Genomic DNA, 55,692 nt, shown 5'->3' with positions numbered 1-55,692 from the left:
GGCTTGGGCGGCTTGGCAATCGCGATTTTCGGTTTTGGAGCCTCCACCAACTTCGGTAGCGGCGGCTCTTCGACCGGAGTCGGAGGCTGCGGAGCGACCTTGGGCGGTGGTGGTGGCGCTGGCTCAGGCAGCGGTGCCAGCTCGACCATCATCGCTGCCGGGGGCAGCTCGATGGCCTGAGGCACCGACCAATTGAGCGTCAGCAGCACAGCGATGGCATGGACACCCAGCACGATCGCCAAGCTGCCGCTGTAACGCGCCAGTTTGTGCCGCGTCTTGATCATTTTTTGGCTGCCGTCTCGAGACCTACCAGACCGACCTTGAGGTAGCCGGCCGCGCGCATGTTGTTCATCACTTCCATCAGGTCGCCGTAGTCCACGCCTTTATCGGCCTGGAAGAAGATGGTGGTCTCCTTGTCGCCCTTGGTCTTGGCGTCGAGCATCGGGCCAAGCTGGCTGGGCTGAGCAACCATATCGTCGCCGACGTACAGCTTCTGGTCGGCCTTGACGCTGACAAACACCGGTTTCTCCGGCCTCGGCGCCGGTTTGGCGGTCGAGGCGGGCAGGTCGACCTTGATGTCGACGGTGGCCAGGGGAGCTGCGACCATGAAGATGATCAGCAGCACCAACATCACGTCGATGAACGGCGTAACGTTGATTTCGTGGTTTTCGGCGAGGTCATCGCCACCTTCGTTAAGATGCAGGCCCATGGCTTACCCCACTTTCACCATGTGCGGGGCGACGCGTTCGCCACCCTGGTGGTCGAGGTCGCGGCTGACCAGCAGCAGGACCTGCGCCGAAGCGTCGGACACCTGTGCGCGGTAGCCAGCGATGGAGCGCGCGAAGACGTTGTAGATGACCACTGCCGGGATGGCCGCAACGAGGCCCAGAGCAGTCGCCAGCAGCGCTTCGGCGATGCCGGGTGCAACTACTGCGAGGTTGGTGGTCTGGGTCTTGGCGATGCCGATGAAGCTGTTCATGATGCCCCATACGGTACCGAACAGACCTACGAACGGCGCGGTCGAACCAATGGTGGCGAGCACGCCGGTACCGCTGCTCATGTTACGGCCGCTGGCGGCAACCAGGCGTTCGAGGCGGAAGCTGACGCGCTCCTTGATGCCTTCTTTTTCGCGAGCGTTGGCCGACAGGCGCATTTCTTCGAGGGCGTCATGCACCAGGGTGTGGGCCAGGGTGCCTTCCTTGTTGGACGCTTCAGCAGCTTCCTTGAGGCTGGCAACGCGCTTGAGCGCTGCGATTTCGCCGCGCAGGCGGCGCTTGGCGCCCATCAGCTCGAAGCCTTTGGCGATCCAGATGGTCCAGGTGATGATCGAGGCGATGGCCAGGCCGATCATCACGATTTTCACGACGATGTCGGCGTTCTTGTACATGCCCCATGGCGACAGGTCGTGGGCCATGCCCAGCGAGGTATCTTCGACCAGCGGCTGCACGTTGTCTTCGGCAGGTGCCTGAGCTTGCCCTTCGGCAGGTGCGGCGGCTGGGGCCTGGCCTTCAGCGGCGGGCGCAGCAGGCGCGGTAGCGGCAGCTGGGGTGGTGGCAGCGGTGGCGTTTGGCTCATCAGCCATGGCGACAGGGGCCAGTACCAGGCTGAACATCAGCGCGGCAATGGCGCGCCAGGCGCGCGACTGGGTTGGCGAAGCGGAGGGTTGAGTACGAGTCATGCTGGCCGGACCTGATGAGTAAAATGAGTTGACGTTCACCACGGCCCCGAGGCAGGCCGAGAACAGATAGGTCGCCATTATTGCAATTAATTCTTGTTAACAAAAGTAATACAGTATCTTTTTTTTACCTTTGTCTAGCCGTTGATCGCGCAATCCGGCTAGCCTGATCCTTTATCAGTGGAGCTCAATGATGTCGGAATTGTCTGCTTTGATCGTCGGCTGCGGCGATGTCGGCGGCCGATTGGCCCTGCAACTGCTTACCAGTGGCTGGCATGTGAGCGGCCTGCGGCGCTCGATCGATCAATTGCCGGAAGGCGTCCAGCCCGTCGCAGCTGACCTCACTGATGCGCAGATTCCTGCGCCCTGGCCTGAGCGTGCACCTGACTATCTGGTGTACTGCGTAGCTGCCAGCCAACATGACGAAGCCGGTTATAAGGCGGCTTACGTCGATGGCCTGCGTAATGTGCTCAGTTGGTTGCAGGCGCGCGGGCAACAGCCGCGGCGGCTGCTGTTTGTTTCCAGCAGTAGTGTGTTTGCTCAGCAGGATGGCCAGTGGGTCGACGAAACGGCGCCGACCGAGCCTACGGGTTATTCCGGAAAAATCATGCTTGATGCCGAGAGACTGGCACACGACAGTGGCATTCCCGCCAGCGTGGTGCGCCTGACCGGCATCTACGGGCCGGGCCGTGAGTGGCTGCTGAGCCAGGTTCGCCAGGGCTACCGGGTTGCCCAGCAGCCGCCACTGTATGGCAACCGGATTCACGCTGAGGACGCAGCGAGCCTGCTGGCCTATCTGCTCGACGCGGATGCCCGTGGCATTACCTTGGAAGACTGCTATATCGGCGTCGACGACGACCCGGCGCCGCTAGCCGATGTGGTCGCCTGGCTGCGCGAGTACCTTGGCGTTACCGAGTGGTCGGACGAACAGCGCGTGCGCCGCACCGGCAGCAAGCGCTGCAGCAATGCCCGGGCGCGAGCGTTGGGTTGGGCGCCGGTGTATCCGAGTTACAAGGAAGGCTATGCGGCGATTTTGCGGGGGTCAGCCAAGCCTTAGGGTGGACCCAGTAATCGCTGGGGCCGCAATGCGGCCCCAACGCCACCGACTATCAGCTACGTTCCAGCAACCACTGCCGCGGCCCGGGCGCCAGCTGCGGCATCTCGTCCGGCTGGGCGCGGTTGATAGCCTGGAAAATCTCCAGCTGGTCACCGCTGTGTTTGAAGATAAACGGCGCACCGCGTTGATCGCGCTCTAACCACAGGCTGTCGTTGGCGCCGCCCATGGTCGCGCAATCGCCACCTAGGCACAGTGCGTAGCGATTCGGCCCGGGCAGGCCGGTTACGCTGCCGGTGTCGCTGAACTGCACGGTCTCACCTTTGCCGGTGCCTTCAATGATCTTCCAGTTGCCACCCAGATACGCGCCATATAGCGCCTTCTCGAAGGTGCTGCCGACCGGCGTATCGGCCGCGGCTGGCGTCAGCGCCTTGCTGAATGCCTGCTCTTTGCCTTCGGTAACGGTAACCAACTCCTTGCCTTTGAGCTGCAGCGGCGCGCTTGGGCCGCCGTCGAAGTCGACTTGCCATTGCTTGTCGCTCAGGCGCAGGCGGCCGTTGACGTTCTCGTAGCCGTTATAGAGGTAGCTGGCCTGTTGGCTGGCGACGTCGACACGGACTTCCGACACCGGGCCGTTGGCTGCCAGCGCCTGGCGCAGGCTGCCACCTTTGGCGGCGTCGTCGATGGCTGCCTGGTTGATCCAGGTGCCGTTGTAGTCTTCAGGTTTGTGGCTGGAGCAGCCGCCCAGAATCAGGGCTGCCAGCGCGAGGGGCAGGGCGTGACGCATGGTGGGGAGACCTTCAGGCAGAGAGGAGGGTGACGGGCAGGGCGCCCGTCACCTCAGGCATCACTCGATGACGAGGATGGCGTCCATTTCGACCTGGGCGCCCTTGGGCAGAGCTGCCACGCCGATGGCGGCACGCGCCGGGTAAGGCTGCTCGAAGTAGCGGCCCATGACTTCGTTGACCTTGGCGAAGTGGCTCAGGTCGGTCAGGAAGATGTTCAGCTTGACGATGTCCTTGAACGAACCACCGGCAGCTTCAGCCACCGACTTGAGGTTCTCGAACACCTGAACGGTTTGCGCTTCGAAGCCTTCGACCAGCTCCATGGTGGTCGGATCCAGCGGGATCTGGCCAGACATGTAGACAGTGTTGCCGGCCTTGATCGCCTGGGAGTAAGTACCGATGGCGGCGGGGGCCTTGTCGCTGGTGATGACGGTCTTGGTCATGGTGACTCCTTGCGGTTGGCGGATTTACGCACGCATGCGGGTGATGCGGACCACGCCGGTCAGGGTGCGCAACTTCTTGATCACACGAGCCAGGTGCACGCGGTCGTGCACGCTGACGACCAGCTGGACCACGCTGATGCGGCCATCGCGTTCGTCCATGCTGATTTTCTCGATGTTGCCATCGGCGGCGTTGACGCTGCTGGCCAGCAAGGCAATCAGGCCGCGCTGGTGCTCAAGCTCGACGCGCAGCTCGACGTTGAATTCGCCGGTGACATCCTTGGCCCAGGACAGCTGCAGGCACTTCTCCGGGTTGTGGCGGATTTCACTGATGTTGCGGCAGTCTTCCAGGTGCACGACCATGCCTTTGCCGGCCGACAGATGGCCAACGATCGGGTCGCCCGGGATCGGTGTGCAGCATTTGGCGTAGCTCAGCACCAGGCCTTCGGTGCCGCGGATGGCCAGCGGGCCTTCCGGGCTTGGCAGCTGTTCGCCTTCGGCCGAGAGCAGCCGACGGGCGACCACGTAGGCCATGCGATTGCCCAGGCCGATATCTTCGAGCAGGTCTTCGATGACTTCCAGGCGATACTCGTTGAGGATCGGCTGGATACGTTCCTGCGGGATCTTTTCCAGGCTGCTGTCGAAGCCGGTCAGCACCTTGTTCAGCAGGCGCTCGCCAAGGTTGATCGACTCGGAGCGGCGCTGCTGCTTAAGCGCGTGGCGGATATGCGTGCGCGCCTTGCCGGTGACCACGAAGTTGAGCCAGGCCGGGTTCGGTCGGGCGCCTGGGGCGCTGACGATTTCCACCGTCGAGCCGCTCTGCAAGGGCTCGGACAATGGCGCCAGGCGGCGGTTGATGCGGCAGGCGATGCAGCTGTTGCCGACGTCGGTGTGCACCGCGTAGGCAAAGTCGACGGCGGTGGAGCCTTTGGGCAGCTCCATGATCCGCCCTTTCGGGGTGAACACGTAGACCTCGTCCGGGAACAGGTCGATCTTCACGCTCTCGATGAATTCCAGCGAGTTGCCGGCACGTTGCTGCAGCTCGAGGATGCCTTTGACCCACTGACGGGCGCGGGCGTGGCTGCCCTTGGGCTGCTCTTCCTCGTTGGACTTGTACAGCCAGTGCGCAGCGATGCCGTTGTTGGCCAGCTCTTCCATTTCGCGGGTGCGAATCTGGATTTCGATAGGAACGCCGTGCATGCCGAACAGCGTTGTGTGTAACGACTGGTAGCCGTTGGCCTTGGGGATCGCGATGTAATCCTTGAAGCGCCCCGGCAGTGGCTTGTACAGGTTGTGCACAGCGCCGAGCACGCGGTAGCAGGTGTCGACCTTGTCGACGACGATGCGAAATGCGTACACGTCCATGATCTCGTTGAAGGCGCGACGCTTGCCGCGCATCTTCCGGTAGATGCCATAGAGGTGTTTCTGGCGACCGCTGATCTCGCCCTGGATGCCGTCGCTGCCGAGGCAATTGGCCAGGGACTGTTCGATCTTGGCGACGATTTCCTTGCGGTTGCCGCGGGCGCGCTTGACTGCCTGGTGGATGCGCGCCGAGCGCATCGGATGCATCGCCTTGAAGCCAAGGTCTTCGAACTCTACGCGCACATTGTGCATGCCCAGGCGGTTGGCAATCGGGGCGTAGATCTCGAGGGTTTCCTTGGCAATGCGTCGGCGTTTTTCGCCCGACAGCACTTCCAGGGTGCGCATGTTGTGCAGGCGGTCGGCGAGCTTGACCAGGATCACGCGGATATCCCGCGCCATGGCCATGGCCATCTTCTGGAAGTTTTCGGCCTGGGCCTCGGCCTTGGTCTCGAAGTTCATCTGGGTCAGTTTGCTGACCCCATCGACCAGCTCGGCCACCGTCTCGCCAAACTGCTGGCTGAGGGCTTCCTTGGCGATGCCGGTGTCTTCGATCACATCGTGCAGCATGGCCGCCATCAGGCTTTGATGGTCCATGTGCATGTCGGCGAGGATGCCGGCGACTGCCAGCGGGTGAGTCACGTAGGGTTCGCCACTGCGGCGGCGCTGCCCATCGTGCGCCTGTTCGGCGTAAAAATAGGCTCGGCGAACCAGGTTGACCTGGTCCGGACCGAGGTAGGTCGATAGCCGTTCGGCGAGGGTGTCTATGCTCGGCATGGGTATACCTCCTGCCGAGGAAGAAGTCCGGTTGCCGCGCGACGTCGACCTGGCATCAATCAGACAGCCTCGTTGGACTCGTCCTCGAACGCGGCGAATACCGGATCTTCGGTGACGATCTCTTCGGCAGCCAGAAATTCGTTGGTGATGATGCCTTCAGCGATTTCGCGCAGGGCAACAACGGTAGGCTTGTCGTTTTCCCATGCAACGCGTGGCTCTTTACCACCGGTGGCCAGCTGACGGGCGCGCTTGGTGGAGAGCATGACCAGCTCAAAGCGGTTATCCACGTGTTCCAGGCAGTCTTCTACAGTTACGCGGGCCATGGTCTTCCTCAGTAGCAATGCGGTAGGGCGTACAGCCCATAATGGGCGGTGGACTGGGTAGTTTAAAAAATCACCAGCCAATAGGGAAGGGCTGTTTTATAGCCAGCCTTGCCCGTCAGCCCTGAAACTGCCCCGATCATGCCGCTTTGGCCTGGCCCGCAAAGGCCCGCCCGCAGCGCGAAAGCACCGTTTCAGACGCCTCGATAGCGCTGACGATAACGGTTTCCGGGGCAGCAATACAACAGCCGCAAACGGCTTATCGCAACAATGCTGCGCGCAAATGTGGGGTCAGCTCCTCAAACAGCGTCTGCACCGAACGCAGCGCACGGCAATCGGGGCGTGTCAGCAGCCACAACTGCGTGTCGCAGCCTGCCAGCGGTGCGCTCAGCGCCTCGACATCAGGCATGTCGTGGACCATGTAATCGGGCAGCGCCGCCACGCCCAGGCCGGTGCTCACCAGCTGCGCGATGGTCGACATGCCGCTGCACTGGTAGCGCGGGTTCAGGCCGGGATACTGCTGGTTGCGCCAGACCACCGTGGGGTGGTCCTGCATGGAGTCATCCGGCGCGATCCAGGCCACGCTGCTGACCGACTGCTCGAGCCGTTCGCGCAGGCTGGCATGGCCGCAGATAACGTAGGAGGTCGAGCCCAGGCAGCGCCCGACCAGATGCTCCGGGGGGGTGTTGGTCAAGCGCAGGGCGATGTCGGCGTCGCGCCGGCTGAGGTTGGCGAAAGTGTTCGAGGTGCCCAGCTCCAGCGACAGCGCCGGGTAGTTGGGCATGAACGTCGCCAGTGCCGGCAGCAGCAGGCTGTGCAAAACGGCCTCGGTGCAGGTCAGACGCACCGTGCCGCTGACCACCTGCTCACCGCTGGTCAGGGCAATCCTTGCCGCTTCCAGTGCCAGCTCGGCACGTTCAGCCTGCTCGGCCAGGGCTTGGGCAGTGTCGGTCGGCAGGTAGCCTTTGCGGCTTTTGACGAACAGCGCGGTGCCCAACGCCGACTCCAGGCGGCGAATCGAGCGGAACACCGTCGAAACGTCGACTTTGAGTAGCTCTGCGGCCTTGGCCAGCGAGCGCCCCCGCTCCAGTGCCAGAACCAATGAAAGGTCGGCATGAGTAATCTGATATTGCATTGGTGCACGCTCTGCTTGCCGAAATGCCAATGTCTGTTGCGTTGAGGCCATTTTATAGTGAAACGGCCTGCGGGAATCAATGCACCCCGTCGGGCCGACAATCCCCACGATGGGACAGTGAAAAGAACAACAGCAGCATCCATCGTCGCCCATGAGGCGCCAGCCGTATCTCTCCACATCGCCGCTCCACACCCAAAGGATGTACACCATGACGTCGGTAAACCCGCGCGCCAGCACTTCCAGTGAGATGTCCGACTTTCTCAAGGCGCATCCGGACATCCAGTACGTTGATCTGCTGATCTCCGACATGAATGGCGTGGTTCGCGGCAAGCGTATCGAGCGTGCCAGCCTGCACAAGGTCTACGAGCGTGGCATCAATTTGCCGGCGTCGCTGTTCGCCCTTGATATCAACGGCTCGACCGTGGAGAGCACCGGCCTGGGCCTGGACATCGGCGACGCCGACCGGGTCTGCTACCCGATCCCTGGCACCCTGTGCTACGAGCCATGGCAGAAGCGCCCGACAGCGCAGTTGCTGATGACCATGCACGAAATCGAAGGCGAGCCGTTTTTCGCCGACCCGCGTGAGGTGCTGCGCAAGGTAGTGAGCAAGTTCGACGATCTGGGCCTGGATATCTGCGCCGCGTTCGAGCTGGAGTTCTACCTGATCGACCAGGACAACCTCAACGGCCGGCCGCAGCCGCCACGCTCACCGATCTCCGGCAAGCGCCCGCAATCGACCCAGGTGTACCTGATCGACGACCTCGACGAGTACGTCGACTGCCTGCAGGACATGCTCGAAGCCGCCCGCGAGCAAGGCATCCCGGCCGACGCCATCGTCAAGGAAAGCGCCCCGGCGCAGTTCGAGGTCAACCTGCATCACGTTGCTGATCCGATGAAGGCCTGCGACTACGCGATCCTGCTCAAGCGCCTGATCAAGAACGTCGCCTACGACCATGAAATGGACACCACCTTCATGGCCAAGCCCTATCCGGGCCAGGCTGGCAACGGCCTACACGTGCACATCTCGCTGCTGGACAAAAAGACCGGCAAGAACATCTTCACCAGCGAAGACCCGCTCGAAAGCGCGCCGCTGCGCCACGCCATTGCCGGCGTTCTGGAAACCATGCCAGCGTCGATGGCGTTTCTCTGCCCGAACGTCAACTCGTACCGCCGTTTCGGCGCGCAGTTTTATGTACCCAATGCACCGAGCTGGGGCCTGGACAACCGCACCGTGGCCGTGCGCGTGCCGACCGGCAGCAGTGACGCAGTGCGCCTCGAACACCGCGTCGCCGGTGCCGATGCCAACCCGTACCTGATGATGGCGTCGATCCTGGCCGGCATTCACCACGGCCTGACCAACCAGCTCGAGCCGGGTGAGCCGATCGAGGGCAACTCCTACGAGCAGCTCGAGCAGAGCCTGCCGAACAACCTGCGTGACGCCCTGCGCGCGCTGGATGACAGCGAGATCCTGAACCAATACATCAGCCCGGACTACATCGACATCTTCGTCGCCTGCAAGGAAAGCGAGCAGGCCGAGTTCGAGGTGTCGATTTCCGACCTTGAGTACAACTGGTACCTGCACACGGTGTAAGCCCATGAGCGCAAACGTGGTCCCTCTGATTGGTGTCAGCGCCTGCCGCCAGCAGGTCGGCAAGAATGCTTCGCACACCGTTGGCGACAAGTACGTGGAGGCGGCCGGCTATGCCGGGATCCCGTTGATCCTGCCTGCGCGCGATGTCGGCAGCGACCCGCTGGCACTGCTGTCGATCCTCAATGGCATCGTTTTCACCGGCTCGCCTTCCAATGTCGAGCCGCATCACTACAATGGCGCCGCCAGCGTTGCCGGCACCCGCCATGATCAGGCGCGTGATCGCCTGACCCTGCCTTTGCTGCGCGCAGCCATCGCCGCCGGAGTGCCGGTGCTGTGTATCTGCCGCGGCTTTCAGGAGCTCAATGTGGCCCTGGGCGGCAGCCTGCACCAGCGCGTGCAGGAGCTGCCCGGTTACCTCGACCACCGCGAACCGCAGGACGCGCCGCTGGAGGAGCAATACGGCCCTCGGCATCTGGTGCGCACTGAGGCGGGCGGGCTGTTCGAGCGTTTTGGCCTGCCTGAGCAGTTCGAGGTCAACTCGCTGCACAGTCAGGGTATCGACCGCCTGGCCAGTGGCCTGCGTGTCGAAGCACGGGCCCCGGATGGCCTGATCGAAGCGGTGTCGATGCTGGACGCGCCGGGCCTGGTGCTCGGCGTACAGTGGCACCCGGAGTGGCGTTTCGCCGAAAACCCGGTCTCGCTGCGCCTGTTCAAAGCGTTTCGCGAGGCCTGCAAGGCCCATGCTGTGCGGGAGGTTTCACGCCAGAAAACAGTCTGACGTCAGCCGAAGGTCTCGGATGACTCACCCCCGACAGCAAGCTTTCAATGAGTGAAAGCGGACCCTCAGCGGTCTGTGAAAACAATACCAATATCGACGGCGAATACTCATGAGCGAAAACACAGATAACGGCCGCCCGCCCGGTGCGGCGGCCGCTTCAGACGGCAGCGCCCCTCGCGCCAGCAAAGGCCTGGCCAAGGGCCGGCTGGGCTTGCTGGCCAGCGTGGTGCTGGGCATTTCCACCATTGCCCCGGTCTACACCCTGACCGGCGCGCTTGGCCCGACCGTGCGTGAGGTCGGCGCACACCTGCCAGCAGTGTTCATTGTCGGCTTCCTGCCAATGCTGTTGGTTGCCCTCGGCTACCGTGAGCTGAACGCGGCAGAACCGGACAGCGGCACCTCGTTCACCTGGTCGGCCCGCGCGTTCGGTCCGATGATCGGCTGGATCGGCGGCTGGGGCCTGGTGGTGGCGACCACCATTGTGTTGTCCAACCTGGCCGGCGTGGCGGTGGACTTCTTCTATCTGTTCCTCGCGCAGATCACTGGCGATCAATCGCTGGCCGCGTTGGCCGACAATCTGTTGATCAACATCATCACCTGTTGCGTGTTCATCGCGCTGGCGGTATGGATCTGTTGTCGCGGCATGGGCACCACCATGACAGTGCAGTACGGCCTGGTGGCCTTGCAGTTACTGGTGCTGATCGGTTTCGCCTTTGCTGCCTTCGGCGAAACCACCGCGCCGCCACCACTGGCCTTTGACCTGGCCTGGTTCAACCCTTTCGGCGTCGAGTCGTTCTCGGCGTTCGCTGCGGGCTTGTCGTTGTCGATCTTCATCTTCTGGGGCTGGGACGTATGCCTGACCGTCAGTGAAGAGTCGATCGGCAGCGATGAAGTGCCGGGCAAGGCAGCGACCTGGACGGTGCTGTTGATTCTCTGCCTGTATCTGCTCACCGCCATCGCCACCCTGCAGTTCGCCGGGATCAGTGATGTCGGCCTGGGCCTGGGTAATCCGCGCATTCAGGAAAACGTCTTCGCTCACCTGGCCGGCCCGGTCATGGGCCCGTTGGCGATCCTCATGTCGATTGCGGTGTTGGCCAGTACTGCAGCGTCGTTGCAGTCGACGTTCGTTTCGCCGGCGCGCACGTTGCTGGCGATGGGTTACTACGGCGCGGTACCAAAGCGTTTCGCCAAGGTCTGCCCGCGTTCGCAGACGCCACGCTATGCCACCATTTGCGCGGGCATTGCCGCAGCACTGTTCTACGTGACCATGCGTACCCTCAGCGAGAACGTGCTGGCCGACACCATCACCGCGTTGGGCATGATGATCTGCTTTTATTACTCGCTGACTGCCTTTGCCTGCGTCTGGTACTTCCGCCGCAGCCTGTTCAGCAGCCTGCGGCACTTCCTCATGCGCGGCATCTGCCCGTTGCTGGGTGGCGCAATCCTGTCGGTGATCTTCGTGCGCACGGCAATCGACAGCGCTTCGCCAGATTTTGGCAGCGGCTCGCATGTGGGTGGGCTGGGGCTGGTGTTCGTGATTGCGGCGATCATCTCGCTGCTGGGCATCTGCCTGATGCTGCTGTCGCGGCTGCGCCTGCCGGCGTTCTTCCTCGGCGCCACCTTGCAGCAGCAGGCCAAACTGCAACTGCAGGAGTGAAGTGATTTGGGGCCGCTATCGGCCCCAAAACAGATCAGCCAACCAATTGCTTGAGCAGCGCACCATGGCGCTGCTTTTGCTTTTCAAGCAGCAGGCGATTGGAGCGGAACACCGCTTTGATGTCCGCCAGCGCCGCATCGAAATCATCATTGATGATCACGTAGTCGTACTCGTCGTAGTGAACCATCTCGTTGACCGCTTCCTTCATGCGCCCTTCGATGATCTCTTCGCTGTCCTGGCCGCGCCCGGTCAGGCGTTGGCGCAGCGCATCCTGGCTCGGCGGCAGGATGAAGATCGACAGGGCATCAGGCATCAGTTCGCGCACTTGCTGGGCGCCCTGCCAGTCGATTTCCAGAATCAGGTCAAAGCCCTCATCCAGGGTGGATTGCAGGGCGCTGCGGGAGGTGCCGTAAAAGTTGCCGAACACCTCGGCGTGCTCGATGAAGTCACCCTTGTCGATCAGGCTCTGGAACTGCTCGCGGTCGACAAAGTGATAGTTGACCCCGTCTTTTTCGCCCGGTCGCATTGCACGGGTGGTGTGCGAGACCGATACGCGGATATGCGTATCTTCCCGGGTGATCGCCGTGAGTTCGGTAACCAGGCTGGTCTTGCCCGCGCCAGATGGCGCCGAGATGATATAGAGAGTGCCGCTGCAGTGGTTCATGGTCGGGATGGCCTTACTCGATGTTCTGTACTTGTTCACGCATCTGCTCGATCAACACCTTGAGGTTGACCGCCGCCTGCGTACTGCGCGGGTCGAATGCCTTGGAGCCAAGGGTGTTGGCTTCGCGGTTGAGTTCCTGCATGAGGAAATCCAGGCGTCGACCTGCAGCGCCACCGGACTTGAGCACCCGGCGCACTTCGGTGATGTGGGTGTTGAGGCGATCCAGCTCCTCGGCGACGTCGCTTTTTTGCGCGAGCAGGACCATCTCCTGCTCCAGTCGCTGCGGGTCGAGTTCGGCCTGCATGTCATGAAAGCGATCGAGGATCTTCTGCCGCTGCACCGCCAGCATCTGCGGCACCAGCGCGCGGAGGGTAGTCACTTCACTGGCCATGCCGTCGAGGCGCTCGTTGATAAGCCGGGCCAGCTCCTGGCCTTCGCGTTGGCGACCGGCCTTGAGCTCCTGCACCGCTTCGTCGAACAAGGCGATGGCTTCGGCATTGAGGGCCTGCGGGTCGCTGGCATCGGCCACCAGCACGCCGGGCCAGGCCAGCACTTCCAGCGGGTTCAGCGGCGCGGGCTGCTTGATCAGGCTGGCGACGGTTTCGGCGGCGGCGACCAGTTGCGCGGCGCGCTCGCGGTCGACCTGCAGCGGCTTGCCGGTGCTGTCTTCATTGAGGCGCAGGGTACATTCGACCTTGCCCCGTGACAGCCCTTGGCGCAGGCCTTCGCGCACCGCGCTTTCAAGCTCGCGCAGGGCTTCTGGCAGGCGCAGATGCGGCTCCAGGTAGCGGTGGTTGACCGAGCGCAGCTCCCAGACCAGAGTGCCTTGGCTGCCGGCGCGCTCGACGCGAGCAAAAGCGGTCATGCTGTGCACCATGGCGGACTACCTCGCATAAGAATGATGGGGCAGCCGGGTCAGGCTGCAAGGCGCGCGATTGTAACGCAGAGTGGGCTGCGCGCCCAATTTCGGCCCTGTCATCGATCGCCTTGGCCGCAGTCAGGAGTAGTCGACAGGCTGGCGCCTGCGACGATAGGCATGTCCTCGCCGGGCTGCGGGCTTTATAATGCTCGGCAGATTCGAATCCCAGTACAGGTATCCCAAATGAAACGTCCAAGTGGTCGCGCCGCCGATCAGCTCCGCTCGATCCGCATCACCCGCAACTACACCAAGCACGCCGAGGGCTCCGTACTGGTCGAGTTCGGTGACACCAAGGTCATCTGCACGGTCAGCGTCGAAAACGGCGTGCCGCGCTTCCTCAAAGGCCAGGGCCAGGGTTGGTTGACTGCCGAGTACGGCATGCTGCCGCGTGCTACCGGCGAGCGTAACCAGCGCGAAGCCAGCCGTGGCAAGCAGGGTGGCCGCACCCTCGAAATCCAGCGCCTGATCGGCCGCTCGCTGCGCGCTGCGCTGGACATGAGCAAGCTCGGCGATGTCACCCTGTACGTCGACTGCGACGTGATCCAGGCTGACGGCGGTACCCGCACTGCCTCGATCACTGGCGCCATGGTCGCGCTGGTCGATGCCCTGGCGGTGATCAAGAAGCGCGGCGGCCTCAAGGGCGGCAACCCGCTCAAGCACATGATTGCTGCTGTATCGGTAGGCATGTATCAGGGCGAAGCAGTGCTCGACCTGGATTACCTGGAAGACTCCGCGGCCGAGACCGACCTCAACGTGGTCATGACCAGCGCCGGTGGTTTCATCGAAGTGCAGGGTACAGCCGAAGGCGCGCCGTTCCAGCCGGAAGACTTCAACGCCATGCTGGCGCTGGCGCAGAAAGGCATGAACGAAATCTACGACCTGCAGAACGCGGCTTTGGCTGACTGATTGCATTCGTAACTTCTGGGGCCGCGCAGCGGCCCCAGAAGCAGGTCAGATCGTCAAGGTCCAGTCATAGTCCACAATCAGTGGCGCATGCTGGGAGAACCGCGGCTGACGCGGCAGGCGGGCACTGCGCACAAAGCGGCGCAAGCCTGGCGTGAGGATCTGGTAGTCGAAGCGATAACCCAGGTTGAGCATCTCGGCCTGTTCGTTATCGGGCCACCAGCTGTACTGATCGCCTTCGCGGCTGACTTCACGCAGCGCGTCGACATAACCCATGTCACCCACAATCGAATCCATCCACGCCCGCTCGGGCGGCAGGAAACCAGGTGACTGCTGGCTGTCGCGCCAGTTTTTGATGTCGAGCTTCTGCTGCGCCACGTAGAACGAGCCGCAATAGATGTATTCACGACGCTTGCGCCGCTGTTTGTCCAGGTACTTGCCGAAATCGTCCATCAACTTGAATTTCTGGTTCAAGTCTTCGTCGCCGTTCATGCCCGAAGGCAGCAACAGGCTGGCAATACTGACTTTGTCGAAATCTGCTTGCAGGTAACGTCCGTAGCGGTCGGCTGTCTCGAAGCCCAGGCCGGTGATGACTGCCTTGGGCTGCATCCGCGAATAGAGCGCCACACCACCTTGGGCGGGCACCTCTGCATCGCAGGCATAAAGGAAATAGCCATCGAGCTGGAAAGCTGGGTCGTCGAGTTCAAAGGCCGAGGCGCGGGTATCCTGAAGGCAGATGACGTCGGCATTCTGGGCTTGTAGCCAGCTGAGCAAACCACGCTCGGCTGCAGCCTGAATGCCATTAACGTTCACACTGATGATCCGCATAAATGGCCCCAAAAATCTCGTGCGTGTATGATACCCGAGCTCAACTCATTTAGCTAAATCCGTGGTGTCTGGGACTTTTTCATGCAGCCGTATCAGCGCGACTTCATCCGTTTTGCCATCGATCGCGGCGTTCTGCGCTTCGGTGAATTCACCCTGAAATCGGGGCGTACCAGCCCGTACTTCTTCAATGCGGGGCTGTTCAACAGCGGCTCGGCACTGGCGCAGTTGGGACGTTGCTACGCGGCGGCCATCGTCGACAGCAAAATCCCCTTCGACGTGCTGTTTGGCCCGGCTTACAAAGGCATCCCGCTGGCTTCGGCCACTGCGGTCGCCTTGGCCGACCAACATCAGCTGGACGTGCCGTGGTGCTTCAACCGCAAAGAGGCCAAGGCCCATGGCGAGGGCGGTAGCCTGGTCGGCGCACCGCTGGAAGGCAATGTGCTGATCATTGATGACGTGATCACCGCCGGTACCGCGATCCGTGAAGTCATGCAGATCATCAGCGCACAGCAGGCCAAAGCCGCCGGCGTACTGATCGCGCTCAACCGCGAAGAGCGTGGCAACGGCGAGCTGTCGGCGATCCAGGAAGTGGAGCGCGACTTCGGTATCCCGGTGGTCAGCATCGTTTCGCTGACCCAGGTACTTGAGTTCCTCGCTGACGATCCGCAGCTCAAGCAGCACTTGCCAGCGGTCGAGGCGTACCGCGCGCAATACGGGATCTGATCCCGCAGCAGAGGCCTGTGCTTGTACAGGCCCCTGCTTATTCCTCAGAGCGCGTAAATTCCACTCGGGATTCAGTCGGTACCGTACTTGGGCGAACGCGGGCCATACAGAATGCCGCCGTTCGGATACGGTGACAGCAACCGCGCGCTGGTCATGCCGGCAATCGGGTAGCCGGCGTCATCCTGCACGCTGCTGATGACCTGGTTGACCGCCGCCATCACCAGCATGCCGATCAGGCCACCCTGGTTCTGCCGACCTTCCTCACTGGACGCTGTGGCGCTACCGGTCCACAGCGTGGTGCCGGTCTTCAGGTCGACCAGCTTGGCGCTGGCGGTAACGATGGTCGCGCTGCTAAGCACCATGTAGCGGGTGCCATAGTCACTCACGGTCACGTACAGGCCGGCATCGGCGCCGAAGATCTCCTGCAGCTTGCTGGTCGGCAGCTCATGGATATCCGATGGCGTCGTCATGCCGTTCTGGCGGAAGGTCTCGTCGACCAGCGCCACCGGCATTACGTAATAACCCGCTTCGGCCAGCGGATAGGTCACCTGCGCAAGCATGCTGTAGGTGGCCTTGACGTCCGGCGACTGGTTCAGCGGCGGCAGAATCAGGATCGACTTGGGCCGCGCCTGCTTGTACGCAGAGTAGTCCACGGTACGGCGCTCGGCGCAACCGGCGAACAAGGCCAGCACGCAGGCGCCGACGATCAGTTGGGTGATCCGCTTGATCATTGTTTGGCCCCTTTGCGCGCGTTGTTCATGAGAAAGTCCATGTACTTGGCCGACTCAGGGAACAAGGCCTTTTCAGTCTGGAACTGCTGAATCATCTGGTCGTCCTTGCCCAGGCTGGAATAGATCAGCCCCAGCTGCGCGTGGTAACCCGGGGGCACGGCGCCATTCTTGGCCTTGATCTTCTCAAGGTCGCGCTCGAGGGCTATGGCCTGTTCTTCCTTGGCCTGGCCCTTGAAGTACTCGTTGACCTGCGGCTGGTAGCCTTCCCACTGATACAGTGGTTTGTGCGGGGTGCCGCAGCCGGTCAGCAGAACGCTGCCCAGCACAACGCCGGCGACCAGGCGCCAGCCTTGAGGGATGATGCTCATGAATGTGTCTTCCTTGTTGTGCTGCTCAGCTTATCGGGCTTGAGGCTTCCATTGGCCGTTGTCGATCGCGTCGACCATCTTGTTGATCGCTTCGCGCATGGCCAGGTCGAGGACCTTGCCGTTGAGCGTGGAGTCATAGCTGGCGGTACCGCCAAAGCCGATGATCTCGCGATTGGAAAGGGCGTACTCGCCGGCACCCTGGGTCGAATAGACCACTTCCGAGGTGCTGATATTGACGATGTTCAATGCCACCTTGGCGTAGGCGATCTGGGTTTTACCGCGGCCAAGAATGCCGAACAACTGGTGGTCGCCGACTTCTTTGCGGCCGAACTCGGTGACGTCACCGGTGACCACGAAATCCGCACCCTTGAGCTTCTGCGCCATGCCCTTGATGGTCGCTTCCTGCTGGATCTCGCCCATGTTGTCGCGATCAAGCACATTGAAGCGGTTGGTCTGCTGCAGGTGGGTGATGAGGATGGTCTTGGCCTGGCCGCCGAGGCGGTCGACGCCGTCGGAGAAGATCCCGCGCATGTAGCTGGAACGGTTGTCGAACTTGCCCACAGCGATTGGGGTGCGTTGGCCGCTGTACGGGCGGTTGACGCTTTCGACCTGTTGCACGGCAACAGCTTTGGACGTTTCAGTGGCGCAGCCGGCGAGGGACCCGACAGCCAGAACGGCTGCCAGCACGAGTCCATGTGATGCGTATTTCACGCGCTTTCTCCAGGGTAGATATTAGTTTCTGCAGGGGTGTTACGGGGCTGCAAAGCAGCCCCAAAAAAAATCAGACCAAGGCGCGCTTGCTGTTGGTGATCAGGGTGCCTACACCGCTGTCGGTGAAGATCTCCAGCAGCACCGCGTTCGGCACGCGACCGTCGATGATGTGCGAACTCTGCACGCCGCCCTGGACTGCTTCCAGTGCGCATTTGATCTTCGGCAGCATGCCGCCGTAGATGGTGCCGTCGGCGATCAGCTCGTTGACTTGCTCGGTGGTCAGGCCGGTCAGGACCTGGCCCTGCTTGTCCATCAAACCGGCAATGTTGGTCAGCAGCATCAGCTTCTCGGCCTTCAGCGCTTCGGCAACCTTGCCGGCAACCAGGTCGGCGTTGATGTTGTACGACTCACCGTTGGCGCCGACACCGATCGGGGCGATCACCGGGATGAAGTCGCCACGGACCAGCATGTTGAGCAGGTCGGTGTTGACCCCGACCACTTCGCCGACGTGGCCAATGTCGATGATCTCGGGCGAGGTCATCTCTGGCGTCTGGCGGCTGACCTTGAGCTTTTTCGCGCGGATCAGCTCGGCGTCCTTGCCGGTCAGGCCGATGGCGCTGCCGCCATGGCGGTTGATCAGGTTGACGATGTCTTTGTTGACCTGGCCGCCGAGCACCATCTCGACTACGTCCATGGTCGCCGAGTCGGTCACGCGCATGCCGTCGATGAAGTGGCTCTCGATCGACAGACGCTTGAGCAGGTCACCGATCTGCGGGCCACCGCCGTGCACTACCACCGGGTTGATGCCGACTGCTTTCATCAGCACGATGTCGCGGGCAAAGCCGGTCTTGAGCTCTTCGCTCTCCATCGCGTTGCCGCCGTACTTGATCACCAGCGTCTTGCCGACGAAGCGACGGATGTAAGGCAGCGCTTCGGACAAGACTTCGGCTACATGGGAGGCGGCTTCGCGATCGAGGGTCATGCAGGGCTCCAGTGGGAACGGATAATCGGTCAGAACGGCAGTTGCAGGTCAGGGGCAACCCGCAGCAACTGCGCGCGGAAAACATCCTTGATACGTTGCAATTCGGCCTCGCTGTCGGCTTCGAAGCGCAGCACCAGCACCGGCGTGGTGTTGGAGGCGCGGACAAGGCCCCAGCCTTTGGCGTAGTCGACCCGCACACCGTCGATGGTGGTCAGGTTGGCTTCACCCCAGTCGGCGTCGCGTTGCAGTGCATCAATGATGCTGAATTTACCCTCGTCGGTCACATCAATATTGATTTCCGGCGTAGAGATATCGTTCGGGAATGCAGCGAACAGGCTCTCGGCGTCCTGCTCGGCCTGGCTGAGGATCTCGAGCAGGCGTGCGGCACTGTAGATGCCGTCGTCAAAGCCGAACCAGCGCTCCTTGATGAAGATGTGCCCGCTCATTTCGCCAGCCAGCAAGGAGCCGGTCAGCTTCATTTTCTTCTTGATCAACGAGTGGCCGGTCTTCCACATTAGCGCGCGACCGCCGTGCTGTTCGATCAGCGGGGTCAGGCGACGGGTGCATTTGACGTCGAAGATGATCTCGGCGCCTGGGTTGCGCGACAGCACGTCCTGGGCAAACAGCATCAGCAGGCGGTCGGGGTAGACAATGTTGCCGGTGTTGGTCACCACGCCCACGCGGTCGCCGTCGCCATCGAAGGCCAGGCCGATATCGGCGCCGGTTTCCTTGACCTTGGCAATCAGGTCTTGCAGGTTTTCAGGCTTGCCCGGGTCCGGGTGGTGATTGGGGAAGTTGCCGTCGACTTCGCAGAACAGCGGGATCACTTCGCAGCCCAGAGCTTCGATCAGTTGCGGGGCATTCACGCCCGCTGCGCCGTTGCCGCAGTCGACAACTACCTTGAGTTTTTTCGCCAGCTTCACATCGCCGACGATCTGCTGATGGTAGCGCTGGAGGATCTCGACCTGCTCGACGCTGCCTTCGCCGCGGCTCAGGTCATCTGTTTTCAGGCGGGTCAACAGGGCCTGGATCTGCTCGTTGGCGAGGGTATCGCCGGCGATGACGATCTTGAAACCGTTGTAGTCGGACGGGTTGTGGCTACCGGTGAGCATCACCCCGGAGGTACCGGCCAGCACGTTGGCGGCGTAATACAGGGCGGGGGTTGGCACCAGGCCAACGTCGCTGACCTTGCAGCCGGCTTCGACCAGGCCCTTGATCAGTTGCTCGACCAGCATCGGCCCGGACAGGCGGCCGTCACGGCCAACCGAGATATTCGGCTCGCCCTGAGCGAGGGTCTGGGCGCCGATGGCACGACCGATCCAGTAAGCGGTTTCAGCGTGCAGGGTCTTGCCGACCACGCCGCGGATGTCATAGGCGCGGAAGATGCTCTCAGGCAGTGCAGGGACCAGCTGGACCATATCGTTCATCTCTGGGAAAGCTCCAATGTCTAAGGCTTCTGGGTAGGCGCAAACTGCACGCTTGGACGGTACTTTCGCCAGAGAGTTCGCCATCCGTGGCGCAAACGATCGTTCTCTGGCCGTTATTGGCTGCCCGAATGGCCGAAGCCGCCAGCGCCACGTTGGCTCTCGTCGAAGGCCTCGACGATGTCGAAATGCGCTTGTACCACAGGTACCAGGACAAGCTGTGCAATACGCTCGCCAATGTTGATGGTGAACGCGGTATTGCCGCGGTTCCAGCACGACACCATCAGCTCGCCCTGGTAATCCGAGTCGATCAAACCGACCAGGTTGCCGAGCACGATGCCGTGTTTGTGGCCCAGCCCCGAGCGCGGCAGGATCAACGCCGCCAGGCCTGGATCGCCGATGTAGATCGACAGGCCGGTCGGGATCAGCAGGGCCTGGCCAGGCTCGAGAACGGTGTCCTGTTGCAGCATGGCGCGCAGGTCCAGGCCGGCGGAGCCAGGCGTGGCGTACTGCGGCAGGGGGAATTCGGCGCCGATGCGCGGATCGAGAATCTTGGCTTGAAGAGCGTGCATGTAACTTATTGAACCTGCTTGAGTCGTTCGGCGATAAAAGCAACCAGCTGGCGGGCGATCTTGCCCTTGCTGGTCTGCGCGAATAGGGTCTGGTGCTGCTGGCGGTCGATCACGGTCAGGGCGTTTTCCTCGCTGTTGAAGCCGATGCTGGGGTTGGCCACATCATTGGCGACGATCAGGTCGAGGTTCTTGTCCTTGAGCTTGCGCGTGGCGTAATCGAGCAAGTGTTCGGTCTCGGCGGCAAAGCCGACGCTGAACGGGCGGTCGGCACGGCCAGCAATGGTCGCAAGGATATCCGGATTACGCACCATCTGCAGCAGCATGCCGTCGCCGGTCGTAGGATCCTTCTTGAGCTTCTGCGTGGCGACTACTTCCGGGCGGTAGTCCGCAACCGCAGCCGAAGCGATGAACAGGTCGCACGGCATAGCGGCTTCGCACGCCGCGAGCATGTCCCGCGCGCTTACCACGTCAATCCGGTTGACCCGGTCGGGGGTCTGCAGGTGCACCGGGCCGGTCACCAGGGTTACCCGAGCCCCGGCTTCGGCAGCCGCTTCGGCCAGGGCGAAACCCATCTTGCCGGAGCTATGATTGGTGATGTAGCGCACCGGGTCGATGTTTTCCTGGGTCGGCCCGGCGGTGATCAGCACGTGCTTGCCGGTCAGTGCCTGGCGCTTGAAGCTCTCGGCGGCGCACCAGGCCAGGTCGGTGGCTTCAAGCATGCGGCCAAGGCCGACGTCACCACAGGCCTGGCTGCCGGAGGCCGGGCCGAATACCTGAATACCACGGCTTTGCAGCAGTTCCAGGTTGGCCTGGGTCGCCGGGTCGCGCCACATCGCCTGGTTCATCGCCGGGGCGACGGCGACGGTGGCGTCGGTGGCCAGCACCAGGGTGGTCAGCAGGTCATTGGCCATGCCTTGGGCCATGCGCGCCATGAGATCGGCGGTAGCCGGGGCGATGAGCACCAGATCGGCCCACTTGGCCAGTTCGATGTGGCCCATCGCCGCTTCGGCGGCAGGGTCGAGCAGGTCCATGTGCACCGGGTGACCAGACAGCGCCTGCAAGGTCAGCGGGGTGATGAACTCGGCACCGCCGTGGGTCATCACCACGCGCACCTGGGCGCCGTGTTCCAGGAGTCGGCGAATCAGCTCGGCGCTCTTGTAGGCGGCGATGCCGCCACCGACGCCGAGAACGATGCGCTTGCGATACAGCCGCTGCATAGGCTTGCCTTTTTTCAGTAAGCGGATGACGACGATGGGGCCTGCGGCAGATCGTCGCATTTTCGAAGCGAAATAGATTAACACACGGCTTAAACGCGCCGCAGCAGCACTCAAGGAGCAGTAATGAACATCAGGGAATGGCCGGCCGACGAACGGCCGCGAGAAAAGCTGTTACAGCGCGGCGCAGCCGCATTGTCCGATGCCGAATTGCTCGCCGTGCTGCTGGGTTCGGGGGTGGCCGGGCGCAATGTCGTCGAGCTTGCCCGTGGCTTGCTGGTGCGCTTTGGCGGCCTTCGGCAGTTTCTCGAGGCGCCACGCAGCGCAGTGCTCGGTGAGCCTGGGCTGGGACCGGTGAAGTACGCGCAGTTGCAGGCACTGCTGGAGACCGGGCGGCGTTATCTGCACGAGACCATCGAACGTGCCCCCGCGCTGGAAAGCCCGATGGCAGTGAAGCGTTACCTGAAATCGATGCTGCGCCATGAACCTAGTGAGGTATTTGGCTGCCTGTTTCTCGACTCCAAGCACAGGCCGTTGGCGTTCGAGATCCTCTTTCGCGGCACCATCGACCGGGCCAGCGTGTACCCACGTGAGGTAGTCCGGCACTCGCTGGTGCACAACGCCGCGGCGCTGATCATCTGCCACAACCATCCTTCCGGGAGCAGCGAGCCGAGCCAGGATGATGTGCACCTGACCATGACCCTCAAACGCGGGCTGGCGCTGATCGATGTGCGTGTGCTCGATCACCTGATCATCGGCGAGGGCGAGCCGCTGTCCATGGCCGAGGAGGGCTGGATCAGCGGCTGAGCGCGGATGCCGCTACCACGCGCTGTCTCTGAGCGGCCTTGCCGGAGCGCCGGACCGGTCGGAAAGGGGTGCGCAGCGCCCCCAAAATATCAGCTTCGCTACTGACATCGCCGGGCCAGCTACGCTGGCCTTTCGCGACACAAGGCCGCTCCTACGGGGACCGTGTGATTCAGCGGGTGACCGAGACCTTGCTGAAGTCCAGCCGCCCGAACGGGCTCACCTGGTAGCCCTCGACACCCTTGGCCAGCAACGTTGCGGCGGTTGGGTGCGCCAGCGGCAGCCACAAAGCCTGCTGCTGGATCAGCGCCTGGGCCTGCTGATACAGCCGGCTGCGCACGCTTTGGTCGTTGGTGGTGCGGCCAGCGTTGATCAGCTGGTCCAGACGGCTATCGCAGAAGCGCGCGAAGTTGGTCCCGGACTTGACCGCCGCGCAGGAAAACTGCGGGCTGAGGAAGTTGTCCGGGTCGCCGTTGTCGCCGGCCCAGCCCATGAACAGCAAGTCATGCTCACCGGCTTTGGCGCGGCGGATCAGCTCGCCCCATTCGATCACGCGGATTTCGGCCTTGATGCCGATCTTGGCCAGGTCCGCCTGCAGCATCTGTGCGCCGAGGTTGGGGTTGGGGTTGAGCAGGCTGCCCGACGGGCGGGTCCAGATGGTGGTGCTGAAGCCGTCTGGCAGGTCCGCCTTGGCCAGCAGCGCCTGGGCTTTTTTCAGGTCGGTCGGGTAGCCGGGCAGGTCCTTGGCGTAGCTCCAGGTGTTGGCCGGGTAAGGGCCGTTGGCGGCGGTTGCGGTGCCCTCGAACACGGCTTTGAGATAACTCGACTTGTCGAAGGCGAGGTTGATCGCCTGACGCACCTCGGGCTTGTCCAGCGGCGGATGCTGGCTGTTGATGGCGACAAAGGCGGTCATGAAGGCAGGGGTGGACTCGACCTTGAGCTTATCGTCCTCGCTGGCCGCAGTGATATCCAGCGGCTTGGGCGAAAGCGCCACCTGGCATTCGTTGCGCTTGAGTTTCTGCAGGCGCACGTTGGCGTCCGGGGTGATCGCGTAGATCAGCGGCCCGACCGCAGGCTTGCCGCCGAAGTACTCAGGGTTGGCCTCGTAGCGCACCTGCGCGTCCTTCTGGAAGCGTTTGAATACGAACGGGCCGGTACCTATCGGTTGCGTGTTGAGCTTCTCTGGGGTGCCTGCCTTGAGCAGCTGGTCGGCGTATTCAGCCGAGTAGATCGAGGCAAAGCCCATGCTCAGGGTGGCCAGGAAGGTCGCATCCGGATGGCTCAGGGTGAAGCGCACGGTGTGCGGGTCGCTGGCATCGATCGATTTGATCAGGCTACCCAGCTGCAGCGACTGCGCGTGCGGGTAACCGCCGGGCGCGGTCTTGTGCCAGGCGTGAGCGGGGTAGAGCATGCGCTGGAAGCTGAACAGCACATCGTCGGCGTTGAGGGCCCGGCTTGGCTTGAAGTAGGCGGTGCTGTGGAATTTGGCGTCGTCACGCAGCTTGAAGTCGTACACCAGACCATCGGCCGAGACAGTCCAGTTCAGCGCCAGGCTTGGCACCACTTTGCCCTGCTTGGCATCGAATTCGACCAGGCGGTTCATCAGCACATCGGCCGAGGCATTGGTGGTAGTCAGCGAGTTGTACTGCACCACGTCGAAGCCTTCCGGGCTGGCTTCGGTACAAACCACCAGTGGTGCGGCCTGGGCGAGGCCGGCCAGCAGCAGGCTGGATGAAAACAACAGGGAACGAGCGGCGGCGCGCATGTAAAGTCCTTGGCTGATCAGTGACCCATCTGCCGGTGCAGTCTGGAAATGTCCTACCCTAGTGTGCGAACTGACAAATGACCACACCCTTTTTTACAAACGTAGCGACGAGCGGTCGACAGCCTGCAACCCTAGTCGTTATGCTTGCCGCACTCGCTTGGCCTGCTGCAGAAAGTCATTTTCTGTTGTTGTGGTCGAGTCTTTCTGATATAAAGCAGCGCTCTTTTCTAGGGGCTCGCTCTGTCGCGAAAGCGGATCAGGTTGATAAGACCCCCGGAAACACGGCGCCTAGCGCCATAGACTGAGAGATTAAGCGGCCAACCCATGCCGGGTTGGGCATGTGGTTTTAGAGGGCTGAGGCATGTCGAGAGTCTGTCAAGTTACCGGTAAGGGTCCGGTGACTGGGAATAACATTTCCCACGCAAACAACAAAACCCGTCGTCGTTTCCTGCCAAACCTGCAGCACCACCGTTTCTGGGTTGAGTCCGAGAAGCGTTTCGTGCGTCTGCGCGTTTCCGCCAAAGGCATGCGTATCATCGACAAGCGCGGCATTGATGTCGTTCTGGTTGAAATCCGCCGTGCTGGCGCCAAGGTTTAAGGGAGAGCATCATGCGTGAATTGATCCGTCTGGTATCGAGTGCTGGCACTGGCCACTTCTACACCACTGACAAGAACAAGCGCACCACCCCGGACAAGATCGAGATCAAGAAATATGATCCGGTCGTCCGTAAGCACGTGACCTACAAGGAAGCCAAGATCAAGTAATTGATCCGGCGACCGAAAAAAACCCGCTTCCTCACGGAAGCGGGTTTTTTTTTGCCTGAATGGCTGGGCAGATATCGTTCAAGCAAGGCGCTGGTCTGCGGCTATAGCGCCTTGCTCAAGGCCTGCCCGGCGCGCTCAGGAAATCACCAGGCCAGTAATGCAGTTGTCGCCATCAGCCTGGATAAGTACGCGGTCGGTGCGGAGATCCATGGTGCTGATGTCGTTGGGGCCGACTGCGATATGCAGGCCGGTCAACTCGAGAATGTAGGCTTTGACGCTTTCTACATAACGCGAGCCGATGACGTGACGAGCAGGGCCGAGGATGTCGGTGGTCATGGTGAATCTCCTTGAAGTGTCCGAAATTGGACGCTTGCATGATTCACTGCAGCGCTTGCCGATCAGCGGTACATGTTCACCACGCCATGGCGCGACTTACTTCTGCTCGAACATCACGTAAATCTTGCGGCAGGGCTCAAGTACTTCCCAGGTGCCCTGGAAGCCTGCCGGAATGACGAATCGGTCACCTGCACGCAGCGTCTTCGCATCGCCGGCCTTGTCACGCAGCACCGATACGCCGTGGACGATCTCGCAGTACTCATGTTCGGTGTAACTCACCGTCCATTGGCCGACCGCGCCTTCCCACACGCCCGCCGCAAACTGACCGCATGGGCTTGAGTAGTGGTTGTATACAGCCTGATCCGGCTCGCCCTTGAGGATTTTCTCGGCCGCCGGGCGGTAGCGTTCCGCTTCGGTCAGCACCTGGGCGAAGTCGATAATGCTGGAGATGGTCATCGGTCGAACCCTGTTGTTGTTTAATAAAATTAACATCTGTAGGCATTTTGGCCTTTGGTGTCAAATATATTGATAGTTTATCCGCGCTGGTTTAGGGTAACTCCTGCCCGCGTGCGCTTGTCGCCCGGCCAGAATTTTTGCCAGCGCCCGAGAATCCTCAGTGCGGCGCTGCACCTTAACAAGAGGAGGAGTTTCCTATGACCACCCTGACGCGTGCAGACTGGGAACAGCGTGCCCAACAACTGAAGATCGAAGGCCGCGCCTTCATCAACGGCGAGTATACCGACGCCGTTTCCGGCCAGACCTTCGACTGCCTGAGCCCGGTGGACGGACGCTTCCTGGCCAAGGTTGCCAGCTGTGACGTGGCCGATGCCGATCGCGCTGTTGAAAACGCCCGTGCTACCTTCGAGTCTGGCGTCTGGTCGCGTCTGGCGCCAGCCAAGCGCAAGGCCAAACTGATCCGCTTCGCCGAGCTGCTACGCAGCAATGTCGAAGAGCTGGCCCTGCTCGAGACCCTCGACATGGGCAAGCCGATCAGCGACTCCTCCAGCATCGACATCCCTGGCGCGGCGCAAGCCCTGCACTGGAATGCCGAAGCCATCGACAAAGTCTACGACGAAGTCGCGCCAACCCCGCATGACCAGCTTGGCCTGGTGACCCGCGAGCCGGTTGGTGTGGTCGGCGCCATCGTACCGTGGAACTTCCCTCTGCTGATGTCCTGCTGGAAGCTCGGCCCGGCGCTGGCGACCGGTAACTCGGTGGTGCTCAAACCGTCCGAGAAGTCGCCGCTGACGGCCATTCGCATTGCCCAGCTGGCAATTGAAGCGGGTATCCCGGCTGGCGTGCTCAACGTACTGCCAGGCTACGGTCACACTGTAGGCAAGGCGCTGGCCCTGCACATGGACGTCGATACGCTGGTGTTCACTGGCTCGACCAAGATCGCCAAGCAGTTGATGATCTACGCCGGCGAGTCGAACATGAAGCGCATCTGGCTGGAAGCCGGCGGCAAGAGCCCGAATATCGTCTTCGCCGACGCACCGGACCTGCAAGCCGCTGCCGAAGCCGCTGCCAGCGCCATCGCCTTCAACCAGGGCGAGGTCTGCACTGCCGGTTCGCGTCTGCTGGTCGAGCGTTCGATCAAGGACAAGTTCCTGCCTATGGTCGTCGAAGCGCTCAAAGCCTGGACCCCCGGCAACCCGCTGGACCCGGCCACCACAGTTGGTGCGCTGGTCGACACTCAGCAGATGAACACCGTGCTGTCGTACATCGATGCCGGCCATCAGGACGGCGCCAAGCTGGTTGCCGGTGGCAAGCGCATCCTTGAAGAAACCGGTGGCACCTATGTGCAGCCGACCATCTTCGACGGCGTGACCAATGCCATGAAGATCGCCCAGGAAGAGATCTTTGGCCCGGTCCTGTCGGTGATCAGCTTCGACACCGCCGAAGAAGCCATCGCCATCGCCAATGACACGCCATACGGCTTGGCCGCAGGCATCTGGACCTCGGACATCTCCAAGGCGCACAAGACAGCTCGCGCCGTGCGTGCTGGCAGCGTGTGGGTCAACCAGTATGACGGCGGCGACATGACCGCGCCGTTTGGTGGCTTCAAGCAGTCGGGCAACGGCCGTGACAAGTCGCTGCACGCACTGGAGAAGTACACCGAGCTGAAGGCGACCTGGATCAAGCTGTAATCCTCTAGGTAGCGTCTGCGGGCAAGCCCGCTCCCGGCGGTTCGGCGTTAGTCTCACTGACTGCGCCTTGCCTTTGGGGGCGGGCTTTGCTGCTGTTGGGTGAAAGACAATTCTGCTTGGGAGGCAGTCATGCGTTGGGCTACCTACTTTGCCGTGCTGGCCTCTGTGCTCAGCGTCGGCCTCGCGCTGGGCGTGAGCATGCCGCTGGTGTCGCTGCGCCTGGAAACCTGGGGTTACGGGAGCTTCGCCATCGGCGTGATGGCGGCAATGCCGGCAGTGGGCGTGCTGATCGGCGCCAGCCTGGCCAGCCGTCTGGCTGGCTGGGTCGGCGTGCCGGCAGCCATGCGCATTTGCCTGTGGGGCGGAGCGTTGTCGATCGCCCTGGTTGCGTTGCTGCCCAGCTACCCGTTGTGGCTGGCGCTGCGGTTGGTGATTGGTATGTCGCTGACGGTGGTGTTCATCCTTGGCGAGAGCTGGATCAACCAGTTGGTGGTCGAGCAGTGGCGCGGCCGGCTGGTGGCGCTGTATGGCAGCAGCTACGCCTTGAGCCAGCTGGCGGGGCCGCTGGTGCTGGGCATGCTCGGTTCGGATGATGACTTTGGCTTCTGGGCGGCCACCGGGTTGCTGATCCTTGCGCCGTTGCTGCTGTTTGGTCGTGGCGGTGCGCCGACCACCGAAGCGTGCAGCGTGACCTTCCGCGACCTGCTCGGATTCTGCCGCCGACTGCCGGTGATTGCCTGGGCGATTGCCTTGTTTGCGGCGTTCGAGGCAATGATCTTGACCCTGCTACCGGTGTATTGCCTGCAGCAGGGATTCAGCACTGAGGTGGCGTTGTTCATGGTCAGTACAGTGGTGGTCGGTGATGCGGTGTTGCAGCTGCCGATTGGCCTGCTGGCCGACAAGATGTCGCGGCGCACCCTGTTCAGTGGTTGTGCGCTGACGTTGATGGTGTCCAGCCTGGCGATTCCGTTGTTGATGGAGACCGCGTTGATCTGGCCGCTATGGGTATTGTTCGGTGCCAGTGCCGGTGGCTTGTTCACCTTGTCGCTGATCCTGATCGGCGAGCGCTACCGCGATGATGAATTGGTGCGGGCAAACGCCCATGTGGCGCAGTTGTGGGGCATTGGTTGCCTGCTCGGGCCGCTGTTGGCCGGGGCGGGCAGCCAGTGGATCAGTGGGCATGCGTTGCCGTTGATCATGGCCTTGGGGGCGGCGGGGTTGGTGCTGCTGACCCGGCGGCCTGGGGCTTTTGAGCCGGTGGCTGACTGAAGATGGCTGGGGCCGCTGCGCAGCCCCCCCAGCGGTCTCAAATCAAAGCATCTTCTCCAACCCCACCGCCTTGCTCACCCAGGCATTGAACCGCCGCCACATGCCGCCAGGCTCCTTGCTCAGCACATGCCGCCGGCCGTTGTCCTCAGTCACCCAGACCATCTTGCCGTTCTCCAGCAGCGGCTGGTAACTCAGCGCCGGCGCCATACCCTGCAAGGCCAGCTCGCGGGTGTATTCGGCCAGCTCCGGGCTGTCTACCAGCACGCCGACTTCGGTGTTCCACAACACCGAGCGTGGGTCGAAGTTGAACGAACCGATAAAGGTCTTGTGCCGATCGAACACGATCGCCTTGCTGTGCAGGCTCGAATCCGAACCGCCATGGAAATTCAGGCCGCGCCCGGCACTCGGATCACCCGGCTGCCGGCGCAGCTCGAACAGCTGCACTCCGTGTTCAAGCAGGGCGCGCCGATACGGCGCATAGCCGCCATGCACCGCAGGTACGTCAGTGGCTTCCAGCGAGTTGGTCAGCAGCCGCACCGACACTCCAGCGTCAGCCCGGCTGGTCAGATACACCAGCCCCGATTCACCCGGGACGAAATACGCCGACACCAGAATCAGCTCTTGCTTGACGTTGTTCAGGTCCGGCGCCAACTGCCGCGTCAGCAGCAGATGCGGATCCGGTTCGTCTTGCGCCAGCACCTTGCTCGGCGCGTCCCACAGCGCCTGGCTGTGGGCCCAGATCAGTTCGTTGCGCCAAGTGTCCAGGCGCGGCTGCGATTGATACGCCATCAGCCGGTCATACAGCGCCTTGCGTTTGATCCGCGCCTCGGCCAGTGACACCTCGAGACGCCTGCGGCTGGCGCGCAGGTCGTCGGCATCCGGCATGCTCCAGAGGAAATCGCCGATCGGCCGGCTGAGGGCGCTGTTCCAGTACTGATCGAAACTGTGTCCAAGCTGCTCGGCTACCGGGCCGACGCCGAGCATGTCGATGTCGGTGAAGTTCAGGTTGGGCTCGGCGTCGAAGTACTCGTCGCCCAGGTTGCGCCCGCCGACAATAGCCATGCTGTTGTCGACCAGAAACAGCTTGTTGTGCATGCGCCGGTGCTGGCGCGACAGGTTGAACAGGCGGCCGACGCCGCGGGTGACACCGGTACTGCGGCCCAGATGCAGCGGATTGAACACGCGCATATGGATGTTGGGGTGGGCGGCGAGGGTGGCCATCAACGTGTCGAGGCCGTCACTGGTGGTGTCGTCGAGCAGAATCCGTACGCGCACGCCACGGTCGGCGGCTTGCAGCAGTTCATGCACCAGCGCCCGGGTGCTGAGGCCGTCGTGGACGATGTAGTACTGCACGTCGATGCTGGCCTGGGCGTTGCGGATCAGCTCGGCACGGGCGCGGAAGGCCTCGTTGCTGTTGGGCAGCAGGCGAAAGCCCGAGCGACCTTCATAGGGCGCGGCCTGGCGCTGCACCGAGCGGCCAAAGGCCGAATCACTGGCCGGTAGCGCCTGGCTGACTTCACGAACCGGATTGACGCTGGCGCAGCCAGAAAGGCCGAGCAGCAGCGCCAGCATGAGAGGCAAAGCTCGCTGAAGTCTCAAGGATGAATCGTCCTGTGCGCAGAAGGCTGAGTGCTATGGACCATGCCAGGTGGGGCAAAGTTACGCCTCGCTGTGATCATCGACCAGCAGGCGCAAGGCGGTTTCGCCGACCTTGCGTACCGCCGCCTCGATCTCGGCGCTGGGCCGCGCCGCGTAGTTCATGCGCAGGCAGTGCCGGTACTTGCCGGAGGCGGAGAAGATACTGCCCACCGCGATCTGCACCCCTTGTTCCAGTAAAGCGCGGTTCAGCCGCAGCGTGTCGAAACTTTCCGGTAGCTCGACCCACAGCATGAAGCCGCCCTGCGGCCGGCTGACGCGGGTGCCTGGCGGGAAGTAGCGCGCCACCCAGTCGCTCATCAGATCGCGCCCGCGCTGATACTGGCTGCGCATCCGGCGTACATGCGGGTGGTAGTGACCGCCTGCGATGAAGTCGGCGATGGCCAGCTGCGGTTGCACACAGGTGCTGCCAGTACCGATGTATTTCATGTGCAGCACCCGCTCCAGATAACGCCCAGGCGCCACCCAGCCGATGCGCAGGCCCGGCGCCAGGGTCTTGGAGAATGAGCTGCAGAGCAGCACACGGCCGTCTTCGTCGAACGACTTGACCGTTGGCGGGCGCGGGTAGTTATAGGCCAGGTCGCCGTAGACGTCGTCCTCCAGAATCGCCACGTCGTAGCGCTGGGCCAGGGTCAGCAGGGCCTTCTTGCGCGCCTCGGGCATGATGTAGCCCAGCGGATTGTTGCAGCTGGGGGTGATCTGGATGAGCTTGATCGGCCACTGCTCCAGGGCCATTTCCAGCGCCTCCAGGCTGATCCCGGTGGTCGGGTCGGTGGGGATCTCCAGCGCCTTCATGCCCAAGCCTTTGAGCGTCTGCATGGCACCGTGAAAGCTGGGCGAATCCACCGCAACGATGTCGCCCGGTTCGCACACCGCGCGGATGCTGGTCGACAGCGCTTCGTGGCAGCCGGTGGTCACCACCAGATCGGCCGGGCTGACGTGGCAGCCGGAATCGAGCATCAGCCGCGCGATCTGTTCGCGCAGGGCGATGTTGCCGTGGATGTTGTCGTAATACAGGCCGGGCATGTCCTGGCGCCGGCTGAGCTGGGCCAGGCTGCGCAGCAAGGGCTTGAGGCTTGGACTGTTAACGTCGGGCATGCCCCGGCCAAGCTGAACCACGTCCGGCCGAGGCGTGCCGCGCACCAGCTCCAGCACCTGCTCCCACTGTGAAATCTCCACCGGCCGTTGCGCTGGCCGGGTCACGGCGGGCAGCGCTGGCAGGCTGCGATGGTCGGTAACGAAGTACCCCGATTTTGGCCGCGGCGCGACCAGGCCGTTGTCCTCGAGCATGCGGTAGGCCTGCTGTACGGTGCTCAGGCTGACCCCGTGTTCAACACTCAACGCGCGCACGGACGGCAGCCGCTGGCCGGGCCGGTAGAGACCTTGTTCGATGCGCGCGCCGAGCATCTCAGCGAGGTTCAGATACAGCGTCACGGCAATACTCCTGCAGCGCTCGAGGTGATTGACCAGTACAGATCGGGCAAAAATACAGCATTCAGCGCCAGATCCGCCAATTCTGTATGGGAATAATAAAGCTTTTTTGCGTCTGTATTGGCTATGGCTCAGGCGCGCATGCTTTCTCCACGGTGTATCTGGAACAGGAGCAAGCAGCAATGGGTGTTTTCAGTGATGTGCGCGTGCAACCCGCAGTGAAACAGCTTGAGGCGCGTCAGCCCCAGGTCGCCAGCGCTCAAGCAGGCTTTAGCGGTGCTGGCCTGATGCTGCACCGCTGGCGCACCCGGCGCGCCCTGCTCGAGCTCGATGATCAGCAACTGCGTGATATCGGCCTAAGCTGGGAGCAGGCGCGCCAAGAGGCCAGCAAGCCGTTCTGGAAGGCCTGAAGCGCGTGGCCTACGCCAGCTCTTTGAGTCGATGCCAGAGCATGCCCAGCGCCAACAGCGGCGAGCGCAGGTGCTGGCCGCCGGGGAAGGTCATGTGCGGCACCTTGGCGAACAGGTCGAAGCGCCCGCTGTGCTGGCCGCTGATCGCCTCGCCGAGCAGGCGTGCGGCCAGGTGCGTGGCGTTCAGGCCGTGACCGGCGTAGGCCTGGGCGTAATACACGTTGGTCTGGCTGGCCAGTCGGCCTACCTGCGGCAGACGGTTGGCGCCGATGCCGATCATGCCGCCCCATTGATAATCGATGCGCACGTCCGCCAGCTGCGGGAACACCTTGAGCATCTTCGGCCGCATGTAGCCGGCGATATCCTGCGGGTCGCGCCCTGAGTAGTGGCAGGCGCCGCCGAACAGCAGCCGGTGATCGGCCGAAAGGCGATAGTAGTCGAGCGCCACGCGTTGGTCGCAGACCGCCATGTTCTGCGGCAGCAAGGCCCGCGCGCGTCCCTCGCCCAGCGGCTCGGTGGCAATCACGTAGCTGCCGGCGGGCAGTACCTTGCCGCCCAGTTCGCGGTTGAGGTCGTTGTGATAAGCGTTGCAGCACAGCACCAGCGTGCTGGCGCGGACCGTGCCGCTGGCAGTGTGCACCTGCACTTGCGGGCCATAGTCGATGCGCGTGACCTCGGAGTGTTCGTGCAGGCGCACGCCCAAGCCCGCAGCAACAGCCGCCTCGCCTAGTGCCAGGTTGAGCGGATGCAGGTGGCCCGAGCCCATGTCGATCAGGCCGCCCACATAGCGCTCGGAGTTGACCACTGTGCGGATGTCTTCTGCCGGTACCAGACGCAGCTCATGGCCATAACCGAGGCTGCGCAGCTCTTCGGCGTCGTCGGCAAAGCCCTGCAGCTCGCCGGGCTTGTTCGCCAGGTCGCAGTAGCCCCAGGTCAGGTCGCAGGCAATCGCATGGCGCTCGACCCGCTGGCGGACGATATCCACCGCTTCCAGGCCCATCAGCTTGAGGCTGTGCACACCCTGCTCGCCGAGCACCGGCAAAAACTGCTCAAGGCCATGGCCGACCCCGCGAATCAGCTGACCACCGTTGCGCCCGCTGGCGCCCCAGCCGATTTTGCGCGCTTCGAGCAAGATCACCGACAGGCCGCGCTCGGCCAGTTCGATGGCCGTGTTCAGGCCCGAATAGCCACCGCCGACGATGCACACGTCGGCGCTGTGCCGGCCTTGCAGAGCCGGGTGATCTGTCTGTGGCGCGCTGCTGGCGGCGTAATAGGAGGCGGCGTGCTGCGCGCTGTGGATCATCGGATCGGCCTTGGCGAGGAGTCAAAGGCGGCGAGCATAAGCCGCTGATCAAGCTGGCGGCAAGCCAGGCGGGCTGCGGCGGTAAAAGGGCTTATACTCAGCGCACATTCCGCATCGTTATCGCTGTCACGCCATGTCCTGCAACCGCCACAAGATCCACTTTCTGCGCGAACTGATCCCTTCTTTCGAATGCGAGCCCGGCTGCCACGACTGCTGCGGGCCGGTGACCACCTCGGCGGAAGAAATGGCCGCACTGCCGCGTAAATCCGCTGAAGAGCAGGCCGTCGCGCTGGAGCGTCTCGACTGCGTGCACCTCGGCGCGCAAGGCTGCACGGTGTACGCTGAGCGGCCGATGATCTGCCGCCTGTTCGGCACCACGCCCCGGCTGGCCTGCCCGCGCGGGCGCGGCCCGGCCGAGCCGATCGAGCCCGAGGCGGAGCAACTGGTGCACCAGTTCATTGCCAGCACCCGCCAGGTGCTGGTCTGAACCTCAGTCCGGAATCGGCAGGCACAGGCTCTCTTTGACTTCTTCCATCACGATGTAGCTCTTCGACTCGCGCACGTGCGGCAGCTTCAGCAGGATGTCGCCGAGCAGCTTGCGGTACGATGCCATCTCGGAAATCCGCGCCTTGACCAGATAATCGAAGTCGCCTGACACCAGATGGCACTCAAGCACATGCGGCAGCTTGAGCACGGCGCGGCGAAACTCCTCGAAAGTATCCCCTGACTTGTAGTCCAGGCTGATCTCGACAAACACCAGCAGGCTGCCCTTGAGGTGCTGCGGATTGAGCCGGGCGTTGTAGCCCATGATGATCCCCTCGCGCTCCAGGCGACGCACGCGCTCGGTGCACGGGGTGGTGGAGAGGCCGACCTTTTCACCCAGCTCGGTGAACGAGATACGGCCGTCACTCTGCAGGATCCGCAGAATATTGCGGTCGATCTTGTCCAGTTCACGCTTGCTCTGATGCTGGGTTCGCATAGGGGATGCCCCTCCGTAAAAGCCGACACGGCCAAGAATTGTCGCCAAATATAGGCCTTTATATAGTGAAATGCACTGGCCGGTCCTTCATATACTGCGCCCATTCATGCCATATAAACAAAATGTCGCGGCGTGCCGCGTGCGAGGGATAGACGATGCGAGTTCTGGTGCTTGGTAGCGGTGTAATCGGTACCGCCAGTGCCTACTACCTGGCCCGGCAAGGTTTCGAGGTGACGGTGGTCGACCGCCAGCCAGCGGTGGCCATGGAAACCAGTTTTGCCAACGCCGGCCAGATCTCGCCAGGCTACGCCTCGCCCTGGGCCGCCCCGGGTGTGCCGCTCAAGGCCATCAAGTGGCTGCTGGAGCGCCACGCTCCGCTGGCGATCAAGCTCACTGGCGATGTAGACCAGTACCTGTGGATGGCGCAGATGCTGCGCAACTGCACCGCCAACCGCTATGCCGTGAATAAAGAGCGCATGGTGCGCCTGTCCGAGTACAGCCGCGACTGCCTCGACGAGCTGCGCGCCGAGACCGGCCTGAGCTACGAAAACCGTGCGTTGGGCACCACTCAGCTGTTCCGCACCCAGGCGCAGCTCGATGCGGCGGCAAAAGACATCGCCGTACTCGAGCAGTCGGGTGTGCCGTACGAGCTGCTCGACCGCGATGGCATTGCCCGTGTCGAGCCGGCCCTTGCCGGGGTTACCGACATTCTCGCCGGTGCCCTGCGCCTGCCAAACGACCAGACCGGCGACTGTCAGCTGTTCACCAAAAAGCTGGCCGAGATGGCCATCAAACTCGGCGTCGAGTTCCGCTTTGGTCAGGACATCCAACGCCTGGATCATGCCGGTGATCGCATCAACGGCGTGTGGATCGACAGCAAGCTGGAAACCGCTGACCGCTACGTGCTGGCACTGGGCAGCTACTCGCCGCAGATGCTCAAGCCACTGGGTATCAAGGCGCCGGTGTATCCACTCAAGGGTTACTCGCTCACCGTGCCGATCACCGACCCTGGCATGGCGCCGACCTCGACCATTCTCGACGAGACCTACAAGGTCGCAATCACCCGTTTCGACAACCGCATCCGCGTCGGCGGCATGGCCGAGATCGCCGGTTTTGATCTGTCGCTGAACCCGCGCCGGCGCGAAACGCTGGAGATGATCGTCAACGACCTTTATCCTCGCGGCGGCGACCTGAGCCAGGCCAGCTTCTGGACCGGCCTGCGCCCGGCCACCCCGGACGGTACGCCGATCGTGGGTGCAACCAGTTTCCGCAATCTGTTCCTCAACACCGGTCACGGCACCCTGGGCTGGACCATGGCCTGTGGCTCCGGGCGTTTGCTGGCCGACTTGATCGCCAAGTGCAAGCCACAGATCAGTGCTGAGGGCCTCGATATTTCCCGTTATGGCAACCACAAGGAGTTCGCCAAGCATGGCAATCCAGCGCCAGCTCACCAATGAGCGCATGAGTCAGATCGTCACCCACAACGGCACGGTGTACCTGGCAGGCCAGGTCGGTGATGACCTCAGCGCCGGCATCGAGCAGCAGACCCGCGAGACGCTGGCGACCATCGAGCAACTGCTCGACCAGGCCGGTACCGACAAGACCCGGTTGCTCTCGGTGACCATCTACATGAAAGACATCGACGCCGACTTCGCCGGCATGAACGCGGTCTGGGACCAGTGGCTGCCGGCCGGCGTCGCGCCAGCCCGGGCCACAGTTGAAGCCAAGCTGTGCGAGCCGGAAATCCTCGTCGAGCTGTCGGTGGTCGCTGCACTGCCGTAACTCGTTCCCCCACCCCGGCGCGGTGGCTACTTGCCCCCACCCGCCGTGCCGGGGGCTTATTCAACAACCCGTACTGCCAGAAGGCTGCCGCCATGCGTCCCGCCCGCGCCCTGATCGACCTCCAGGCCCTGCGCCACAACTATCGTCTGGCCCGTGAACTGTCCGGTGCCAAAGCCCTCGCCGTGATCAAGGCCGATGCCTATGGGCATGGCGCAGTGCGCTGTGCGCTGGCGCTGGAAGCCGAGGCCGATGGCTTCGCTGTGGCCTGTATCGAAGAGGCGCTGGAGCTGCGCGCCGCTGGTATCAAAGGGCCGATTCTGTTGCTCGAAGGATTCTTCGAAGCCAGCGAGCTGGCGCTGATCAGCGCCAATGATCTGTGGTGCGTGGTGCATTCGTTGTGGCAACTGGAAGCGATCGAACAGAGCGCTGTGGCCAAGCCGCTGAAGGTCTGGCTCAAGCTCGACAGCGGCATGCACCGAGTGGGTCTGCATCCAAAGGATTACCAACAGGCCTATCAGCGTCTGCTGGCCAGCGGCAAGGTGGCGCGCATCGTGTTGATGAGCCATTTCGCCCGCGCCGACGAGCTTGATGCACAGGCCACGGCGCAGCAGCTCGCGGTATTCGAAGAGGCGCGCCAAGGCCTCAGCGCCGAATGCAGCCTGCGCAACTCACCGGCCGTGCTTGGCTGGCCGCAGGTGCCGAGCGATTGGGTACGCCCTGGCATCATGCTGTACGGAGCGACGCCGTTCGAGGTGCCCCAGGCCGAGGCGAGCCGACTGCAACCTGTCATGACCCTGCAATCGCGGGTCATCAGCGTGCGCGAACTGCCTGCAGGTGAACCGGTCGGTTATGGCGCCAAGTTCCTCAGTCCACGGCCGACCCGGGTCGGCGTGGTTGCGATGGGTTATGCCGACGGTTACCCACGCCAGGCCCCAACTGGCACCCCGGTGCTGGTGGCCGGCAAGCGCAGCCAACTGATCGGCCGGGTGTCGATGGACATGCTCTGCATCGACCTGACCGATGTCCCCGAAGCGACCCTGGGCAGCCCGGTCGAGCTGTGGGGCAAGCAGGTGTTGGCCAGTGACGTGGCCGGGCATGCCGGGACCATTCCTTACCAGCTGTTCTGCAACCTGAAGCGGGTGCCACTGGAGTACATCGGCGAATAAAGCTGCGCTGCGAACGGCAGGGGTGTGGAGTGTTGTAAATACTGAACGGCATTGCCATGATATCGTTCACATTCGACCCCACCCCCACCGTTTCAGGAGGCGCAAGCTTTGGACGTCGGCGAACGACTGCAAGCCATCCGCAAGCTCAAGGGCCTGTCCCAGCGGGAACTCGCCAAGCGCGCGGGGGTAACCAACAGCACCATCTCGATGATCGAGAAAAACAGCGTGAGCCCGTCGATCAGCTCTCTGCGCAAGGTGCTCAGTGGCATTCCGATGTCGATGGTCGAGTTCTTTTCGGTAGAAATGGAAGTCGAAAGCCAGGCCCAGATCGTCTACAAGGCCCATGAGCTGATCGACATCTCCGACGGTGCGGTGACCATGAAACTGGTCGGCAAGTCGCATCCCAATCGCGCCATTGCCTTCCTCAACGAGGTCTACCCGCCTGGCGCCGACACCGGTGACGAGATGCTCACCCACGATGGCGAAGAGACCGGCATCCTCCTCGAAGGCCGCCTGGAACTGGTGGTCGGTAGCGAGACCTTTGTGCTCGAAGCTGGCGACAGTTATTACTTCGAGAGCACCCGCCCGCACCGTTTTCGCAACCCGTTTGCCGAGCCCGCACGCTTGATCAGTGCCGCAACACCGTCGAACTTTTGATCCAGCGCAGCGTATTGATTCGCCAATAGCCCTTTCTCTTGTGTGGTCGTTTCCCGGCTCTGACGGAGCCGCTATACTTTTCAACGCCCGCAATTCGTGGCTGCGGGCGTGATCAGCCACCATGAGGGTGAACGCGTGAATCAAATCAAGAAGATGCTGGCCATACCAGCTGCCGTTTTCGCCCTGTGGGCAGTCACCGCAAACGCGGCGACCAACGATGATATTGCCAAGCGCCTGGCGCCGGTCGGCCAGGTGTGTGTTCAGGGCCAGGAATGCAAAGGCATGGCCGTGGCGGCTGTGGCCAGCGGTGGCGCGGCCAAGTCGGCTGATGACGTGATCGCCAAGCACTGCAATGCTTGCCATGCCACTGGCCTGCTCAATGCGCCGAAGATCGGCGATACCGCTGCGTGGAAAGAGCGAGCCGATCATCAGGGTGGGCTTGATGGGATCCTCGCCAAGGCGATTACCGGGATCAACGCCATGCCGCCTAAGGGCACCTGCGCTGATTGTTCGGACGATGAGCTGAAGGCGGCGATTCAGAAGATGTCTGGGCTTTGACCTATCGATAGCCGGGGCCGCTGCGCGGCCCTTTCGCGACACAAGGCCGCTCCTACGCCGACCGCGTACCACCTGCATGAGCGGTCCCTGTAGGAGCGGCCTTGTGTCGCGAAAGGGCTGCGCAGCAGCCCCGACAATCCCAGCCCAGGTGCAGCAAATCCCGCCCGCCCACGGTCCAACCCCTGACCGCATGGACGTCACAGGAGGCACCGATGGCCCACAGCTGCAGCATCGACCAGGCCGTAGACCACGTTCTGGCCCATTTGCCTGCCCATATTCACATGGGCCTGCCGCTCGGCCTGGGCAAACCGAATGCCTTCGTCAACGCGCTCTATGCCCGCATCCGTGAGCTGCCCGAACGCCGCCTGACCATCTACACCGCGCTCAGCCTCGGCCGGCCGCCATTGGGCGATGGCCTGCAGAAACGTTTCCTCGAACCCTTCATCGAACGGGTCTTTGCCGACTACGAAGAGCTCGACTACCTGGCCGACCTGCGCGGCGACAAGCTGCCCGCCAATATCCGCGTCGAGCAGTTCTTCATGCAGCCCGGCAGCCTGCTGCACAGCAGCATGGCCCAGCAGGACTACGTCAGCAGCAACTACAGCCACGCCGCCCGCGATATCAACGCCAAGGGCCTCAACCTGATCGCGCAACTGGTGGCCGAAACTCCGGAGCGCCCAGATCACCTGAGCCTGGCCTGCAACCCGGACATCACCCTCGACCTGCTGCCGATGGTCGCCAAGCGCCGCGCCGCCGGCGAGACCATTCTTCTGCTCGGCCAGGTGCACACCGAGCTGCCGTATATGCCCGGCGCTGCCGAACTGGGGCGCCAGGCCTTCGACTTGTTGATCGACGAGCCCGAGCAGCGCCGGCTGTTTTCCACTCCGAACATGCCGGTGGCGACTCAGGACCATTGCATCGGCCTGCACGCCAGCGCCCTGGTGCGTGACGGCGGCACGCTGCAGATCGGCATCGGCGCCATGGGCGATGCGGTAACTGCTGCGTTGTTGGCGCGCCAGGGCGACAATGAGGGGTACCGCGCCGTGCTGGACGAGCTGGATATCCAGCCGTGGCTGGCGCTGATCGAACGTGAAGGCGGCCTGGATGGCTTCGCCCAAGGCCTCTATGGCTGCAGCGAAATGTTCGTCAACGGCCTGCTGGCGCTGGCCGAAGCCGGCGTGGTGCGACGCCCGGCCGATGAACACGGGGTGCTGGTGCACGGTGGTTTCTTTCTCGGCCCACGGGCGTTCTACCAGCGTCTGCGCGAGATGCCGCTGGAGCAGCGCCAGCGCTACGCAATGACCGCCATCAGCTACATCAACGAGCTGTATGGCCAGGAAGAACTGAAACGCCGCCAGCGCCGCGATGCACGCTTCATCAACACCGTATTCGGCATGACCCTGCTCGGCGCCGGCGTCGCCGACCAGCTGGAAGACGGTCGCGTTCTGAGCGGGGTAGGCGGGCAGTACAACTTCGTCGCCCAGGGCCACGCGTTGCAAGGCGGCCGCTCGGTGCTGCTGCTGCGCAGCTGGCGCGAGGCCGGTGGCGAGGTCAGCTCCAACCTGTACTGGACCTACGGCCACTGCACCATCCCGCGGCACCTGCGCGATATCGTCGTCACCGAATACGGCATCGCCGACCTGCGCGGGCAGACGGACAGCGAAGTCATCGCCCGGCTGCTGGCGATCAGCGATTCACGTTTTCAGGGCGAGTTGCTCGAGCAGGCCAAGGCCGCCGGCAAACTGGCCAAGAACTTCGTGCTGGATCAGCGCTTTTGCGACAACACCCCGGAGCGCCTCGAAGCGCTGCGTGAGCGGCATCCACGGTTGTTCCCGGAGTATCCGCTGGGCACGGACTTCACCGCCGAGGAGCGTGATCTGTTCAGGGCGCTGAACTGGCTCAAGAGCAAGTTCAAGCTGAGCGAGGTGCTCGAGCTGGGCAAGGCGGCGCTCGATGCACCGCCGCCCGAAGCCTATCCGGCGCAGCTGGCGCGGATGGGCCTGGAGCAGCCGCAGGGGCTGAAACAAGAGCTGTATCAGCGCCTGCTGCTGGCCGGGTTGCAGGCAACCCGGTGAGCGTCACTCGATGAAGGTGACCACGCCGCCTGCAAGCGACTTGACCCGCGCTAGCGACTCAACCCGGTAACCCTGGCTGTCGAGCTCGGCACGGCCGCCCTGGAACGACTTCTCGATGACGATGCCCAGCCCGGCAACGGTAGCGCCCGCCTGCTTGATGATCGAGATCAGCGCCTGCGAGGCCTTGCCGTTGGCGAGGAAGTCGTCGATAACCAGCACGCGGTCGCTGCTGTTGAGATGACGCGGCGAAATCGCCACGGTGTTCTCGGTCTGCTTGGTGAACGAATACACCGAGGCAGTCAGCAGGTTTTCGGTCAGGGTCAGCGACTGGTGCTTGCGGGCGAACAGCACCGGTACACCGAGTTTCAGGCCGGTCATGATCGCCGGAGCGATGCCCGAGGCTTCGATAGTAACGATCTTGGTCACGCCGGAGTCTGCGTACAGGCGGGCGAATTCGTCACCGATCAGCTGCATCAGGGCAGGATCGATCTGGTGATTGAGAAACGCGTCGACTTTGAGAACCTGGTCGGAAAGCACGATGCCTTCTTCGCGAATCTTCTGCTGCAGTGCTTCCACTGTGGTATTCCTCGATGTAGCAAAAAGTGGCCACGGCTGGCTGCCGTGACAAAAGTGTAAAAGGGTTCAGCGCTTGAGCATTGCCCGTATATCGGCCAAGGCGTTGTTGCCGCGCGCAGCTTTGACTTCAACCGGCGCATCGTCCAGACCTTCCCAGCACAGATCATCCGGCGGTAGTTCGTCAAGGAAGCGGCTGGGCGTGCAATCGATGATTTCGCCGTACTGCTTGCGCTTGGCAGCGAAGGTGAAGGCCAGGGTCTGGCGTGCGCGGGTGATGCCCACGTAGGCCAGGCGCCGCTCTTCTTCGATGGTGTCGGCCTCGATGCTGGAGCGGTGCGGGAGGATTTCCTCTTCCATGCCCATGATGAACACGTAGGGGAATTCCAGGCCTTTGGAGGCGTGCAAGGTCATCATCTGCACGCCTTCGGCGTTTTCCTCTTCTTCCTGCTGGCGCTCGAGCATGTCGCGCAGGACCAGCTTGCCGATGGCGTCCTCGATGGTCATGTCACCCTCTTCGTCTTTCTCGAGGGTGTTTTTCAAGGCATCGATCAGGAACCAGACGTTGCTGATACGGAAATCCGCCGCCTTGTCACTGGCGGTGTTCTGGCGGATCCAGTTTTCGTAGTCGATGTCGCGGACCATCTCGTGCAGCGCGGCAATCGGGTCGTCCAGCGCAACCTTGTGGCGAACGCCGTCGAGCCAGTGCTTGAAGCGCTGCAAACGCTCGGTGTAGCGCGCATCGAGGTGCTCGCCGAGGCCAATTTCGTCGCTGGCGGCGTACATCGACACGCCACGCTCGGTGGAATAGTTGCCGAGCTTTTCCAGGGTGGTCGAGCCGATTTCCCGGCGCGGCACGTTGATCACCCGCAGGTAGGCGTTGTCGTCATCCGGATTGACCAGCAGGCGCAGGTAGGCCATCAGGTCCTTGACCTCCTGGCGACCGAAGAAGCTGTTGCCGCCCGACAGGCGATACGGCACCTGGTGGTGCTGCAGCTTCAATTCGATCAGCTTGGCCTGGTAGTTGCCGCGGTAGAGGATGGCAAAGTCGCTGTAGGGGCGGTCGGTGCGCAGGTGCAAGGTGAGGATTTCCATGGCCACACGCTCGGCCTCGGTTTCCTCGTTCTTGCAGCGGATCACGCGGATTTCGTCACCGTGGCCCATCTCGCTCCACAGCTGCTTTTCGAAATCATGCGGGTTGTTGGCGATCAGCACGTTGGCGCAACGCAGGATGCGGCTGGTCGAGCGGTAGTTCTGCTCGAGCATGACCACCTTCAGCGACGGGTAGTCCTCTTTCAACAACATGAGGTTTTCCGGGCGGGCACCGCGCCAGGCGTAGATCGACTGGTCATCGTCGCCGACCACGGTGAACTGGTTGCGCATGCCGATCAGCATCTTCACCAGCAGGTACTGACTGGCGTTGGTGTCCTGGTATTCGTCGACCAGCAGGTAGCGCACCTTGTTCTGCCAGCGCTCAAGCACCTCGGGGTGCTCCTGGAACAGTTTGACCGGCAGCAGGATCAGGTCGTCGAAGTCCACCGCGTTGTACGCCTTGAGCGTGCGCTGATAGTGGGTGTAGACGATAGCGGCGGTCTGCTCGCGCGGATTGCGGGCTTTTTCCAGCGCCTCGGCGGGCATGATCAGCTCGTTCTTCCAGGCACCGATCATGTTCTTGATCTCGTCGATGCCGTCGTCGCCGGAGTACTCCTTCTGCATGATGTCCGACAGCAAAGCCTTGATGTCGGCCTCGTCGAAGATCGAGAAGCCCGGCTTGTAGCCCAGGTGCTTGTGCTCCTTGCGGATGATGTTCAAGCCCAAGTTGTGGAAGGTGCAGACGGTCAGGCCGCGGCCCTCACCTGCGCGCAGCAGGGTGGCGACCCGCTCCTTCATCTCGCGCGCGGCCTTGTTGGTGAAGGTCATGGCGACGATGTACTGGGCACGGATGCCGCAGTTCTGGATCAGGTGGGCGATCTTGCGGGTGATCACGCTGGTCTTGCCGGAGCCAGCACCGGCGAGCACCAAAAGAGGGCCGCCGACATAGTCACAGGCTTCTTGTTGCCGGGGATTGAGTCGGGACATGCTAGAACCGGGGTCGCCAGAAAATAGCCGCGCATTCTAACAGGCAAGTCACGCTTGTGGCGCGACCGTCTGACGCCGGAGTCAGACTTTTGTGACGTCCGGTGCCCTACCTGGCGGGAGTGGATCAGAGCATTGCCGCCACAATCGAGCTATTACTCAAATCAGATTTGCCGGTTGTACGACTTTTGGAGCAGGATGCGCGACAGAATACGACGGAGTGCAGCCCCGGGATGGGTGTTAATAAGAGTGAATATCATTTGACTCTTGAGGTAGGATACCCCCGTCACGGTTAACGATCTCGCCTAAGGAGCGCGCTTGTCCACGCCTGTCGAACCCTTGCGTTTGCTGCTGTTGGCCGATGAGCCGGAGTGGGCCGCCAGCTTGCGCGACTGCCTGCAGCCTTTGGCTGACAGCGCGGTGCTGTTGACCGCGCCCAACTGGGAGGCGGTCAACAGCCTGTTTGCCCATGACCGTCAGGCGGTGGTGCTGGCAACGCCTGCGCTGCTGCCGACCCCGGGCCGCTGCGAGTTGCCGACCATTGTCCTGCTCGAAGACGAGCCCGAGGCGCCGCCTGCCGGCGTCAGTGACTGGCTGGTGCGGGCGCAACTGAGCAGTGACAGCCTGCGCCGCTCGCTGCGTCATGTGCGCGAGCGCGGCGTGCTGGTCGCCACCCTGCAGCGCCTGGCCGAACAGGACCCGCTGACCGGCATCGCCAACCGTCAGGGCTTTCAGGCCCTGCTGACCACGCGCCTGGCCGAACACGACGGCCGTGGCGTTGCTCTTGGCCATCTGGATCTGGACAACTTTCGCCACGTCAACGATGCACTCGGCCATCAGGGCGGCGACCGGCTGATCCTGCAGGTGGTGACCCGGCTCAAGTTGCAGCTCGAGGCGAGCGATCAGCTGGCCCGGCTGGGCAGCGACGAATTCGCCCTGCTGATCGACACCCGCCGCGAGCCGAACCGCGCCGAATGGGTGGCCGAGCGCATCGTCGAAGCGCTGGGTGAGCCGTACTGGGTCGATGGCGAAAGCCTGCTGGTGGGCTGCAGCCTGGGTCTGGCCCATGCCCGCGCGCAGGCCGGCGCCGACCCACTGATGTGGCACGCGCACATCGCCATGCGCCAGGCCAAGAGCGTGCAGGGTTGCAGCTTTCATGTGTTCAACGAGCGGATCAACCGCAACGCGCGCAGCCTGGCTGACCTTGAAGGCGAACTGCGCCGCGCCCTGCGCCGCGACGAGCTGGAATTGCACTACCAGCCACGGCTGAACCTCGTCGATGGCCGCATCGTTGGCCTCGAAGCACTTGTACGCTGGAACCACCCCGAACGCGGCCTGCTGCCGCCGAGCGAATTCGTGCCGCTGGCCGAGCAGAGCGGCCTGATCGTGCCGCTCGGCTACTGGGTCATCTCACGTGCCCTGCGCGACATGCAGGGCCTGCGTGAGCACGGCATTGCGCCGCTGCACATGGCGGTCAACCTGAGCTTTCGCCAGTTTCAGGACAGCCAGCTGCTGGCGACCCTGAGCCGGCTGATCATCGAGCATGGCGTCGATGCCCGATGGCTTGAGTTCGAGCTGACCGAAACCGCGGTGATGCGCCGCAACGAGCTGGTGCGCCAGACCATGGACGCCCTGGGCCGCCTGGGCGTGCGCTTCTCGCTGGATGACTTTGGCACCGGTTTTTCGTCGTTCGTGCACCTGAACAGTCTGCCGATCACCTTGCTCAAGGTCGACCGCAGTTTTGTCGGTGGTATGGAGCTGCGCGAAGAAAACCGCAAGCTGGTCCACGCGATGATCAACCTGGCGCACAACCTCAATCTCGAAGTGGTCGCCGAGGGTGTCGAAAGCGAAGAGCAGATGACACTGCTGCGCGGCTTTGGCTGCGACCAGGTGCAGGGTTTTCTGGTCAGCCAGCCGCTGCCCGTAGATGAACTGGTGACCTACTTGCAGCAGGTGCCGGTCGCGGCGATTCGCGCTGTTTGAGGGATCGGGGGCTGCTTTGCAGCCCTTTCGCGACACAAGGCCGCTCCTACGCCGACCGCGCAATATCTAGACGACCCGGTCCTCTGTAGAGCGGCCTTGTGTCGCGAAAGGGGCGCATAGCCCCCCAGCATTCCCACTGTCACAGCAATAACCGTCAAACCCCCACAGCGGCCTTGCGCAGCATCCGCCGCATCCGCCATTCGAAGGCGCAGGTCAGCGCCACCGAGGAGCAGGCCAGGCCCAGCGCCAGGCCCCACCAAATGCCGAGTGCACCGCCGCCGAGGTTGAAGGCAAACAGCCACGCACTTGGCGCGCCGATCAGCCAATAACAACCCAGACCGATCAGGAAGGTGGTCTTGGCGTCTTGCAGGCCGCGGATCGAACCCATGGCGATGGTCTGCACGCCATCGAACAACTCAAACCACGCCGCCACCATCACCAGCCCCACTGCCAGCTGGAAGATGCCGGCAAAGGCAGGGTCATTGCGGTCGATGAACAATCCCACCAACTGCTCGGGCAGCAACAGGAACAGCGCGGCGAAGGCAAACATCAACAGCGCACCAAAGCAGATACCGACCCGCCCGGCACTGCGCGCTGCAAGCAGGTTGCCGCCGCCGTAATACAGGCCAACCCGCATGGTCACCGCATAAGACAACCCGGTCGGCACCATGAACGCGGTCGAGACGATCTGCAGGGCGATCTGATGCGCCGCCAGCTCGGTGCTGCCGAGCACACCCATGCACAGCGCGGCGAAGGCGAACAAGCCGACTTCGACCATGTACGTGCCGCCGATCGGCAGGCCCAGCCGCCACAGCTCGCGCAACGCCGACAGCGATGGCCGCGCCAGGCCCTTGCGCAGCGGGTAGGCGTCGTAGAAGCGGTGCCAGCGGATATACAGCGCCAGGGCGATGGCCATGCCCAGCGAGACCAGCGCGGTGACCAGGCCAATGCCGACCAGGCCGAGTTTGGGCAAACCGAACATGCCCTCGATCAGTGCATGGTTGAGCAGGTAGTTGAGCACCGTGCCGACCAGGCTGATGACCATCACCGGCGTCGACCGGCCAAGGGCGCTGGTGAAGCCGCGCAAGGCCATAAACGTCAGGTAGCTGGGCAGTGCCAGTGGCAACAGGGTGAGGAAGGCCATGGCCGCCTCGACGTTTTCCGGCTGCTGGCCAAACATCAGCAGCACCGGGCCGAGGTTCCACAATGCCAGCGCGGCGCCTAGCGCCAAAGCCCAGGCCAGCCAGATGCCGGCTTGAGCGAGGCGGGTGGCGCCGGCGATATCCCCGGCACCCTTGCGGATCGCCACCAACGTGCCGACGGCGGCAATCACGCCCAGACAGAAGATCGACACGAACGAATAGCTCGCCGCACCCAGGCCGCCACCGGCCAGGGCCTGCGGGCTGATCCGCGCCATCATCAAGGTGTCGGTCAGCACCATCAGCATATGCGCCAACTGCGAGGCAATCAGCGGCCCGGCCAGGCGCAGCAGAGCCTTGAGTTCAACGGTGGGCGCGACGTGCATGGTGAGAGTCCTTGATGCTGGGGGATGAACAGGAGGTGGATTCTGAGGCCTGGGTCAACTTTCCACAAAAGGATAAATGCGATCGTTGCCATGAGTTGAACTCATGTATGTATGATTTGGCCTGCCAGTTCGTGCTCCCCCGTATTGCAGGTGCCCCATGTCCAGACAACTCCCTCCGCTCTATGCGCTGCGCGCATTCGAGGCGGCTGCACGGCATTCCTCGTTCACTCGCGCAGGCGAGGAGTTATCGATTACGCAAAGCGCCGTCAGCCGGCACATCCGCACGCTGGAGGAGCACTTCGGCTGCCGCCTGTTCGGGCGCAGCGGCCGCAGCCTGCAGCTGACCGAGGCGGCGCGGATGCTGCTGCCCGGCGTGCGCGATGGCTTCGCAGCGCTGGAGCGCGCCTGCGATACCTTGCGCGGCGAAGATGACATCCTGCGCATGAAAGCCCCGTCGACCCTGACCATGCGCTGGCTACTGGCGCGGCTGAGCCGCTTTCGTCATCTGCAGCCGGGCAACGAAGTGCAACTGACCAGTGCCTGGATGGACGTCGATCATGTCGATTTCAATCACGAGCCGTTCGACTGCGCGGTATTGCTCAGCGATGGCCAGTTTCCGGTCGACTGGGAGGTGCGGCGGCTGTTCTCCGAGTTGCTGATCCCGGTCGGCGCTGCGCAGCTGATCGACGAGGGGCCTTGGGATGAGCAGCGCCTGGCCGGCATCGAACTGCTGCATCCGACCCCGGACAAACGTGACTGGCGCAGCTGGCTGGCGCGCATGGGCCTGGCCGACAAGGTTTCGCTCAAGGGTGGGCAGGTTTTCGACACGCTTGAACTGGGCATGATCGCTGCGGCGCGTGGCTACGGGATCTCCATGGGCGATCTGTTGATGGTGGCCGAAGACGTCGCTCAAGGCCGGCTGAGCCTGCCGTGGCCGACCGCAGTGGCCAGCGGCATGGACTATTACCTGGTCTGGCCACGCACCAGGCCCGGCACAGAGCGCCTGCGCCGCTTGAGCGGGTTTCTTCAGGAAGAGGCGGCAGCAATGGATTTGCCAGCGGTACAGATCCTTACGGCGCTGGCCGAGTAAAACGTTTGCGAATATCCCGGTCCGACACTCAAGTATTCACCCGCGACGCCGATTTAATGGCACCAGCGTCCCGCTAGAGGGCGCGATTACCCGTCGATAAGCGCGGGCGGTCAGCGCGATCAGGATGATCCCGGCCACTTGCCAGGAGCTTGCACATGTCTCAACCCCGTGCCCGGATTGCCTCACAGCTCGGTATCGCCCTCGCCATCGTGCTGGCGCTGGTGATCACCGGCAGTACCCTGTTTGCCCTGCGCTCGCTGGACAACGCCAACCTCGCCACCCGCCAGGAACACCTGGCCAGTGAAGCGCGGCTGCTGGCCGACCAGCTGGATACCTTCCATGGCTCGCTGAAGGACAACACCCAGCGCCTCAGCGGCCTGTTCGAGCGCCGCTTTGCCTCGGGTCTGAGCCTGCATGCCGGCGAGACCGCCACTGTCGCCGGCCAGGCCACGCCGGCGCTGTATCTGGGTGAGCGCCTGCTCAACAACGATTTCCAGCAGGTCGACGAGTTCAAGCAGATGACCGCCGGCGTCGCCACCGTGTTCGTGCGCAGTGGCGATGACTTCATCCGCATCAGCACCTCGCTGACCAAGCAGGATGGCAGCCGCGCCATCGGCACCCAGCTCGACCGCCAGCACCCGGCCTACGCCAAGTTGATGGCTGGGCAGACCTATGTTGGCCGCGCCGCACTGTTCGACCGCAATTACATGACCCGCTATGTGCCGGTGAGCGATGGCAGCGGCCGAGTCATTGCGGTGTTGTTCGTCGGCTTCGACTACACCGATGCGCAGAACGCCCAGTTCGCCAACCTCAACCGCTTCCGTATTGGCCACACCGGCTCGCTGGCGCTGCTCGACGAGCAGGGCAAGTGGCTGGTGCCGCCGGCTGATGTGGGCAATGCCGAGGCGGCCGCGCAAGCCGTCAAGAACCTCGCTGCAGAGCCGGGTACTGGCAGCTTCTGGGACAACGCCGACCAGCAGATTTTCAGCGTTGCCATGCCGTTTGCCGAAGGCCCGTGGACAGTTGTTGCGAGCATGCCCGAAGCCGAGATTCGCGACGTGACATGGAGTGTCGGCCTACGCCTGGCGATCGGCAGCCTGCTGGCCATGCTGCTGGCGGTGGCGGCGACGCTGTTCCTGCTGCGGCGCAAGCTGCGCCCACTGAGCGACCTGCTGCATCAGGCTGAAGCCCTGGGCGCGGGTGATCTGAGCGCGCGCCTGACGGTCAGCAGCAACGACGAGATTGGCCAGTTGGCCCGCAGCTTCAACCAGATGGGTGAAGCACTGTCGACCATGGTTGCGCACATTCGCAGCGCCTCCGAGCAGGTCAGCGGCCGTGCTCGTTCGCTGGCCGGGCTGTCGTCTGGTGCGTGCGAAGGCATGGAGCAGCAGTCTGGCGAAATCACCAGCATGGCTGGCGCCGTCGAAGAGTTCAGCGCCACCTCGATGAACATTGCCGACAATATGGCCGGCACCGAACGCATGGCCCGCGACAATGCCGAGCACACCCGGGTTGGCCGTAGCGCGATGAACGAAGCGTCAGCCTCGCTACGCCAGATCGCCGATGCCCTCGGCGGCACTGCTGAGGTCATGGACACCCTTGGCGCCCGCTCGCAGGAAATCGGCGGCATCGTCGGGGTGATCACCGCCATCGCCGAGCAAACCAACCTGCTCGCGCTCAACGCGGCAATCGAGGCCGCTCGCGCCGGTGAGCAGGGCCGTGGCTTTGCCGTGGTGGCCGATGAGGTGCGCGGCCTGGCGGCGCGGACCCGTTCGGCAACCGACGAGATTTCCGGAATGATCGGCAGTATCCAGCAGCAGACCGGGCACGCCATCAGCACCCTGCAGCAGGGCAACCGGCTGATGCAGGAAGGCCTTGAACGCAACGTCAAAGTGGCTGATGCGCTGGCCCAGATTGACCAGCAGAGCCGCGACGCCGGTGAGCAGTTTGCCGCGATCAGCGCTGCCACTCAGGAGCAGAGCAGCACCGCGACCTTGCTCAGCCGCAACCTGCAGAGCATCGCCCAGGCCAACAGCGAGCAGCACGATGTGGCCAATGAACTGGCCACTACCGCGCGTGAGCTGGAAGGCCTGGCGGCCCAGTTGCGCCAGGAAGTGGATCGCTTCCGCGTCCGCTGACAGCGGCAGCCGCCGCGCAGATCGGCCTGCGTAGCGGCTGCAATCAGGCGAGGGTTACAGCGCGCTCAGGTTCAGTGCCTGCGCACAGGCCTGCAGCGAGCGCTGTTCGCTCTGCGCGTATAGCGCCAGCTCGTCCTGCACCGCCAACCCCAGCGCCGCCTCGAACGCTTCGCGGTTGGCATTGCTGCCGTAGTTGGCCTGGGCATCGTCGCCCAGGTTGGACTGGAAGATCCCTGCCGCACTGACCGGCAGGAAGTCTTCGTAAACCAGCGCCTCGAAATGCACATGCCCGGCGTCGATCAGGCCCTGCAAGGTGCTCGGCCGGCCAGCTTCGTTGCGCGCTGCCAGGCCCTTGTCGGTGGCGAAATAACGGAAGTAGGCCAGGCCCTGCTCGCGCAACTGCGCCAGGTCATCGGGGAACTCGGCGAACTGCGCCTGGAGCAACTGCTGGTAGCGCTCGGCATTGGCCTCGGTCGGCACCCCGCCGAGCGCTGCGCGGGTCGCATCGAGCAAGGTGTCGTACAGCGCCCGGCCCTTGGGCGTCAGCGCTGCTCCACGCTGTTCGATTTCGCCGAAGCGCGCGGTATGGCTGCCTTCGCTGCCGGCCTGATCGGTGAAGGCGACCTTCTCTTGCAGGGCCTTGAAGCTGGTCTGACGCAGCAGGATCGGGTGGCGCCGGGTTGGCGGGCCTTCGACCACTGCCTTGGGGGGAATGCCCTTGGCCGGCATGCCCAGCTGAATCGCATCGATGTCCAGCGTGCGCGGGGTCAGGTGATTGATGTGCGGGCCTTTGAACGCCACCACATCGGCGATCAGCCGGTGCTGGTCATGCAGTTGCTGGTACTGCTCGGCAGTCACCGTCGCCTGCTGGTGCCAGCGGAAGGTGTGCAGCGCCTCCTGCACAAAGGCCTCGGCGTCGGCGGCGTTGAGGCCGTTGTTGCGCTCACATTGGGCGATCAGTTCCAGCACCTGCGGAGTGAAGATCTGTCGCTTGGCGAGAATGCTCGCAGCCAGCTCGCGCAGTTGCGGGTTGGCGATCAGCTCCAGGCGCAGCAGCGAAGTGAACACACGGAACGGGCTGACGTGCAGCGACTGCTCATGCACTGCGCGAAACGCCGTCGAGTGCACCGGCACGCCCGCCGAGCTCAGGTCGTAGTAACCCACCGGCTGCATGCCCATCACCGCGAACAGGCGGGCGATGGTGGCCAGCTCGGCGGCGGTGCCAACGCGGATGGCGCCATGGCGTTCGTGGTCGAGACGCTCGATTTCGCCGGTCCAGCGCAGCGCTTCAGCGACCTGCGGCTGTTGCTGCATGACCTGCTGGTTGATTTCGCTGACCAGCTCCAGCAGCGTGCCATAGAGCGGCACTTCCTGTTTGTACATGAGCGACATGGCGGCAGAGAACTGCGCACGGATGCTGTCTGGGCTGACGAAATCATGGGCGGGCATCGCAAGCTTCCTGGTGGTTAATTGGACCATTACATGAAAACTGGGAATGGACTGCCGCCACAAGCGAAAAAAAGTAGAGGTGTCATTCCCTTTATGATTGATGTTGCCAATGATTGGGGCTGCTTCGCAGCCCTTCGCGGCGGTCCGGCGTCCCGGTGAACCCGCTCCCACAAGGGTTTTGCAGTGCTGCCGAACCCTGTGGGGGCGGGCTTGCCCGCGAAGGCCGCGAAGCGGCCCCCGACACTATCAGCCTCCAAGCTGAGTTTTGATCCACTCCACCAAAGCCCGCACCTTCGGCACTTCGGCCGCATGCTCGGCATACGCCAGATAATGCGCGCCATTACTGCGCATAGCATGCTGCCATGCAATCACCAAACTGCCCTCGGCCAGCTCCTTCTCCGCCAGATAACGCGGCACCAACGCCACCCCGCAGCCCGCCTGAGCCGCGCTCAAGGCCATATAAAAGGTGTCGAAGCGCGGCCCGTGGTAGCTGTTGTCGGTGTGCAGGCCCTGCTCCAGGAACCACTCATGCCAGGCCTCAGGCCGTGAAGTGCTTTGCATCAACACCAGTTCGGCCAGCGCACTGGCATCGCTCAACTCACGCCCTTGCAGCAGTTCAGGCGCACACACCGGCACCACTTCCTCGTCGAACAGCTGCACGCAGGTTGCCCCCGGCCAGGTGCCCTGGCCAAAGAAGAACACCACGTCGGCAGAGCCTTGCAACAGCGAGAACGGCTCCATCTCGTTGCGGATATCCAGGTGGATATTCGGGTAGCGTTTGCCAAAACCCTTGAGGTGCGGGATTAACCAGCGCACGCCAAAACTCGGTTGAGTAGCTACCTTCAATATCTCGGTCTGCTCGCCGTACGTCAGGATGTAGCGGCTGGACATGTCGACCTGGGTGAGGATCTTGTTCACCTCGGCCAGGTACAGGCTGCCCGCAGGCGTCAGCTGCAAGCGCCGGCGAATGCGCAGGAACAGGTGGTGGTGAAGCATTTCTTCAAGCTGCGCGACCTGTTTGCTGACCGCACTTTGGGTCAGGTGCAGCTCTTCGGCAGCGCGGGTAAAACTCAAGTGACGGGCTGCAGCTTCAAAGCACTGCAGGGCCGTCATCGACGGTACCAGACGTTTCGACATGGCAGTCTCTATGCAAGGGGATCATGACCTGACGGAATGATATGCGGAATAAAGGTCGTTTGTTGCACTGCTGTGATCGGATTAATACTGATCCACATCATATTTACCACCCTTCAGCCGATTTAGGAGAAGCACGATGGTTGCTGCATTGCTCGAGCGCCTTGGCGTCGCCGCCCAGGCCTACACCCAGGGCGACTACCCTGTTCACACCCCGATCGACGGTAGCCAGATCGCCACGGTGAAACTGCTCGGCAAGGCCGAGACCACCGCCTGCATCGACCAGGCCCACGCCGCCTTCGAAGCCTGGCGCACTGTACCGGCCCCGCGTCGCGGCGAGCTGGTGCGGCTGTTTGGCGAAGTCCTGCGTCAGCACAAGGCCGAGCTTGGTGAGCTGGTCTCGATCGAAGCCGGCAAGATCACCCAGGAAGGCCTGGGCGAAGTGCAGGAAATGATCGACATCTGCGACTTCGCCGTCGGCCTGTCGCGTCAGCTGTACGGCCTGACCATCGCCTCCGAGCGCCCCGGCCATCACATGCGTGAGTCGTGGCATCCGCTGGGCGTGGTTGGCGTGATCAGCGCCTTCAACTTCCCGGTGGCGGTGTGGGCGTGGAACACCGCGCTGGCGCTGGTAGCCGGTAACGCCGTGGTCTGGAAACCGTCCGAAAAGACCCCGCTGACCGCACTGGCCTGCCAGGCGCTGTTCGAAAAAGCTCTGCTGGCCTTCGGTGATGCACCGGCCGGCCTGGCCCAGTTGGTGATCGGCGGCCGCGAAGCCGGCGAAGCGCTGGTCGACGACCCACGTGTACCGCTGGTCAGCGCCACCGGCAGCACCCGCATGGGCCGTGAAGTCGGCCCACGGGTTGCCGCACGCTTTGGCCGCAGCATCCTCGAACTGGGCGGCAACAACGCCATGATCCTTGCGCCGAGTGCCGATCTTGATCTGGCTGTGCGCGGCATTCTGTTCTCCGCCGTCGGCACCGCTGGCCAGCGCTGCACCACCCTGCGTCGGTTGATCGTGCACCGTTCGATCAAGGACGAAGTGGTTGCCCGCGTCAAAGCCGCTTACGGCAAAGTGCGTATCGGTGACCCGCGCGAAAACAACCTGGTCGGCCCGCTGATCGACAAGCAGTCGTTCGACGCCATGCAAGGCGCACTGGCCAAGGCCCGCGACGAAGGTGGCCAGGTGTTTGGTGGTGAGCGTCAGCTGGCCAGCCAGTACCCGAACGGCTACTACGTGACCCCGGCAATCGCCGAGATGCCTGCGCAGAGCGAAGTGGTCCGCCACGAGACTTTCGCACCGATCCTGTACGTGCTGGCTTATGACGATTTCGAGGAGGCCTTGCGCCTGAACAACGAAGTGCCACAAGGCCTGTCGTCGTGCATCTTCACCACCGACCTGCGTGAAGCCGAGCGCTTCCAGAGCGCAGCCGGCAGCGACTGCGGCATCGCCAACGTCAACATCGGCACCAGCGGTGCAGAGATCGGTGGCGCGTTCGGCGGCGAGAAAGAAACCGGCGGCGGTCGCGAGTCGGGTTCGGATGCCTGGAAAGGCTACATGCGTCGCCAGACCAACACCGTCAACTACTCACGCGAATTGCCGCTGGCGCAGGGCATCGTGTTCGACTGATGATCGCAGGCGGGGGCCTCGGCCCCCTTTCGCGGCCGTGTGCCGCGAGCGGCCGCCTGGCGGCCACACCGTAACAAGAAAAATAAGCTGAGGCCGGTCATGCCCGAATTGCATCAACAATGTCTCTGGGAACACGTCACCCCGGCGAGCGTCGCCGTGCAGGCCCTGGCGGGCGAGCACAAGGCCGACGTCTGCGTCATCGGTGGCGGTATCACCGGCCTGTCGGCAGCGATCCATCTGCTCGAACAGGGCAAGTCGGTGATCGTTGTCGAAGCCTGGAAAATCGGCCACGGCGGCTCCGGGCGCAACGTTGGCCTGGTCAACGCCGGCACCTGGATTCGCCCCGACGATGTCGAAGCGACCCTCGGTCAACAACAGGGCAGCCGCTTGAACAAGGCCTTGGGCGAGGCACCCGCCGAGGTGTTCGCCATGATCGAGCGCCTGGGCATCGACTGCCAGGCCCAGCACAAAGGCACTCTGCACATGGCGCACAACGCCACTGGCCTGGCTGACCTGGAGGCGCGCCATCAGCAATGGAGCCGGCGCGGCGCCAACGTCGAACTGCTGACCGGCGCGCAGTGCCAGGAATACTGCGGTACCGACAAGATTTCCGCCGCGCTGCTTGACCACCGCGCCGGCACCATCAACCCGATGGCTTACACCCAAGGCCTGGCTGCTGCAGTTGAGCGGCTGGGCGGCAAGTTGTTCCAGCAATCCTCGGTCGAAGGCCTGCAGCGCGATGGCGCTGGCTGGCAGGTCAACACCGGCAAAGGCGTGGTCCGTGCCGATAAGGTGGTGATCTCCACCGGCGCCTACACCGAGGGCGACTGGAGCAACCTGCAAAAGCACTTCTTCCGTGGCTATTACTACCAGGTTGCCTCGGCACCGCTGCAAGGCGCAGCCGCCGACAAGGTGCTGCCCCATGGCCAAGGCTCGTGGGATACCCGTACCGTACTCAGCAGCATCCGCCGCGATGACCAAGGCCGCCTGCTGCTCGGCAGCCTCGGTCGGGTCGACAACAAGCCGGCATGGTTCGTACGGCGCTGGGCCGACCGCATTCAGAGCCACTACTACCCGGAGCTGGGCAAGGTCGACTGGGAAATGCACTGGACCGGCTGCATCGACTTCACCCCCGATCACCTGATGCGCCTGTTCGAACCTGCACCGGGGTTGGTCGCGGTGACCGGCTACAACGGTCGCGGCAATACCACCGGTACCGTGATTGGCCGGGCCTTTGCCGAGTTTCTGCTCAAGGATGACCCCGAGCGCCTGCCGGTGCCGTTCTCGCCGATGAAAGCTGTCAGCGCGCCGTCGTTGCGTACTGCGTTCTATGAGTCAGGCTTCTCGCTGTACCACGCCGGCCAGTGCTTGCGCGTGGTCC

General features: G+C 63.0%; 53 protein-coding genes and 2 pseudogenes (1 of these 55 only partly in view). 25 read left to right on the top strand and 30 right to left on the bottom strand.

What is annotated here, in order from left to right:
- The 3 genes in view from FW789_RS22785 to exbB are tightly spaced (at most 3 nt apart) and all read right to left on the bottom strand, a layout consistent with a single transcriptional unit that may run on beyond the window.
- On the bottom strand, positions 1-284 hold the 5' portion of the coding sequence (locus FW789_RS22785) for an energy transducer TonB (RefSeq protein WP_101322868.1). The gene continues 451 nt to the left of window position 1, outside the view; only the first 284 of its 735 coding nucleotides appear in the window; the start codon lies at positions 282-284; its stop codon lies off the left edge, out of view.
- Entirely contained in the window at positions 281-709 is a 429-nt protein-coding gene (exbD, locus tag FW789_RS22780; RefSeq protein WP_101322869.1) for a TonB system transport protein ExbD, read from the bottom strand. The genes FW789_RS22785 and exbD overlap by 4 nt, the downstream gene beginning before the upstream one ends.
- Before the next feature lie 3 nt (positions 710-712).
- Positions 713-1,678: a tonB-system energizer ExbB gene (exbB, locus tag FW789_RS22775; RefSeq protein ID WP_103438676.1), complete on the bottom strand. Its 966-nt coding sequence runs from the start codon at positions 1,676-1,678 to the stop codon at positions 713-715.
- A gap of 190 nt (positions 1,679-1,868) precedes the next feature.
- Between exbB and FW789_RS22770 the strand changes: the two genes are divergently transcribed.
- Positions 1,869-2,732: an NAD-dependent epimerase/dehydratase family protein gene (locus FW789_RS22770; RefSeq protein ID WP_446432082.1), complete on the top strand. Its 864-nt coding sequence runs from the start codon at positions 1,869-1,871 to the stop codon at positions 2,730-2,732.
- A 52-nt stretch (positions 2,733-2,784) separates the two neighbouring features.
- On the opposite strand, the gene FW789_RS22765 is transcribed toward FW789_RS22770, so the two are convergent.
- The 5 genes from FW789_RS22765 to FW789_RS22745 all read right to left on the bottom strand — a co-directional run bounded on the left by FW789_RS22765 (position 2,785) and on the right by FW789_RS22745 (position 7,545).
- On the bottom strand, positions 2,785-3,516 hold the full coding sequence (locus tag FW789_RS22765; RefSeq protein ID WP_446432081.1) for a hypothetical protein: 732 nt from the start codon (positions 3,514-3,516) through the stop codon (positions 2,785-2,787).
- Positions 3,517-3,576: 60 nt separating this feature from the next.
- A complete protein-coding gene (locus FW789_RS22760) occupies positions 3,577-3,957 on the bottom strand; it encodes a RidA family protein (protein WP_101322872.1) in 381 nt (126 codons plus the stop codon).
- A 24-nt stretch (positions 3,958-3,981) separates the two neighbouring features.
- The gene (gene spoT / locus FW789_RS22755) at positions 3,982-6,090 is read right to left on the bottom strand and encodes a bifunctional GTP diphosphokinase/guanosine-3',5'-bis pyrophosphate 3'-pyrophosphohydrolase (RefSeq protein ID WP_101322873.1); all 2,109 of its coding nucleotides are present in this window, start codon (positions 6,088-6,090) and stop codon (positions 3,982-3,984) included.
- A 59-nt stretch (positions 6,091-6,149) separates the two neighbouring features.
- A complete protein-coding gene (rpoZ, locus tag FW789_RS22750) occupies positions 6,150-6,413 on the bottom strand; it encodes a DNA-directed RNA polymerase subunit omega (protein ID WP_101322874.1) in 264 nt (87 codons plus the stop codon).
- 256 nt (positions 6,414-6,669) lie between these two features.
- Complete coding sequence (locus FW789_RS22745; RefSeq protein ID WP_101322875.1) at positions 6,670-7,545, bottom strand: LysR family transcriptional regulator; 876 nt, start codon at positions 7,543-7,545, stop codon at positions 6,670-6,672.
- A 208-nt stretch (positions 7,546-7,753) separates the two neighbouring features.
- Here FW789_RS22745 and FW789_RS22740 point away from each other — a divergent pair, with 208 nt between their 5' ends.
- The 3 genes from FW789_RS22740 to FW789_RS22730 all read left to right on the top strand — a co-directional run bounded on the left by FW789_RS22740 (position 7,754) and on the right by FW789_RS22730 (position 11,571).
- Positions 7,754-9,136 carry a glutamine synthetase family protein gene (locus tag FW789_RS22740; RefSeq protein WP_103435549.1) on the top strand — a complete coding sequence of 461 codons (1,383 nt, stop codon included), beginning with the start codon at positions 7,754-7,756 and terminating at the stop codon, positions 9,134-9,136.
- Between the two features lie 4 nt (positions 9,137-9,140).
- Positions 9,141-9,914: a gamma-glutamyl-gamma-aminobutyrate hydrolase family protein gene (locus FW789_RS22735; RefSeq protein ID WP_103435550.1), complete on the top strand. Its 774-nt coding sequence runs from the start codon at positions 9,141-9,143 to the stop codon at positions 9,912-9,914.
- Between the two features lie 109 nt (positions 9,915-10,023).
- Positions 10,024-11,571: an APC family permease gene (locus tag FW789_RS22730; protein ID WP_103435551.1), complete on the top strand. Its 1,548-nt coding sequence runs from the start codon at positions 10,024-10,026 to the stop codon at positions 11,569-11,571.
- Positions 11,572-11,605: 34 nt separating this feature from the next.
- Here FW789_RS22730 and gmk read toward each other — a convergent pair whose 3' ends face one another.
- Positions 11,606-12,235: a guanylate kinase gene (gmk, locus tag FW789_RS22725; RefSeq protein WP_446432080.1), complete on the bottom strand. Its 630-nt coding sequence runs from the start codon at positions 12,233-12,235 to the stop codon at positions 11,606-11,608.
- A 13-nt stretch (positions 12,236-12,248) separates the two neighbouring features.
- Positions 12,249-13,112 (bottom strand): YicC/YloC family endoribonuclease, encoded by an 864-nt coding sequence (locus tag FW789_RS22720; protein ID WP_340612488.1) that lies wholly within the window; start codon positions 13,110-13,112, stop codon positions 12,249-12,251.
- Between the two features lie 225 nt (positions 13,113-13,337).
- On the opposite strand from FW789_RS22720, the gene rph reads away from it, so the two are divergent.
- Positions 13,338-14,060: a ribonuclease PH gene (gene rph, locus FW789_RS22715; protein WP_101322881.1), complete on the top strand. Its 723-nt coding sequence runs from the start codon at positions 13,338-13,340 to the stop codon at positions 14,058-14,060.
- A 45-nt stretch (positions 14,061-14,105) separates the two neighbouring features.
- Here the strand turns inward: rph and FW789_RS22710 are convergent, their stop codons facing one another.
- Positions 14,106-14,885, bottom strand: a complete 780-nt coding sequence (locus FW789_RS22710) for an exodeoxyribonuclease III (protein ID WP_101322882.1) — start codon at positions 14,883-14,885, stop codon at positions 14,106-14,108.
- Between the two features lie 81 nt (positions 14,886-14,966).
- Between FW789_RS22710 and pyrE the strand changes: the two genes are divergently transcribed.
- Positions 14,967-15,608: an orotate phosphoribosyltransferase gene (gene pyrE / locus FW789_RS22705; RefSeq protein ID WP_101322883.1), complete on the top strand. Its 642-nt coding sequence runs from the start codon at positions 14,967-14,969 to the stop codon at positions 15,606-15,608.
- Positions 15,609-15,679: 71 nt separating this feature from the next.
- Here the strand turns inward: pyrE and FW789_RS22700 are convergent, their stop codons facing one another.
- From FW789_RS22700 to coaBC, 7 genes and pseudogenes are all read right to left on the bottom strand, one after another.
- A complete protein-coding gene (locus FW789_RS22700) occupies positions 15,680-16,339 on the bottom strand; it encodes a DUF799 domain-containing protein (RefSeq protein WP_103435554.1) in 660 nt (219 codons plus the stop codon).
- Entirely contained in the window at positions 16,336-16,707 is a 372-nt protein-coding gene (locus FW789_RS22695; protein ID WP_207072854.1) for a DUF4810 domain-containing protein, read from the bottom strand. The genes FW789_RS22700 and FW789_RS22695 overlap by 4 nt, the downstream gene beginning before the upstream one ends.
- Before the next feature lie 30 nt (positions 16,708-16,737).
- Complete coding sequence (locus FW789_RS22690; protein WP_101322886.1) at positions 16,738-17,418, bottom strand: CsgG/HfaB family protein; 681 nt, start codon at positions 17,416-17,418, stop codon at positions 16,738-16,740.
- A gap of 70 nt (positions 17,419-17,488) precedes the next feature.
- Positions 17,489-18,400: an acetylglutamate kinase gene (argB, locus tag FW789_RS22685; protein ID WP_103435555.1), complete on the bottom strand. Its 912-nt coding sequence runs from the start codon at positions 18,398-18,400 to the stop codon at positions 17,489-17,491.
- A gap of 29 nt (positions 18,401-18,429) precedes the next feature.
- Positions 18,430-19,803: pseudogene (locus tag FW789_RS22680) on the bottom strand (phosphomannomutase/phosphoglucomutase); the annotation flags it as partial.
- Positions 19,804-19,940: 137 nt separating this feature from the next.
- Positions 19,941-20,396: a dUTP diphosphatase gene (gene dut / locus FW789_RS22675; protein WP_446432079.1), complete on the bottom strand. Its 456-nt coding sequence runs from the start codon at positions 20,394-20,396 to the stop codon at positions 19,941-19,943.
- 5 nt (positions 20,397-20,401) lie between these two features.
- Entirely contained in the window at positions 20,402-21,613 is a 1,212-nt protein-coding gene (coaBC, locus tag FW789_RS22670) for a bifunctional phosphopantothenoylcysteine decarboxylase/phosphopantothenate--cysteine ligase CoaBC (protein ID WP_101322890.1), read from the bottom strand.
- 123 nt (positions 21,614-21,736) lie between these two features.
- Between coaBC and radC the strand changes: the two genes are divergently transcribed.
- The gene (gene radC / locus FW789_RS22665) at positions 21,737-22,417 is read left to right on the top strand and encodes a RadC family protein (protein WP_446432078.1); all 681 of its coding nucleotides are present in this window, start codon (positions 21,737-21,739) and stop codon (positions 22,415-22,417) included.
- A gap of 169 nt (positions 22,418-22,586) precedes the next feature.
- Here radC and FW789_RS22660 read toward each other — a convergent pair whose 3' ends face one another.
- On the bottom strand, positions 22,587-24,179 hold the full coding sequence (locus FW789_RS22660; RefSeq protein ID WP_207072856.1) for an ABC transporter substrate-binding protein: 1,593 nt from the start codon (positions 24,177-24,179) through the stop codon (positions 22,587-22,589).
- A gap of 361 nt (positions 24,180-24,540) precedes the next feature.
- Here FW789_RS22660 and rpmB point away from each other — a divergent pair, with 361 nt between their 5' ends.
- Positions 24,541-24,777, top strand: a complete 237-nt coding sequence (rpmB, locus tag FW789_RS22655) for a 50S ribosomal protein L28 (protein ID WP_101322893.1) — start codon at positions 24,541-24,543, stop codon at positions 24,775-24,777.
- A gap of 11 nt (positions 24,778-24,788) precedes the next feature.
- Positions 24,789-24,944 carry a 50S ribosomal protein L33 gene (rpmG, locus tag FW789_RS22650; RefSeq protein ID WP_021702025.1) on the top strand — a complete coding sequence of 52 codons (156 nt, stop codon included), beginning with the start codon at positions 24,789-24,791 and terminating at the stop codon, positions 24,942-24,944.
- A gap of 135 nt (positions 24,945-25,079) precedes the next feature.
- Here the strand turns inward: rpmG and FW789_RS22645 are convergent, their stop codons facing one another.
- Together FW789_RS22645 and FW789_RS22640 are read right to left on the bottom strand one after the other, a co-directional pair.
- Complete coding sequence (locus FW789_RS22645) at positions 25,080-25,280, bottom strand: hypothetical protein (protein ID WP_103435561.1); 201 nt, start codon at positions 25,278-25,280, stop codon at positions 25,080-25,082.
- A gap of 96 nt (positions 25,281-25,376) precedes the next feature.
- Positions 25,377-25,736 (bottom strand): cupin domain-containing protein, encoded by a 360-nt coding sequence (locus FW789_RS22640; protein ID WP_101322895.1) that lies wholly within the window; start codon positions 25,734-25,736, stop codon positions 25,377-25,379.
- Between the two features lie 197 nt (positions 25,737-25,933).
- Here FW789_RS22640 and FW789_RS22635 point away from each other — a divergent pair, with 197 nt between their 5' ends.
- Entirely contained in the window at positions 25,934-27,427 is a 1,494-nt protein-coding gene (locus FW789_RS22635; RefSeq protein WP_101322896.1) for an aldehyde dehydrogenase, read from the top strand.
- Positions 27,428-27,556: 129 nt separating this feature from the next.
- Positions 27,557-28,696, top strand: coding sequence for an MFS transporter (locus tag FW789_RS22630; protein ID WP_186700359.1), 1,140 nt, complete (start codon positions 27,557-27,559; stop codon positions 28,694-28,696).
- Positions 28,697-28,738: 42 nt separating this feature from the next.
- Here the strand turns inward: FW789_RS22630 and FW789_RS22625 are convergent, their stop codons facing one another.
- Together FW789_RS22625 and FW789_RS22620 are read right to left on the bottom strand one after the other, a co-directional pair.
- Positions 28,739-30,295 carry a phospholipase D family protein gene (locus tag FW789_RS22625; RefSeq protein ID WP_186700361.1) on the bottom strand — a complete coding sequence of 519 codons (1,557 nt, stop codon included), beginning with the start codon at positions 30,293-30,295 and terminating at the stop codon, positions 28,739-28,741.
- Positions 30,296-30,355: 60 nt separating this feature from the next.
- A complete protein-coding gene (locus FW789_RS22620; protein ID WP_101322899.1) occupies positions 30,356-31,786 on the bottom strand; it encodes an aminotransferase-like domain-containing protein in 1,431 nt (476 codons plus the stop codon).
- 179 nt (positions 31,787-31,965) lie between these two features.
- Here FW789_RS22620 and FW789_RS22615 point away from each other — a divergent pair, with 179 nt between their 5' ends.
- Positions 31,966-32,193, top strand: a complete 228-nt coding sequence (locus FW789_RS22615; protein ID WP_103435565.1) for a DUF1127 domain-containing protein — start codon at positions 31,966-31,968, stop codon at positions 32,191-32,193.
- 10 nt (positions 32,194-32,203) lie between these two features.
- On the opposite strand, the gene FW789_RS22610 is transcribed toward FW789_RS22615, so the two are convergent.
- Complete coding sequence (locus FW789_RS22610; protein ID WP_446432077.1) at positions 32,204-33,496, bottom strand: NAD(P)/FAD-dependent oxidoreductase; 1,293 nt, start codon at positions 33,494-33,496, stop codon at positions 32,204-32,206.
- 133 nt (positions 33,497-33,629) lie between these two features.
- On the opposite strand from FW789_RS22610, the gene FW789_RS22605 reads away from it, so the two are divergent.
- The gene (locus tag FW789_RS22605; protein ID WP_103435567.1) at positions 33,630-33,983 is read left to right on the top strand and encodes a YkgJ family cysteine cluster protein; all 354 of its coding nucleotides are present in this window, start codon (positions 33,630-33,632) and stop codon (positions 33,981-33,983) included.
- Between the two features lie 3 nt (positions 33,984-33,986).
- On the opposite strand, the gene dadR is transcribed toward FW789_RS22605, so the two are convergent.
- Positions 33,987-34,475, bottom strand: a complete 489-nt coding sequence (gene dadR / locus FW789_RS22600) for a transcriptional regulator DadR (RefSeq protein ID WP_039581953.1) — start codon at positions 34,473-34,475, stop codon at positions 33,987-33,989.
- A gap of 155 nt (positions 34,476-34,630) precedes the next feature.
- Here dadR and dadA point away from each other — a divergent pair, with 155 nt between their 5' ends.
- The 6 genes from dadA to FW789_RS22570 all read left to right on the top strand — a co-directional run bounded on the left by dadA (position 34,631) and on the right by FW789_RS22570 (position 40,713).
- A complete protein-coding gene (dadA, locus tag FW789_RS22595) occupies positions 34,631-35,932 on the top strand; it encodes a D-amino acid dehydrogenase (RefSeq protein ID WP_103435568.1) in 1,302 nt (433 codons plus the stop codon).
- Positions 35,904-36,257, top strand: a complete 354-nt coding sequence (locus FW789_RS22590; protein ID WP_101322905.1) for a RidA family protein — start codon at positions 35,904-35,906, stop codon at positions 36,255-36,257. The genes dadA and FW789_RS22590 overlap by 29 nt, the downstream gene beginning before the upstream one ends.
- A gap of 92 nt (positions 36,258-36,349) precedes the next feature.
- Positions 36,350-37,423, top strand: a complete 1,074-nt coding sequence (gene alr / locus FW789_RS22585; protein ID WP_103435569.1) for an alanine racemase — start codon at positions 36,350-36,352, stop codon at positions 37,421-37,423.
- Positions 37,424-37,531: 108 nt separating this feature from the next.
- Positions 37,532-38,080, top strand: a complete 549-nt coding sequence (locus FW789_RS22580; RefSeq protein WP_101322907.1) for a cupin domain-containing protein — start codon at positions 37,532-37,534, stop codon at positions 38,078-38,080.
- A gap of 135 nt (positions 38,081-38,215) precedes the next feature.
- Entirely contained in the window at positions 38,216-38,638 is a 423-nt protein-coding gene (locus FW789_RS22575; RefSeq protein ID WP_224785531.1) for a c-type cytochrome, read from the top strand.
- A gap of 212 nt (positions 38,639-38,850) precedes the next feature.
- On the top strand, positions 38,851-40,713 hold the full coding sequence (locus tag FW789_RS22570; protein WP_411562357.1) for an acetyl-CoA hydrolase/transferase C-terminal domain-containing protein: 1,863 nt from the start codon (positions 38,851-38,853) through the stop codon (positions 40,711-40,713).
- Positions 40,714-40,716: 3 nt separating this feature from the next.
- Here FW789_RS22570 and xpt read toward each other — a convergent pair whose 3' ends face one another.
- Both xpt and rep read right to left on the bottom strand, forming a co-directional pair.
- Positions 40,717-41,289, bottom strand: a complete 573-nt coding sequence (xpt, locus tag FW789_RS22565) for a xanthine phosphoribosyltransferase (protein WP_101322909.1) — start codon at positions 41,287-41,289, stop codon at positions 40,717-40,719.
- 66 nt (positions 41,290-41,355) lie between these two features.
- Positions 41,356-43,365, bottom strand: coding sequence for a DNA helicase Rep (rep, locus tag FW789_RS22560; RefSeq protein WP_101322910.1), 2,010 nt, complete (start codon positions 43,363-43,365; stop codon positions 41,356-41,358).
- Between the two features lie 315 nt (positions 43,366-43,680).
- On the opposite strand from rep, the gene FW789_RS22555 reads away from it, so the two are divergent.
- Positions 43,681-45,345 carry a putative bifunctional diguanylate cyclase/phosphodiesterase gene (locus FW789_RS22555; protein WP_446432076.1) on the top strand — a complete coding sequence of 555 codons (1,665 nt, stop codon included), beginning with the start codon at positions 43,681-43,683 and terminating at the stop codon, positions 45,343-45,345.
- Between the two features lie 154 nt (positions 45,346-45,499).
- On the opposite strand, the gene FW789_RS22550 is transcribed toward FW789_RS22555, so the two are convergent.
- Positions 45,500-46,870, bottom strand: coding sequence for a NorM family multidrug efflux MATE transporter (locus FW789_RS22550; RefSeq protein WP_207072862.1), 1,371 nt, complete (start codon positions 46,868-46,870; stop codon positions 45,500-45,502).
- 157 nt (positions 46,871-47,027) lie between these two features.
- Here FW789_RS22550 and FW789_RS22545 point away from each other — a divergent pair, with 157 nt between their 5' ends.
- From FW789_RS22545 to FW789_RS22535, 3 genes and pseudogenes are all read left to right on the top strand, one after another.
- A complete protein-coding gene (locus tag FW789_RS22545) occupies positions 47,028-47,960 on the top strand; it encodes a LysR substrate-binding domain-containing protein (protein ID WP_340612483.1) in 933 nt (310 codons plus the stop codon).
- Positions 47,961-48,115: 155 nt separating this feature from the next.
- Positions 48,116-49,237, top strand: a pseudogene (locus FW789_RS22540) (Cache 3/Cache 2 fusion domain-containing protein); the annotation flags it as partial.
- Positions 49,232-50,098 carry a methyl-accepting chemotaxis protein gene (locus tag FW789_RS22535; RefSeq protein ID WP_375140266.1) on the top strand — a complete coding sequence of 289 codons (867 nt, stop codon included), beginning with the start codon at positions 49,232-49,234 and terminating at the stop codon, positions 50,096-50,098. The pseudogene FW789_RS22540 and the gene FW789_RS22535, both read left to right, overlap by 6 nt.
- Positions 50,099-50,152: 54 nt before the next feature.
- Here FW789_RS22535 and hglS read toward each other — a convergent pair whose 3' ends face one another.
- Both hglS and FW789_RS22525 read right to left on the bottom strand, forming a co-directional pair.
- On the bottom strand, positions 50,153-51,547 hold the full coding sequence (gene hglS / locus FW789_RS22530; protein ID WP_446432075.1) for a 2-oxoadipate dioxygenase/decarboxylase HglS: 1,395 nt from the start codon (positions 51,545-51,547) through the stop codon (positions 50,153-50,155).
- A gap of 246 nt (positions 51,548-51,793) precedes the next feature.
- Positions 51,794-52,684 (bottom strand): LysR substrate-binding domain-containing protein, encoded by an 891-nt coding sequence (locus tag FW789_RS22525; RefSeq protein ID WP_181088528.1) that lies wholly within the window; start codon positions 52,682-52,684, stop codon positions 51,794-51,796.
- A gap of 136 nt (positions 52,685-52,820) precedes the next feature.
- Here FW789_RS22525 and amaB point away from each other — a divergent pair, with 136 nt between their 5' ends.
- Together amaB and amaA are read left to right on the top strand one after the other, a co-directional pair.
- Positions 52,821-54,311: an L-piperidine-6-carboxylate dehydrogenase gene (gene amaB / locus FW789_RS22520; RefSeq protein WP_103435578.1), complete on the top strand. Its 1,491-nt coding sequence runs from the start codon at positions 52,821-52,823 to the stop codon at positions 54,309-54,311.
- 99 nt (positions 54,312-54,410) lie between these two features.
- The coding region (amaA, locus tag FW789_RS22515) for an L-pipecolate oxidase (RefSeq protein ID WP_446432074.1) at positions 54,411-55,692 on the top strand (1,282 nt) is incomplete at its 3' end.

The sequence above is a fragment of the Pseudomonas sp. 1121_17 genome, assembly GCF_052850745.1.
The sequence above is the reverse complement of the archived record's forward strand: the minus strand, read 5'-3'. Positions and strand labels throughout refer to the sequence as shown.

Excerpts from the sequence above, each read along its gene's own strand:
- FW789_RS22760 (WP_101322872.1), bottom strand. The coding sequence starts at position 3,957 with ATGACCAAGACCGTCATCACCAGCGACAAGGCCCCCGCCGCCATCGGT.
- FW789_RS22630 (WP_186700359.1), top strand. The coding sequence starts at position 27,557 with ATGCGTTGGGCTACCTACTTTGCCGTGCTGGCCTCTGTGCTCAGCGTC.
- gmk (WP_446432080.1), bottom strand. The coding sequence starts at position 12,235 with ATGAACCACTGCAGCGGCACTCTCTATATCATCTCGGCGCCATCTGGC.
- FW789_RS22645 (WP_103435561.1), bottom strand. The coding sequence starts at position 25,280 with ATGACCACCGACATCCTCGGCCCTGCTCGTCACGTCATCGGCTCGCGT.
- FW789_RS22730 (WP_103435551.1), top strand. The coding sequence starts at position 10,024 with ATGAGCGAAAACACAGATAACGGCCGCCCGCCCGGTGCGGCGGCCGCT.
- FW789_RS22570 (WP_411562357.1), top strand. The coding sequence starts at position 38,851 with ATGGCCCACAGCTGCAGCATCGACCAGGCCGTAGACCACGTTCTGGCC.
- radC (WP_446432078.1), top strand. The coding sequence starts at position 21,737 with ATGAACATCAGGGAATGGCCGGCCGACGAACGGCCGCGAGAAAAGCTG.
- FW789_RS22525 (WP_181088528.1), bottom strand. The coding sequence starts at position 52,684 with ATGTCGAAACGTCTGGTACCGTCGATGACGGCCCTGCAGTGCTTTGAA.
- FW789_RS22765 (WP_446432081.1), bottom strand. The coding sequence starts at position 3,516 with ATGCGTCACGCCCTGCCCCTCGCGCTGGCAGCCCTGATTCTGGGCGGC.
- FW789_RS22605 (WP_103435567.1), top strand. The coding sequence starts at position 33,630 with ATGTCCTGCAACCGCCACAAGATCCACTTTCTGCGCGAACTGATCCCT.
- pyrE (WP_101322883.1), top strand. The coding sequence starts at position 14,967 with ATGCAGCCGTATCAGCGCGACTTCATCCGTTTTGCCATCGATCGCGGC.
- FW789_RS22610 (WP_446432077.1), bottom strand. The coding sequence starts at position 33,496 with ATGATCCACAGCGCGCAGCACGCCGCCTCCTATTACGCCGCCAGCAGC.
- amaB (WP_103435578.1), top strand. The coding sequence starts at position 52,821 with ATGGTTGCTGCATTGCTCGAGCGCCTTGGCGTCGCCGCCCAGGCCTAC.
- hglS (WP_446432075.1), bottom strand. The coding sequence starts at position 51,547 with ATGCCCGCCCATGATTTCGTCAGCCCAGACAGCATCCGTGCGCAGTTC.
- FW789_RS22545 (WP_340612483.1), top strand. The coding sequence starts at position 47,028 with ATGTCCAGACAACTCCCTCCGCTCTATGCGCTGCGCGCATTCGAGGCG.
- FW789_RS22635 (WP_101322896.1), top strand. The coding sequence starts at position 25,934 with ATGACCACCCTGACGCGTGCAGACTGGGAACAGCGTGCCCAACAACTG.
- rpmG (WP_021702025.1), top strand. The coding sequence starts at position 24,789 with ATGCGTGAATTGATCCGTCTGGTATCGAGTGCTGGCACTGGCCACTTC.
- FW789_RS22770 (WP_446432082.1), top strand. The coding sequence starts at position 1,869 with ATGTCGGAATTGTCTGCTTTGATCGTCGGCTGCGGCGATGTCGGCGGC.
- dadR (WP_039581953.1), bottom strand. The coding sequence starts at position 34,475 with ATGCGAACCCAGCATCAGAGCAAGCGTGAACTGGACAAGATCGACCGC.
- FW789_RS22720 (WP_340612488.1), bottom strand. The coding sequence starts at position 13,112 with ATGGTGCACAGCATGACCGCTTTTGCTCGCGTCGAGCGCGCCGGCAGC.
- FW789_RS22615 (WP_103435565.1), top strand. The coding sequence starts at position 31,966 with ATGGGTGTTTTCAGTGATGTGCGCGTGCAACCCGCAGTGAAACAGCTT.
- rep (WP_101322910.1), bottom strand. The coding sequence starts at position 43,365 with ATGTCCCGACTCAATCCCCGGCAACAAGAAGCCTGTGACTATGTCGGC.
- rpmB (WP_101322893.1), top strand. The coding sequence starts at position 24,541 with ATGTCGAGAGTCTGTCAAGTTACCGGTAAGGGTCCGGTGACTGGGAAT.
- coaBC (WP_101322890.1), bottom strand. The coding sequence starts at position 21,613 with ATGCAGCGGCTGTATCGCAAGCGCATCGTTCTCGGCGTCGGTGGCGGC.
- exbD (WP_101322869.1), bottom strand. The coding sequence starts at position 709 with ATGGGCCTGCATCTTAACGAAGGTGGCGATGACCTCGCCGAAAACCAC.
- FW789_RS22550 (WP_207072862.1), bottom strand. The coding sequence starts at position 46,870 with ATGCACGTCGCGCCCACCGTTGAACTCAAGGCTCTGCTGCGCCTGGCC.
- rpoZ (WP_101322874.1), bottom strand. The coding sequence starts at position 6,413 with ATGGCCCGCGTAACTGTAGAAGACTGCCTGGAACACGTGGATAACCGC.
- FW789_RS22700 (WP_103435554.1), bottom strand. The coding sequence starts at position 16,339 with ATGATCAAGCGGATCACCCAACTGATCGTCGGCGCCTGCGTGCTGGCC.
- FW789_RS22740 (WP_103435549.1), top strand. The coding sequence starts at position 7,754 with ATGACGTCGGTAAACCCGCGCGCCAGCACTTCCAGTGAGATGTCCGAC.
- FW789_RS22710 (WP_101322882.1), bottom strand. The coding sequence starts at position 14,885 with ATGCGGATCATCAGTGTGAACGTTAATGGCATTCAGGCTGCAGCCGAG.
- FW789_RS22590 (WP_101322905.1), top strand. The coding sequence starts at position 35,904 with ATGGCAATCCAGCGCCAGCTCACCAATGAGCGCATGAGTCAGATCGTC.
- exbB (WP_103438676.1), bottom strand. The coding sequence starts at position 1,678 with ATGACTCGTACTCAACCCTCCGCTTCGCCAACCCAGTCGCGCGCCTGG.
- FW789_RS22735 (WP_103435550.1), top strand. The coding sequence starts at position 9,141 with ATGAGCGCAAACGTGGTCCCTCTGATTGGTGTCAGCGCCTGCCGCCAG.
- argB (WP_103435555.1), bottom strand. The coding sequence starts at position 18,400 with ATGACCCTCGATCGCGAAGCCGCCTCCCATGTAGCCGAAGTCTTGTCC.
- rph (WP_101322881.1), top strand. The coding sequence starts at position 13,338 with ATGAAACGTCCAAGTGGTCGCGCCGCCGATCAGCTCCGCTCGATCCGC.
- dadA (WP_103435568.1), top strand. The coding sequence starts at position 34,631 with ATGCGAGTTCTGGTGCTTGGTAGCGGTGTAATCGGTACCGCCAGTGCC.
- alr (WP_103435569.1), top strand. The coding sequence starts at position 36,350 with ATGCGTCCCGCCCGCGCCCTGATCGACCTCCAGGCCCTGCGCCACAAC.
- FW789_RS22535 (WP_375140266.1), top strand. The coding sequence starts at position 49,232 with ATGGGTGAAGCACTGTCGACCATGGTTGCGCACATTCGCAGCGCCTCC.
- FW789_RS22640 (WP_101322895.1), bottom strand. The coding sequence starts at position 25,736 with ATGACCATCTCCAGCATTATCGACTTCGCCCAGGTGCTGACCGAAGCG.
- spoT (WP_101322873.1), bottom strand. The coding sequence starts at position 6,090 with ATGCCGAGCATAGACACCCTCGCCGAACGGCTATCGACCTACCTCGGT.
- FW789_RS22695 (WP_207072854.1), bottom strand. The coding sequence starts at position 16,707 with ATGAGCATCATCCCTCAAGGCTGGCGCCTGGTCGCCGGCGTTGTGCTG.
- FW789_RS22745 (WP_101322875.1), bottom strand. The coding sequence starts at position 7,545 with ATGCAATATCAGATTACTCATGCCGACCTTTCATTGGTTCTGGCACTG.
- FW789_RS22660 (WP_207072856.1), bottom strand. The coding sequence starts at position 24,179 with ATGCGCGCCGCCGCTCGTTCCCTGTTGTTTTCATCCAGCCTGCTGCTG.
- dut (WP_446432079.1), bottom strand. The coding sequence starts at position 20,396 with ATGCACGCTCTTCAAGCCAAGATTCTCGATCCGCGCATCGGCGCCGAA.